The sequence below is a fragment of the Burkholderia sp. 9120 genome, from assembly GCF_000745015.1.
Lineage (GTDB): Bacteria > Pseudomonadota > Gammaproteobacteria > Burkholderiales > Burkholderiaceae > Paraburkholderia.
In genome coordinates, this window is the sequence record NZ_JQNA01000001.1 from 1,835,887 (window position 1) to 1,878,734 (window position 42,848).

At 62.9% G+C, this 42,848-nt stretch carries 33 protein-coding genes, 2 rRNA genes and 1 pseudogene (1 of these 36 running past the window's edge); 10 read left to right on the top strand and 26 right to left on the bottom strand.

Going from position 1 to position 42,848, the window contains the following annotated elements; genetic code table 11:
- From FA94_RS08190 to FA94_RS37880, 7 genes are all read left to right on the top strand, one after another.
- Window positions 1–1,024, top strand: the 3' portion of a protein-coding gene (locus FA94_RS08190) for an HlyC/CorC family transporter (protein ID WP_081935775.1). The gene continues 281 nt to the left of window position 1, outside the view; 1,024 of the gene's 1,305 nt are visible here — the last part of the coding sequence; its start codon lies off the left edge, out of view; it ends in the stop codon at window positions 1,022–1,024.
- Window positions 1,025–1,152: 128 nt separating this feature from the next.
- Complete coding sequence (locus FA94_RS08195; RefSeq protein ID WP_035548803.1) at window positions 1,153–2,445, top strand: GspE/PulE family protein; 1,293 nt, start codon at window positions 1,153–1,155, stop codon at window positions 2,443–2,445.
- Complete coding sequence (locus FA94_RS08200; protein ID WP_035548806.1) at window positions 2,442–3,674, top strand: type II secretion system F family protein; 1,233 nt, start codon at window positions 2,442–2,444, stop codon at window positions 3,672–3,674. The genes FA94_RS08195 and FA94_RS08200 overlap by 4 nt, the downstream gene beginning before the upstream one ends.
- 27 nt (window positions 3,675–3,701) lie before the next feature.
- Window positions 3,702–4,643 (top strand): prepilin peptidase, encoded by a 942-nt coding sequence (locus FA94_RS08205; RefSeq protein ID WP_035548809.1) that lies wholly within the window; start codon window positions 3,702–3,704, stop codon window positions 4,641–4,643.
- 3 nt (window positions 4,644–4,646) lie between these two features.
- The gene (coaE, locus tag FA94_RS08210; RefSeq protein ID WP_035548811.1) at window positions 4,647–5,279 is read left to right on the top strand and encodes a dephospho-CoA kinase; all 633 of its coding nucleotides are present in this window, start codon (window positions 4,647–4,649) and stop codon (window positions 5,277–5,279) included.
- A gap of 278 nt (window positions 5,280–5,557) precedes the next feature.
- On the top strand, window positions 5,558–6,313 hold the full coding sequence (gene zapD, locus FA94_RS08215; RefSeq protein WP_035548814.1) for a cell division protein ZapD: 756 nt from the start codon (window positions 5,558–5,560) through the stop codon (window positions 6,311–6,313).
- Window positions 6,314–6,426: 113 nt separating this feature from the next.
- Entirely contained in the window at window positions 6,427–6,624 is a 198-nt protein-coding gene (locus tag FA94_RS37880) for a DNA gyrase inhibitor YacG (protein ID WP_081935777.1), read from the top strand.
- Window positions 6,625–6,733: 109 nt separating this feature from the next.
- Here the strand turns inward: FA94_RS37880 and FA94_RS08220 are convergent, their stop codons facing one another.
- The 4 genes and pseudogenes from FA94_RS08220 to secA form a co-directional block, all read right to left on the bottom strand.
- A complete protein-coding gene (locus FA94_RS08220; RefSeq protein WP_035548817.1) occupies window positions 6,734–7,162 on the bottom strand; it encodes an NUDIX domain-containing protein in 429 nt (142 codons plus the stop codon).
- Entirely contained in the window at window positions 7,159–8,028 is an 870-nt protein-coding gene (locus FA94_RS08225) for an ATP-binding protein (RefSeq protein ID WP_035548820.1), read from the bottom strand. The genes FA94_RS08220 and FA94_RS08225 overlap by 4 nt, the downstream gene beginning before the upstream one ends.
- Before the next feature lie 52 nt (window positions 8,029–8,080).
- Complete coding sequence (gene argJ / locus FA94_RS08230) at window positions 8,081–9,322, bottom strand: bifunctional glutamate N-acetyltransferase/amino-acid acetyltransferase ArgJ (protein WP_035548822.1); 1,242 nt, start codon at window positions 9,320–9,322, stop codon at window positions 8,081–8,083.
- Window positions 9,323–9,562: 240 nt separating this feature from the next.
- Window positions 9,563–12,372 (bottom strand): annotated as a pseudogene (secA, locus tag FA94_RS08235) (preprotein translocase subunit SecA).
- Between the two features lie 292 nt (window positions 12,373–12,664).
- On the opposite strand from secA, the gene FA94_RS08240 reads away from it, so the two are divergent.
- Complete coding sequence (locus tag FA94_RS08240; protein ID WP_035548825.1) at window positions 12,665–13,150, top strand: DciA family protein; 486 nt, start codon at window positions 12,665–12,667, stop codon at window positions 13,148–13,150.
- A gap of 69 nt (window positions 13,151–13,219) precedes the next feature.
- Here the strand turns inward: FA94_RS08240 and lpxC are convergent, their stop codons facing one another.
- The 18 genes from lpxC to coq7 form a co-directional block, all read right to left on the bottom strand.
- Window positions 13,220–14,137 carry a UDP-3-O-acyl-N-acetylglucosamine deacetylase gene (gene lpxC / locus FA94_RS08245; RefSeq protein WP_035548829.1) on the bottom strand — a complete coding sequence of 306 codons (918 nt, stop codon included), beginning with the start codon at window positions 14,135–14,137 and terminating at the stop codon, window positions 13,220–13,222.
- 277 nt (window positions 14,138–14,414) lie between these two features.
- On the bottom strand, window positions 14,415–14,918 hold the full coding sequence (locus FA94_RS08250; RefSeq protein ID WP_035548832.1) for a peroxiredoxin: 504 nt from the start codon (window positions 14,916–14,918) through the stop codon (window positions 14,415–14,417).
- A 251-nt stretch (window positions 14,919–15,169) separates the two neighbouring features.
- A complete protein-coding gene (gene ftsZ, locus FA94_RS08255; protein WP_035548835.1) occupies window positions 15,170–16,372 on the bottom strand; it encodes a cell division protein FtsZ in 1,203 nt (400 codons plus the stop codon).
- Window positions 16,373–16,493: 121 nt separating this feature from the next.
- A complete protein-coding gene (gene ftsA, locus FA94_RS08260; RefSeq protein ID WP_007180311.1) occupies window positions 16,494–17,726 on the bottom strand; it encodes a cell division protein FtsA in 1,233 nt (410 codons plus the stop codon).
- Window positions 17,727–17,753: 27 nt separating this feature from the next.
- Window positions 17,754–18,506, bottom strand: a complete 753-nt coding sequence (locus FA94_RS08265; RefSeq protein WP_035548837.1) for a cell division protein FtsQ/DivIB — start codon at window positions 18,504–18,506, stop codon at window positions 17,754–17,756.
- A gap of 24 nt (window positions 18,507–18,530) precedes the next feature.
- On the bottom strand, window positions 18,531–19,472 hold the full coding sequence (locus FA94_RS08270; protein ID WP_035548840.1) for a D-alanine--D-alanine ligase: 942 nt from the start codon (window positions 19,470–19,472) through the stop codon (window positions 18,531–18,533).
- Between the two features lies 1 nt (window position 19,473).
- Window positions 19,474–20,874: a UDP-N-acetylmuramate--L-alanine ligase gene (gene murC / locus FA94_RS08275; RefSeq protein ID WP_035548845.1), complete on the bottom strand. Its 1,401-nt coding sequence runs from the start codon at window positions 20,872–20,874 to the stop codon at window positions 19,474–19,476.
- Window positions 20,871–22,001: an undecaprenyldiphospho-muramoylpentapeptide beta-N-acetylglucosaminyltransferase gene (murG, locus tag FA94_RS08280; protein ID WP_035548847.1), complete on the bottom strand. Its 1,131-nt coding sequence runs from the start codon at window positions 21,999–22,001 to the stop codon at window positions 20,871–20,873. The genes murC and murG overlap by 4 nt, the downstream gene beginning before the upstream one ends.
- Window positions 21,998–23,278 (bottom strand): putative lipid II flippase FtsW, encoded by a 1,281-nt coding sequence (gene ftsW / locus FA94_RS08285; RefSeq protein WP_035548849.1) that lies wholly within the window; start codon window positions 23,276–23,278, stop codon window positions 21,998–22,000. The genes murG and ftsW overlap by 4 nt, the downstream gene beginning before the upstream one ends.
- Window positions 23,275–24,789: a UDP-N-acetylmuramoyl-L-alanine--D-glutamate ligase gene (gene murD / locus FA94_RS08290; protein ID WP_035548852.1), complete on the bottom strand. Its 1,515-nt coding sequence runs from the start codon at window positions 24,787–24,789 to the stop codon at window positions 23,275–23,277. The genes ftsW and murD overlap by 4 nt, the downstream gene beginning before the upstream one ends.
- 24 nt (window positions 24,790–24,813) lie before the next feature.
- On the bottom strand, window positions 24,814–25,983 hold the full coding sequence (mraY, locus tag FA94_RS08295) for a phospho-N-acetylmuramoyl-pentapeptide-transferase (RefSeq protein WP_035548854.1): 1,170 nt from the start codon (window positions 25,981–25,983) through the stop codon (window positions 24,814–24,816).
- Window positions 25,984–26,000: 17 nt separating this feature from the next.
- Window positions 26,001–27,431, bottom strand: a complete 1,431-nt coding sequence (locus tag FA94_RS08300; protein ID WP_051980426.1) for a UDP-N-acetylmuramoyl-tripeptide--D-alanyl-D-alanine ligase — start codon at window positions 27,429–27,431, stop codon at window positions 26,001–26,003.
- The gene (locus FA94_RS08305; protein WP_035548859.1) at window positions 27,428–28,978 is read right to left on the bottom strand and encodes a UDP-N-acetylmuramoyl-L-alanyl-D-glutamate--2,6-diaminopimelate ligase; all 1,551 of its coding nucleotides are present in this window, start codon (window positions 28,976–28,978) and stop codon (window positions 27,428–27,430) included. The genes FA94_RS08300 and FA94_RS08305 overlap by 4 nt, the downstream gene beginning before the upstream one ends.
- Window positions 28,975–30,840 carry a peptidoglycan D,D-transpeptidase FtsI family protein gene (locus FA94_RS08310; RefSeq protein ID WP_035548861.1) on the bottom strand — a complete coding sequence of 622 codons (1,866 nt, stop codon included), beginning with the start codon at window positions 30,838–30,840 and terminating at the stop codon, window positions 28,975–28,977. The genes FA94_RS08305 and FA94_RS08310 overlap by 4 nt, the downstream gene beginning before the upstream one ends.
- Window positions 30,837–31,187: a cell division protein FtsL gene (ftsL, locus tag FA94_RS08315; protein WP_035548864.1), complete on the bottom strand. Its 351-nt coding sequence runs from the start codon at window positions 31,185–31,187 to the stop codon at window positions 30,837–30,839. Before ftsL ends, FA94_RS08310 begins: the two co-directional genes overlap by 4 nt.
- Window positions 31,184–32,137 carry a 16S rRNA (cytosine(1402)-N(4))-methyltransferase RsmH gene (gene rsmH, locus FA94_RS08320; RefSeq protein WP_035548866.1) on the bottom strand — a complete coding sequence of 318 codons (954 nt, stop codon included), beginning with the start codon at window positions 32,135–32,137 and terminating at the stop codon, window positions 31,184–31,186. The genes ftsL and rsmH overlap by 4 nt, the downstream gene beginning before the upstream one ends.
- Window positions 32,138–32,152: 15 nt before the next feature.
- Window positions 32,153–32,581 carry a division/cell wall cluster transcriptional repressor MraZ gene (gene mraZ, locus FA94_RS08325; protein WP_035548869.1) on the bottom strand — a complete coding sequence of 143 codons (429 nt, stop codon included), beginning with the start codon at window positions 32,579–32,581 and terminating at the stop codon, window positions 32,153–32,155.
- A gap of 489 nt (window positions 32,582–33,070) precedes the next feature.
- Window positions 33,071–33,709 carry a 2-polyprenyl-3-methyl-6-methoxy-1,4-benzoquinone monooxygenase gene (gene coq7, locus FA94_RS08330; protein WP_035548872.1) on the bottom strand — a complete coding sequence of 213 codons (639 nt, stop codon included), beginning with the start codon at window positions 33,707–33,709 and terminating at the stop codon, window positions 33,071–33,073.
- A 302-nt stretch (window positions 33,710–34,011) separates the two neighbouring features.
- On the opposite strand from coq7, the gene FA94_RS08335 reads away from it, so the two are divergent.
- The gene (locus tag FA94_RS08335) at window positions 34,012–35,199 is read left to right on the top strand and encodes a porin (protein WP_035548875.1); all 1,188 of its coding nucleotides are present in this window, start codon (window positions 34,012–34,014) and stop codon (window positions 35,197–35,199) included.
- Window positions 35,200–35,459: 260 nt separating this feature from the next.
- Here the strand turns inward: FA94_RS08335 and FA94_RS08340 are convergent, their stop codons facing one another.
- Together FA94_RS08340 and FA94_RS08345 are read right to left on the bottom strand one after the other, a co-directional pair.
- On the bottom strand, window positions 35,460–37,133 hold the full coding sequence (locus FA94_RS08340; protein ID WP_035548877.1) for a long-chain fatty acid--CoA ligase: 1,674 nt from the start codon (window positions 37,131–37,133) through the stop codon (window positions 35,460–35,462).
- A gap of 146 nt (window positions 37,134–37,279) precedes the next feature.
- On the bottom strand, window positions 37,280–39,358 hold the full coding sequence (locus FA94_RS08345; protein WP_035548879.1) for a molybdopterin-containing oxidoreductase family protein: 2,079 nt from the start codon (window positions 39,356–39,358) through the stop codon (window positions 37,280–37,282).
- Between the two features lie 179 nt (window positions 39,359–39,537).
- On the opposite strand from FA94_RS08345, the gene FA94_RS08350 reads away from it, so the two are divergent.
- Window positions 39,538–40,734, top strand: coding sequence for a M20 aminoacylase family protein (locus FA94_RS08350; protein WP_035548882.1), 1,197 nt, complete (start codon window positions 39,538–39,540; stop codon window positions 40,732–40,734).
- 435 nt (window positions 40,735–41,169) lie between these two features.
- Here the strand turns inward: FA94_RS08350 and rrf are convergent.
- A 5S ribosomal RNA gene (gene rrf, locus FA94_RS08355) occupies window positions 41,170–41,283 on the bottom strand.
- A 199-nt stretch (window positions 41,284–41,482) separates the two neighbouring features.
- Window positions 41,483–42,848, bottom strand: a 23S ribosomal RNA gene (locus FA94_RS08360); the annotation flags it as partial.

Here is a 42,848-nt window from a genome sequence, read left to right on the forward strand (position 1 = left end):
CGTGCTCTCGATCGCGACCGGCATTGTCGCGTTCCTGATCATCGTGTTCGCGGAGATCACGCCGAAGATCGTCGGCGCGACCTTTCCGGAAAAAATCGCGCTGCCCGCCAGCCTGCTGATCGCGCCGATGATGCGCGTCGCGAAGCCGCTCGTCTGGTTCGTCAATCTGTTCGCCAACGCGATCCTGCGGGTGCTGCACATCAACACCAAGGGCGGGCGGGATCAACGCCTGACCACCGAAGAACTGCGCACCATCGTGCTCGAATCGGGCAGCTTCATGCCCACCAAGCACCGCAGCATTCTGCTGAACCTGTTCGACCTCGAGAACATCTCCGTCGACGACGTGATGATCCCGCGCCGCCGTATCGAAGCGCTGGATTTCGACGCGCCGTTCGAACAGATCCTGCATCAGCTCGAGACCTGCTATCACAACAAGCTGATCGTCTATCAAGGCGACATTGACCGCGTGCTCGGTGTGCTGCACGTGCGCAAGACCCTGGCCGCGCTGCACAACCAGGAGCTCGAGCGCGAGACGCTGCGCGAATTGCTCGCCGAGCCGTACTTCGTGCCGAGCGGTACGCCCGTGTTCCAGCAATTGCAGTTCTTCCAGGAAAGCCGCCACCGCACCGCGCTGGTCGTCAACGAGTATGGCGAGCTGCAAGGCCTCGTCACGCCGGAAGACATCATCGAAGAGCTGATCGGCGAATTCACCACGTCGATTCCGCGTAGCGCCAATACGCGCGGCGGCTGGAACGAGAGCGGCGAATGCATCGTGGCGGGCAGCATGCCGCTGCGCGAACTGAACCGCTGGCTCCAACTGACGCTGCCCACCGACGGCCCCAAAACGCTCAACGGCCTGATCCTCGAAATCCTCGAAGACATTCCGGACGGCGACGTCTGCGTGCAGATCGGCGACACCAAGCTCGAAGTAATGCGCAGCGACGATCAGGCGATCCGCACCGTCAAGCTGTTCAAGCCGCCGGTGCGCGGTGCGGCCAAGGCCGCCAAAGCCACGCGCATCTGAAGCCGAAACAGAGCTTCGCACAGCGGCGCCGCGCGCGCCATTAGCCGAATGGCCGAGTGGCGTTAGGGCGATGCCATGACCGATGATGCAGCCGTCACGTTCTACAGGCGGCTCGTCACCGGTCTCTCATGCAAGCATCCAGTCATCCCGCTGCACCCGCTCCAGGGCAGTCAGCGTTCAATAGCGAAACCGCGGCCAAAGCCAGGCCCGCAAACTTCGCGGTCGATCCCGCCGCCAATCTCGGCGATATCGACACTGCGCCGGCCGTTCGCCTCCTCACCGAAACGCTGCAGGAAGCCACGCGCCGCAACGCGTCGGATCTGCATATCGAACCGTCGGAGCATGGCTGGCGCGTACGCTTGCGCATCGACGGCGTGCTGCATGAGACGCCGCAGCCGCCCGCGCATCTACGCGACGCGTTCATCACCCGCGTGAAGGTGCTGGCGCGCATGGACATCGCCGAGCGGCGCGTGCCGCAAGATGGCCGGCTGCGGATCGCCACGTCGCCCGGACGGACCGAAGACTATCGCGTCAATTCGCTGCCTACACTGTTCGGCGAAAAGCTGGTGCTGCGCCGGCTCGACGCATTGCCCGCGGATCTGTCGCTCGACTCGCTCGGCCTCGATCCACAACAGCGCGCCACTGTCGACGCCGCGATCCGTGCGCCGCACGGCCTCATGCTGGTCACCGGTCCGACCGGCAGCGGCAAGACGCTGTCGCTGTACTGCTTCCTGCAATTGCTCAACGACGCGTCGCGCAATCTTTGCTCGGTCGAAGATCCGGCCGAAATCCAGCTAGCAGGCATCAACCAGGTCAGCGTGCGCGAGAAGGCGGGCCTCACCTTCGCCGTGGCGCTGCGGGCGTTTTTGCGGCAGGACCCGGACGTGATCATGGTCGGTGAAATCCGCGACGACGAAACCGCCGACGTCGCCGTGAAGGCCGCGCAAACCGGTCACCTCGTGCTGTCGACGCTGCATACGAACGACGCCCCCGCGGCAATCGCACGTCTGATCGACATTGGCGTCGAGCCGTACAACCTGGCGGCAGCTCTTCGGATGGTGACGGCGCAACGGCTGGTGCGCCGACTGTGCGTGGCATGCCGAACGCCTTCCCCACACTCGGCCGCCGCGCTACGAGCCGCGGGTTTCGCCGACGCTCAACTCGACGGCTGGCAGCCCTACGCCGCCGCCGGTTGCGCGAAGTGCCACGGCATCGGCTACCGTGGCCGGATCGGCGTGCATCAGGTGATGCCGGTGTCCGAGCCGATGCGCGAACTGATCGTGGCAAGCGCAGGCACGCATGAACTCGCGCGGCTCGCTCAGGCGGAGCAAGTCCTCACGTTGCGTGACGCCGCATTGGCGCGTGTGCGCGACGGCACGACGAGTCTCGCAGAAGCGCTGGCCGCCACGGAGGTCGCGTGAATACCGCCGTGCTGGTTCGGCCAGCGGCAACGGAACTGCGCTTCAGGTGGCACGGCGTCAACGCGCAGGGCACGCACAAACGCGGCGCGCTGATCGCACCGGACGCCAGCGCCGCGCGGGCGCTGCTCAACAAGCGCGACAACCTGTTCATCATCGAACTCAGAGCGCATGGAGCGGCGCCCCGCCCCAAAACCCGCGCCGCCGACGTCACGCTGTTCACGCGCCAGCTCGCCAGTCTGCTGCGCGCCGGGTTGCCGCTCGCGCCCGCGCTCGATCTGCTGGCGCAAACTGGTAACGTGCGCCAGCAAGGCATGCCGCGTATCGTCGGCGCGCTGGCACGCGACATTACGAGCGGACTGCGGTTTTCCGCGGCGCTGCAACGGCACCCGGCTCAGTTCAGCGCGTTCTATTGCCAGCTCGTCGAGGTGGGCGAAGCAGCCGGCGCGTTAGCCGCGGTGCTGGCCCGCCTCGCCGACGACCGCGAACGTGCCGCCGCGCAGCGCGCCAAGGTGCGTGCCGCGTTGACCTATCCGGGAGCGATCCTGCTGCTGGCCATGGCAATCACCACTGCGCTGCTGGTGTGGGTCGTGCCGACGTTCAAACAGATCTTCGACGGTTTCGGCGCGAAGCTGCCCGCGCCGACCCAATTCGTACTAGCGCTCTCGGCGGGTGCCGCGCGTTGGAGCGTGCCGGCCGTCCTCATGGTGTTCGCCCTGGGCTGGGCTGTGACGTTTCTGATGCGACGTTCCGAAGCGGCGCGCATACGCTTCGCACGCGTGGCGCTGAGAATACCGGTCGCCGGTCCGCTGTTGAGCAGCCTGTGCGCAGCCCGCTGGAGTCGTGCGCTCGGCACACTGCTGTCGGCCGGCACGCCACTCGCCGACGCTTTCGACTCCTTGACGCACGCCACCGGCAACGCCTTCTTCGACCGCGCCACCGTCGATATCGCTGCGCGGCTGCGGCGCGGTGAACGGCTCGCGGCGGCCATGCGCTCGGCACGCTGTTTTGCGCCGGAGATCGTGCAGCCGGTCGCAGTCGCCGAGGAATCGGGCACGCTCGACACCATGCTGATCGACGTGGCGTCGCTCAGCGATCGTCAGGTTGACGAAAAGATCGCCACGCTGGCGAGCCTGTGCGAGCCGCTTGTCATTGTCGTGCTGGGGGCGCTGGTCGGCGGCCTCGTCATCGCCATGTATCTTCCCATTATTCAACTCGGCAACGTGGTGTAGCATCGCAGCCGAATCCACTCTCTCGCCATGCAGGCTATTCCTCCACCCGTGTCAGACACCTCTTCCAGCTTGCTCGCGGGCTTGCTGCCCGGGCACTTTGCCGCCGATCTGGGCTTCGCGTTCGGCAGCTTGCCGACCGGCTTGCAGTTTGTTTTCGCGGTCGTGTTCGGCCTCGTGATCGGCAGCTTCCTCAACGTGGTCGTGCATCGTGTGCCGATCATGCTGGAGCGTGCATGGCAAGAGGAAGTGCACGAAGCGACCGGCACGCCGCTCGAGGACGATACCCTGCCCGCCCGCTACAACCTGTGGGTGCCCCGCAGCGCGTGCCCGCACTGCGGCCATGTGCTCAGCGCGTGGGAGAACCTGCCGGTGCTGAGCTATCTGCTGTTACGCGGACGCTGCTCGGCCTGCAAAGCGCGCGTTAGTCCGCGCTATCCACTGATCGAAATCGCCAGCGCCGCCTGCGCGGCCGGCACGCTTGCGCTGTACGGCCCGACCGCCACGACGCTCGCGGCGTTCGGTCTGTGCGCAGCGTTGCTGGCCATGAGCGCGATCGACATCGACACGCACCTGCTGCCGGATTCGATGACGCTGCCGCTTTTGTGGGCCGGCCTGATCGTCAATTTCAACGGCATGTTCGCCAGTCTTCACGATGCGGTGCTGGGCGCGATCTTCGGCTATCTGGCGCTGTGGGCCGTGCACTGGCTGTTCAAGCTGGTGCGCGGTGTCGAAGGCATGGGCTATGGCGATTTCAAACTGCTGGCCGCGCTCGGCGCCTGGTTCGGCTGGGCGGCTCTACCGCAGATCGTGTTGATCGCCGCGGTCAGCGGTGCGGTGGTCGGCCTCGCCGCCACGTGGCTCGGCCGCATGCGCTTCCAGGAACCGTTGCCGTTCGGGCCGTTTCTCGCGGCGGGCGGCGCTGTTACGCTGTTTGTGGGCACGCCGCTCTATCTCGCGCTGGGGGGCTGAAACATGTTCGTCGTGGGACTGACTGGCGGTATCGGCAGTGGCAAATCGACCGTGGCGGACCTGTTCGCCGCGCACGGCGTGCCGCTCGTCGATACCGATCTGATCGCGCATCGCATCACCGCGCCGCACGGCATCGCGATGCCGCAAATCGCGGCTGAGTTCGGCGCGGAGTTCGTCGCGGCGGACGGCTCGCTCGACCGCGCCCGCATGCGCACGCTGGTATTCAGCGACGACGGCGCGCGCAAGCGGCTCGAAGGCATCACCCATCCGTTGATTCGCGCGGAGACCGAACGCGGGCAGCGCGAGGCGCGCGGGCCTTATGTGATCGTCGTCGTGCCGCTGCTGGTCGAGTCAGGCAGTTGGAAGACCCGCGTGAACCGCGTGCTGAGCGTGGATTGCAGCGTCGAGACGCAAATCTCGCGCGTGATGACCCGCAACGGCTTCAGCCGCGATCAGGTGCTGGCGATCATCGCCCGCCAGGCCACGCGCGAAGCACGCCTCGCCGCAGCCGACGACGTGATCGGTAACGACGGCGCATCGCTCGACAGTCTGCGAACGGAGGTCGACGCGCAGCATCGCGTGTATCTGTCGCTCGCCGCCGCGCAGCCGGCTAAAGCCGATGACACGGACTCGTAACGCAGGCACCGAGCGGCTACGCTCAGCTATGCCAACGAGCGCCAATCCTGTGTGCGCATTGGCCCAGCAGATGAAAACCTCATGACCCCGGCATGACGCCCGCCGCAAAGCCCATTGAACTTTGCGGCATCGCGCGAGCCGAACGACGCAGAAAACTGCCCAGAACACGTCAAAAAAATTGCGCAAGCTGTCAGGAAAAGTGCGAGATTGCTAGGGTAGTCTCACGGCATTAGAATGTTCTGCATTCCCGTCACCGACCACGCCCGAGGCGAGCCCGCTTGATCCTTTACGAGTATCCCTTCAACGAGCGAATCCGGACGCTATTGCGCCTCGAAGATCTGTTCGAGCGCTTCACGTTCTTTCTGACTCAGGAAGACGCCAGGGAACATCACGTCGCGTTGACAACGTTGTTCGAAATCTCCGAGGTCGCCGGTCGCGCGGATCTGAAGTCTGATCTGATGAAGGAACTCGAACGCCAGCGTCAAACGCTCGCGCCGTTCCGCGGCAATCCTGGCATCGAGCAGAACGCGCTGGAAGCGGTACTCGGCGAAATCGAACAGACCCTCTCGGGCCTCTCGCAGATGCAGGGCAAAACCGGCCAGCATCTGGCCGACAACGAGTGGCTCGCCAGCATCCGCAGTCGCGCGATCATTCCGGGCGGCACCTGCAAATTCGACCTGCCGTCTTACTACGCGTGGCAACAAATTCATCCGGATCAGCGTCGCCAGGACATCGCCAAATGGGTCACGCCGCTGCTGCCGCTGCGTGACGCAGCTACCATCGTGCTGCGACTCGCGCGCGAATCCGGTCAGGCATCGAAGGTCATGGCCATGCAAGGCAGCTATCAGCAGATGCTGTCGGGTCGTTCGTATCAATTGATGCAGGTGCGCGTGGTACCCGAGTTGCGTGTGATCCCGGAGGCCAGTGCGAACAAGTACATGCTCTGGGTGCGTTTCACGGTGCAGGACGGCGATCTGCGTCCGCGCGCAGTGGATATTGACGTACCGTTCCAGCTCACGCTCTGCAGCCTGTAATGTTCGCCGGGTAAGTCGAACGTCCGTTCGACCCGCGGGGGCACGCCTTTAAAGCGGCGAGAAAAGCCCCTATATTCGTTACTTGTTCCGTTTACGATTGACCGTCTGACCGTATGCCAACTTTCGTCAAATGCCCCACTTGCGGAAAGGACGTCCTCTGGACCTCTGAAAACCGCTTCCGCCCGTTCTGCTCGGACCGTTGCAAGCAGGTCGATCTCGGCGCCTGGGCCGCTGAGAAGTACAAGATCGGCGGCACCGACCAGGATGCTGTATCAGATGAATCGCCCGGCGGGGACGCCAGCTCACATTGAGCCCGGCCGGCAAGAGCCGGCCACCGCCAGCGCACAAAAAAACGCCACGACTTTCAGGTCGTGGCGTTTTTTTACGAGCGCCGGCTTTCGCGAGCGTTTTCCCTGCTGACTAGCTGGAGCTCTTCTCCGCCGCGAGCCATTCCAGCACCGGAATGGTCGCCGGCAACAACGGCGCGACGTCCGCCGGCAGCGTTTGCCAGACAAAAGCCTGACCTTCGCGGCCGTGCGGCTCGCCGGCCCACTGCGTCACCTTGCAGAAAAACAGCCGCACGTAAGCATGCGGGTAGTCGTGTTCCAGCGTATGCCACAGGTGGCACGCCTTCACGTCGATCCCCAGTTCCTCATGCAACTCGCGCGCGAGCGCGGCCTCGACCGATTCGCCCGCTTCCAGCTTGCCGCCCGGAAACTCCCAGTAGCCTTCGTACGGTTTGCCGACCGGGCGCTGCGCCAGCAGATAGCGCCCATCCGGCTGAATCAGCACGCCAACGGCAACTTCCGTCACCTTGCGGCCGGCGGCGTTCGTGCCAGCGTCGCTCATGCCGGGTTCTTCCGGCCGGACCAGTCGCGCGCGAACTGCCACGCCACCCGCCCCGAGCGCGAGCCGCGTTCGAGCGCCCACACCAACGCATCGCCGCGCGCCGCCTCGACTTCGGCGTCGTCGCAACCGAAGTGCCGCAGCCAGTGGCCGATGATCGACAGGTAGTCGTCCTGTTTGAACGGATAGAAGCTGACCCACAGCCCGAAACGCTCGGACAGCGAGATCTTTTCTTCGACCAGTTCGCCAGGGTGAATCTCGCCGTCGGACGTGTGCTTGTACGTCTCGTTGTCGCTCATGTATTCGGGCAACAGATGGCGGCGGTTCGACGTCGCGTAAATCAGCACGTTGTCCGACTGCGCGGCGATCGAGCCGTCGAGCGCGACCTTCAGCGCCTTGTAGCCCGACTCGCCGTCTTCGAACGACAGGTCGTCGCAAAACACCACGAAGCGCTCCGGCCGCAGCGCGATCAGGTCGACGATATCGCCGAGATCGTGCAGGTCGTCTTTGTCCACTTCGATCAGACGCAGGCCGTCTTTCGCATAGGCGTTCAGGCAGGCCTTGATCAGCGACGACTTGCCGGTGCCGCGCGCGCCGGTCAGCAGCACGTTGTTGGCCGGCTGCTTATGCACGAATTGACGCGTGTTCTGCTCGATCAAACCTTTTTGGCGTTCGATGTTTTGCAGGTCGTCGAGCGTGATCGCCGAAATGGCCGGCACGGGCTGCAGGTAACCGCGCCCCTGGCGCTTGCGCCAGCGGAACGCCACCGCGGCCGACCAGTCGATGTCGGGTGCAGCGGGCGGAAGCATCGCTTCCAGGCGGCCGAGTACGGCTTCGGCGCGGGTCAGAAACTGTTCGAGTTTGTCCATGGCTGTGAAGTTAGCGGCCGCGAAGCCGCATCATTAACTTGATTGAACCTGGTTACGAACGATAGTCGGCATTGATGCTCACGTAGTCGTGCGACAGATCGCAAGTCCAGATCGTGGCTTGCGCATTGCCGCGGCCGAGTACGACACGAATGCCGATCTCGCTCTTTTTCATGACGCGCTGGCCGTCTTCTTCACGGTAGGCCGGATTGCGGCCACCGGCAGTCGCGACGAGCACGTCGTCCAGATACAGATCGATCTTGCCGACGTCGAGATCATCCACGCCGGCATAACCGATGGCGGCCAGAATGCGGCCGAGGTTCGGGTCCGATGCGTAGAAGGCCGTCTTCACGAGCGGCGAGTGGCCGATCGCATACGCGATCTGGCGGCATTCGCCGACGCTCGAGCCGCCTTCAACCTGCACGGTCATGAATTTGGTCGCGCCTTCGCCGTCGCGCACGATCAGTTGCGCGAGGGTCTGGGCGACCTCGGTCACCGCGTCGCGCAGCGCTGCGTAAGCGGGCGAGTCGGTGGAGGTGATCGCCGGCAGGCTCGATTGGCCCGACGCGATCAGGATGAACGAATCGTTGGTCGACGTATCGCCGTCGATCGTGATGCAGTTGAACGAGCGGTCCGCCACGTGCCTGACCAGCGCGTCGAGCACGGGTTGGGCGACGGCGGCGTCGAACGCGAGGAAACCGAGCATGGTCGCCATGTTCGGCTTGATCATGCCGGCACCCTTGCTGATGCCGGTGAGCGTGACCGTGTGGCCGTCGATCGTGACTTGGCGCGAAGTGGCCTTGGGCAGCGTGTCCGTAGTCATGATCGCCTGCGCGGCGTCGAACCAGTGCGCTTCCTTGCGGTTCGCGAGCGCCGCCGGCAGGCCGGCCTTCAGACGATCGACCGGCAGCGGTTCCAGAATCACGCCCGTCGAAAACGGCAGCACCTGCTCCGGCGAAATGTCCGCCAGACGCGCGAGTTCCGCGCAGGTTTCGCGCGCCGCCACCATACCCGGCTCGCCGGTGCCCGCGTTGGCGTTGCCGGTGTTGATCACCAGCGCGCGGATCGGCTTGCCGCCGGCGCGCACACGCTCCAGATTCTCACGGCACACCGTGACAGGGGCCGCGCAAAAGCGGTTCTGCGTGAACACGCCGCCGACCGTGGCACCTTCGCCCACGGAAATGACGAGCACGTCCTTGCGGTTCGGCTTGCGGATATTCGCCTCCGCCCAGCCCAGCGTGACGCCGGCGATGGGATGGAGTTGAGCGGGATCGATCGAGGGGAAATTGACAGCCATGGTCGCGACCTGTCGAAGAAAATGCCGGCAGGCGCCGGCATCGGGGATAGCAAACTGATGGCTCGGGCAGAGGGCCGAACCACCGCGGAATCGACTAAAACGCGCTACTGAAAAGCGCTAGCGAACGCGCTTCTGAAGCTCGCTACAACAATGCGCTGGATGAAGCGCAACCACCAAACGGAGCGACAAAGCGCCCGCATAAAACGACGCGGCGCGCTCAGAAGCGCGCCGCTTTCGGCATCAGGCAATCTTGCCGTGGCACTGCTTGTACTTCTTGCCGCTACCGCAGGGGCACGGATCGTTGCGGCCGACCTTCGGCACCTCGTCCGGGTTCACGTTCGGCGCTGCCGGCGACGACGAGCCGTGGCTCATCGCGTCGCCGATCATCGCGGCGGTGGCGGCTTCGGCGGCAACCGGCGCGGCCGACGCCGCTTCGGCGAATTCGGCATGACGAAACTCGACGTTTTCCAGATGGCCACCCTGCTCTTCCATCTGCTCAGCGGCCTGTTCCAACTGTTCCGGCGACTGGATCTGCACGTTCATCACCACGCGGGTGACTTCGAGCTTCACGGCGTCGAGCATGGCGGCGAACAGTTCGAACGCTTCGCGCTTGTATTCCTGCTTGGGGTTCTTCTGCGCATAGCCGCGCAGATGGATGCCCTGACGCAGGTGGTCGAGCGCGGCCAGATGTTCGCGCCAGCTACGGTCCAGCGTTTGCAGCATGATCGAGCGCTCGAACGCGCTGAACGACTCGCGGCCGACCAGTGCGACCTTCGCTTCGTACGCTTCGTCTGCGGCGGCTTCGACCGCTTCGAGGATTTCGTCCGCGCTGATCGTGTTCGACTCGTTGATCATTTCCTGGATCGCGAGGTCGAGCTGCCATTCGTTGCGCAGCACTTCCTCCAGCTCGGGCACGTCCCACTGCTCTTCGATGCTGCCGGCCGGCACGAACTGATGGACGATATCGCCGATCACGCCCTGACGCATCGCGCCGATGGTTTCGGTGATGTCGTTCGCTTCGAGCAATTCATTGCGCTGTTGATAGATCACCTTGCGCTGATCGTTCGACACATCGTCGTATTCGAGCAATTGCTTGCGAACGTCGAAGTTGCGCGCTTCCACTTTGCGCTGCGCCGATTCGATCGAACGCGACACGATGCCGGCTTCGATCGCTTCGCCTTCCGGCATTTTCAGACGGTCCATGATCGCGCGTACGCGATCGCCGGCGAAAATGCGCAGCAGCGGATCTTCCAGCGACAGATAGAAGCGCGACGAACCCGGGTCGCCCTGACGGCCGGCACGGCCACGCAGCTGATTGTCGATCCGGCGCGATTCGTGACGCTCGGTGCCGATGATGTGCAGACCGCCCGCGGCCTTCACCTGATCGTGCAGCGCTTGCCATTCGTCGTGCAGCTTCTGGATGCGGCTTTGCTTCTCCGCGTCGGCAAGCGTTTCGTCCAGTTCGAGGAACGACGCCTGCTTTTCAGCGTTGCCGCCGAGCACGATGTCGGTACCGCGACCGGCCATGTTCGTGGCGATCGTGACGCGCTTCGGACGGCCCGCTTCAGCGACGATCTCGGCTTCACGCGCGTGCTGCTTGGCGTTCAGCACTTCGTGCGGCAAGCCGGCCTGCTTCAGCAGATGCGACAGCAACTCGGAGTTTTCGATCGACGTGGTGCCGACCAGCACCGGCTGACCGCGCTCGTAGCAATCGCGAATGTCGCGGATCACCGCGTCGTAGCGTTCCTTGGCGGTCTTGTAGATCTGATCCTGCTTGTCGATCCGCTTGGGCGGTCGATTGGTCGGGATCACGACCGTTTCGAGACCGTAAATCTCGTTGAACTCGTACGCTTCCGTGTCTGCCGTACCGGTCATGCCGGACAGCTTCGCGTACATACGGAAGTAGTTCTGGAACGTGATCGACGCGAGCGTCTGGTTCTCGCTCTGGATCTTGACGTGTTCCTTCGCCTCGACAGCCTGATGCAGACCGTCGGACCAGCGGCGGCCCGACATCAGACGGCCGGTGAATTCGTCGACGATCACCACTTCGTTGTTCTGCACCACGTAGTGCTGATCCTTGAAGAACAGCGTGTGTGCGCGCAGCGCGGCGTACACGTGGTGCATCAGCGTGATGTTTTGCGGCGCGTACAGGCTTTCGCCCTCGCCGATCAGGCCCACTCGGCGAGCAGACGCTCGGCCTTTTCATGGCCCGATTCCGTCAGGAACACCTGACGGCCTTTCTCGTCCAGCGTGTAGTCACCCGGCTTTTCGACGCCGGTGCCGTCGGCTTTCTCTTCGCCGATCTGGCGCTCGAGCAGCGGCGGCAGCGCGTTCATGCGCACGTACAGTTCGGTGTGATCTTCGGCCTGGCCGGAGATGATCAGCGGGGTGCGGGCTTCGTCGATCAGGATCGAGTCGACCTCGTCGACCACCGCGAAATTCAGGGCTCGCTGCACGCGCGCGTCGGTCTCGTAGACCATGTTGTCGCGCAGGTAGTCGAAGCCGAATTCGTTGTTGGTGCCGTACGTGATGTCAGCCGCGTAGGCTTCCTGCTTCGCGTCGTGATCCATCTGCGACAGGTTGATGCCGACCGACAGACCGAGAAAGTTGTACAGGCGCGCCATCCATTCGGCGTCGCGCTGGGCCAGGTAGTCGTTCACCGTGACAACGTGGACGCCGCGGCCCGACAACGCATTCAGGTAAACCGGCAGCGTAGCGACGAGGGTCTTGCCCTCACCGGTGCGCATTTCGCCGATCTTGCCGTAGTGCAAGACCATGCCGCCGATCAACTGGACGTCGAAGTGGCGCATTTTCAGCACCCGCTTGCTGGCCTCGCGGCAAACCGCGAATGCTTCCGGCAGGAGCTTGTCGAGCGCCTCGCCGCTCGCGACGCGCTGGCGGAATTCACCCGTTTTGGCGCGCAGTTGATCGTCCGTCAATTGCTCGATCTGCGGTTCGAGCGCATTGATCGCCGTGACGGTCTTTTGATATTGCTTGACTAGACGCTGGTTGCGGCTGCCAAAAATCTTCTGTAGAAAACCGGTGGTCATCGGATCGGTGTCTGCGTCGCGGCTTCGGCTGGTTCGCGCCGTGCGTGATTCGTGCACGTGCGCTCCGGGGTCGGAGGGGCCTCGGCGGCTTAGTCCAAGAGTGAATTCGAATCGGGCATTTTAGCACGCGCCCCCGGCCGCGCCTGTGTCAGCGGTGAGACGGCGGCATGGCATTCCAGCCCCGCCGCGCCGACCTCCGACCGTACGCACTGAGGCGGGCTCGCGTGCATCCCGCGCGGTACAATCGCGGCGTGAACGCGCATGGGGCGCGAACACACCGTTACTGTCGAACATGAGCCGTTTTCCGTCCTTTTCAAGGCCGCCGCCGCAGCAGTTCAAGGCGCGCCGTCCGCAGCCCGTCGCCGAGGTGCTGAATCGCACCGATGCGTTCGCGGCCCTGCGCGCGGGCGTTGAGCAGATCGCGGCGCTGGAGAAGGATTTGCGCGCGTTGCTGCCAGACTATCTGGCCACCAGCGTGGAACCGGGCTTTATCAAAGACGGCGTGCTGGCGCTGTTCGCCGGGCACAACGCGCTCGCGGCGCGGTTGCGGCATCTCGAACCGCGGCTGTTGTCGGATTTGCAGCAGCGCGGCTGGCACGTCAACGCGTTGCGGATTCGCGTGCGGCCGCAGCCGGCCAAGGAGCCGCCGCCGGCCAAGCAGGCGCGCATGACGCCGGTCGGCGCCGACGCGTTGCACGCGTTGAGCGAATCGCTGGCGCCGTCGCCGTTGCAGGAAGCACTGGCGAAAATGGCAGCGCGGCATCGGAGAAATCGCTGAAATGAAAAAAGCGGCCCACTGGGCCGCTTTTTCGTTGCTGCCGCGGGCTCGAAGGCCCGAAGGAATGCGTTATGCAAACGCCGTCTGCGTTTCATACGCGAAGCCGCGCGGCGCCTTCTGCGTGTCGTCGAAGGTGACGATTTCGTACGCGTCTTCATGCGCGAGCAACTCGCGCAGCAACGCGTTGTTCAGGCCGTGGCCCGACTTGTACGCGTCGTACGAAGCCAACAACGGATGGCCGATCACATACAGATCGCCGATCGCGTCGAGCATCTTGTGCTTTACGAACTCGTCGTCGTAGCGCAGACCGTCGTTGTTCAGAATGCGGTATTCGTCGAGCACGATCGCGTTGTCCATGCTGCCGCCGCGCGCCAGACCGAGTTCACGCATCATTTCCACTTCATGCGCAAAGCCGAACGTACGCGCACGGGCGATTTCGCGCACATACGACGTATTGGCGAAATCCACTTCCAGCGACTGGCCGGTTTTATCCACCGCCGGATGACGGAAGTCAATCGTGAATTTGAGCTTGAAACCAAAGTACGGATCGAGACGCGCGAATTTATCGCCGTCACGAATTTCGACCGGCTTGGTGACCTTGATGAATTTCTTCGCCGCGTTCTGCTCTTCAATCCCCGCCGACTGAATCAGAAACACGAATGAACCGGCGCTGCCGTCCATGATCGGGATTTCTTCAGCGGTGACGTCGACGTAAAGATTGTCGATGCCAAGACCGGCGCAGGCGGACATCAAATGTTCGATCGTCGAAACGCGCGCGCCGTCTTTCTGCAATACCGAAGCCAGACGCGTATCGCCGATCGACAAAGCCGACGCGGGAATGTCCACCGGCGTGGGCAAATCCACGCGTGAAAACACAATGCCGGTGTCTGCCGCCGCCGGGCGAAGCGTCAATTCGACCTTACGGCCGGAATGCACGCCGATGCCGACGGTCTTAACGATCTGTTTAATAGTGCGCTGCTTCAGCATGGTGATCTTCTATTCGATTGAAAATCCCAATCGGGGCTTTTTGTTCCATAGCACGAATTATACTCCAATACCCTATGGAGCGTCTTTGCGCGGAACGTATCAATCTGTTTCGCTGCATTACCCCGGGGGCGCCAATCAGGGAAAGCGTGACGGGCCGATATCCGGAACGGAGGCGTTTCCGGTCATCGGCCCGCGTAACGGCCTGTCACAAAAGCGTCTTATCGACCGTTGCCCTGCCACAACATGCGCTCGGGGCGAAGGTCGGGACGCCGCGTAACTAGCTCAACGTTGCGAGGATACTCCCTGCATCGCTAACCTCGAATTTGCCGGCAGCCTCGACGTTCAACGTCTTGACCACGCCGTCGTCGACCACCATCGCGTAGCGCTGGGAACGGATTCCCATGCCGCGCGCCGACAAATCCTGCTCGAGACCAAGCGCCCGAGTGAAAGCCGCACTGCCGTCCGCCATCATGCGCACCTTGCCCGAGGCGTGCTGATCGCGTCCCCACGCGCCCATTACGAACGCGTCGTTGACGGACACGCACCAGATTTCGTCGATGCCCGCCGCGCGCAACTGCTCGGCGTGCCCGACATAGCCCGGTACGTGTTTGGCCGAACAGGTCGGCGTGAAGGCGCCCGGCAACCCGAAGATCACCACGCGCTTACCCGCCGTCTGCTCGCGCACGTCGAAGCTGTTAGGCCCGATCGTGCAGCCCGCCCGCTCGTCTTCGATCAACTCGAAGAGCGTCGCGTCGGGCAGCTTGTCACCTGTCTGAATCATGCTCAGTCCTTTGCATCGATGCGAAGCACGCTCGCACGCTGTCGTGTCGCAGTGAAGTCAATCGCGCCAGCCCTAACACCGGCTGCGCGCCCCGGCAACAGTCGCCCACTCCGCTTCGCGAATCCGAAGAGGGCAGTTGTCCTTGCCGCGAATCTAACGATACGCGGCCTGTTCGCCGTTCACCCGCCACGCTCGTGCATTCGTCCGCCAGCGCTTCCAGAAGAAGCGCGGCAACGAAAGCCTGCTCGCGCTCAGTCCGCCTGCTTGCGCAGGAACGCCGGAATGTCGTACGTGTCGACGCCCTTTTCCTGCAGCGCCTGCACATGCGAAGCCGCCGTGTCGCGCGAGGTGCGCCACACTGCCGGCGTATCCAGCGCGCCGTAGTCTGCGGTGCTCGCGTGCGACGTCGACGGTGCGTACGCAGCGTGCTGCATCGTGCTGATCGGCTGGTTGTCGGTGCCGGTGCGCAGCAGCGTCATCGGTGCCGATTGCTGCTTCTTCGCTGCACGGCCCAGACCCGTTGCCACGACCGTCACGCGCAGCGCGTCGCCCATTGCGTCGTCATAAACAGCGCCGAAGATCACCGTGGCGTCTTCCGCCGCGTAGCTCTTGATGGTGTTCATCACTTCACGCGTTTCCGACAGACGCAGCGAACGGCTCGACGTGATGTTGACCAGCACGCCGCGTGCGCCCGACAGATCCACGCCTTCCAGCAGCGGGCTGGCGACAGCCTGCTCGGCGGCCAGACGCGCGCGATCGACGCCGGCAACCGTCGCCGTGCCCATCATCGCCTTGCCCTGCTCGCCCATCACCGTCTTCACGTCTTCGAAGTCGACGTTCACCAGACCGTCGACGTTGATGATTTCCGCGATGCCGGCAACTGCGTTGTTCAGAACGTCGTCTGCGCACTGGAAGCACTTGTCCATCTCGGCGTCATCGCCCATCACCTCGAACAGCTTGTCGTTCAGAACGACGATCAGCGAGTCGACGTGATCCTCCAGTTGCTGCGAACCGGCTTCTGCCACACGCATGCGCTTGCCGCCTTCGAACTCGAACGGCTTGCTGACCACGCCAACGGTCAAGATACCCATTTCCTTGGCGATCTGCGCGACCACCGGTGCGGCACCTGTACCCGTGCCGCCGCCCATACCGGCCGTGATGAAGACCATGTGCGCGCCGCGCAGTGCGTCGGCGATGCGTTCACGGGCTTCTTCCGCTGCCGCGCGGCCCATTTCCGGCTTGGCGCCAGCGCCCAGACCCGTGTTGCCGAGCTGGATCACCGCAGTGGCGCGCGAACGCGACAGAGCCTGCGCGTCCGTGTTCATCACGATGAAGTCGACGCCTTGCACGCCTTTGTTGATCATGTGCTGAACGGCATTGCCGCCAGCGCCACCTACTCCGACCACCTTGATGATGGTGCCGTTCGTTTCGGTTTCCAGCATCTGGAATTCCATGTTGCCTCCGTCAAGATAAAAAATTTACAGCCACTCGGCCGTTATTCGGCAGGAGATCGGGCAACCCCCTGTCGCGCGCCGGCCGCCGGCACCAGCGCGAGTTTTTTTTAAAGCGAAATCGTTAGAAGTTGCCGAGGAACCAGTCCTTCATCCGCGTGAAGACCTGACCCATCGACCCCGACTGCACCGCGACCTTGCGGCCGCGCATGCGTTGCGAGCGTCCTTCGACGAGCAGGCCCATTGCCGTCGAGTAGCGCGGGTTGCGCACCACGTCGGCGAGACCGCCCGCGTATTCCGGCACGCCAATGCGCACCGGCTTCAGGAAAATGTCCTCACCCAGTTCGACCATGCCGAGCATCATCGACGCGCCGCCGGTCAGCACCACGCCGGAGCTCAGCAGTTCCTCATAACCCGACTCGCGCACCACCTGCTGCACGAGCGAAAACAGTTCTTCGACACGCGGCTCGACCACCGCCGCCAGTGCCTGGCGCGACAGCGTGCGCGGACCGCGCTCGCCGAGACCCGGCACTTCGATCATTTCGTCCGGATCGGCCAAGGCCTGCTTGGCGATGCCGTAATCGACCTTGATGTCTTCCGCGTCCGGCGTCGGCGTGCGCAGCGCCATCGCGATGTCGCTGGTGATCTGGTCGCCGGCAATTGGAATCACCGCCGTATGACGGATCGCGCCTTCGCTGAAGATCGCAATGTCCGTCGTGCCGCCGCCGATATCGACCAGCACCACGCCGAGTTCCTTCTCGTCTTCGGTCAGCACCGCCAGCGACGACGCCAGCGGCTGCAAGATCAGATCGTTCACTTCGAGGCCGCAGCGGCGCACGCACTTGACGATGTTCTGCGCCGCGCTGACCGCGCCGGTGACGATATGCACCTTCACTTCGAGGCGAATGCCGCTCATGCCGATCGGCTCGCGCACATCTTCCTGACCGTCGATGATGAATTCCTGGGTCAGGATATGCAGCACCTGCTGATCGGTCGGGATGTTGATCGCCTTGGCCGTTTCGATCACGCGCGCCACGTCGGTCTGCGTGACTTCTTTTTCCTTGATCGCCACCATGCCGCTCGAATTGAAGCTGCGGATATGGCTGCCGGCGATCCCGGTGAAGACGTTGGTGATCTTGCAGTCGGCCATCAGTTCGGCTTCTTCGAGCGCGCGCTGAATCGATTGCACGGTGGCTTCGATATTCACCACCACGCCTTTCTTGAGCCCCTTCGATTCGCTCTGGCCGAGGCCGATCACCTCGTAGTGACCTTCGCCCTTCAACTCGGCGACGATGGCCACGACCTTCGACGTCCCAATGTCGAGGGCGACCAGCAGATCTTTATAGTCTTTACTCATAGCGTGCTCATTGCGTGTGATGTCCGTTTACTTCTTGCCCTTGTCGGGTTCGCTGATAAAGCGCATGCCAGCGGCACGAATCGCGAAACCGTTCGGATAGCGCAAGTCCGCATACTCGATATCCTTTCCCCAACGTTGCGTCACCGCGTTCCACGCCGCGGTCAGGCGCTTGCTGCGATCGAGCAGCGTGTCCTGATTGCGTTCGCGCCCGAGTTCCACCTGCGTTCCGTTCGACAACTTCACCGTCCACGCATAACGCGGCGACAGCGTCACTTCATCCGGCGTCGCGCCCAGCGGCGCGAACCACTTCTGAAAATCGTGATAGCGCGCGACAACTTCTTTGGCCGTGCCGTCCGGACCGTCGAACGCGGGCAGATCTTCTTCGAGCTCGCCCTGGTTCGCCGTGAACAGCTCGCCGTCGACGCTCACCAACTGATCGCTACCCCACGTTCCCAGCGGTTTGTACTCCTCCAGCGTGACAGCCAGCGCATTCGGCCAGACACGCCGCACGCTCGCGTGACGCACCCACGGCATCTGCTCGAACGCCTGCCGCGCGACGTCGAGATCCACCGTGAAAAAATTGCCCTTCAACCGCCCTACTACCCCGGCGCGCACCGTCGGTGAATTGATGTGCTCGGTGTCACCGTCGATCTGGATTTCGCGCAGCGCGAAATTCGGACGCTGGATCAGCCAGTAACCGCCCGCCGCCAGCAGCACGAGCACCAGCAACACGTGCAGCGCGTTGGCGGCGAAATTGAGCTGGCGAACGTTGTTCCACATGGTGTTGCTTTCGGGTCGCCCCGGTTAGTCCTGCAGCGTCAGCGCCAACACGCCGACAACCAGATCCTGATAGCTGATGCCCACCGCGCGCGCCGCTTTCGGCGGCAGCGAGTGATCGGTCATGCCAGGCGCCGTGTTCACTTCCAGAAAATACGCATTGCCGTCCGCGTCCATCATGAAATCGGCGCGGCCCCAGTCGGTGCAGCCGAGCACGTCGAACGCGCGGCGCGCCAGCACTTTCAGGCGCGCTTCTTCTTCGGGCGCGAGTCCGCACGGAATCAGATACTGCGTGTCGTTCGCGATGTACTTCGCGTGATAGTCGTAGAACTCGCCGGCCGGCACGATGCGGATCAGCGGCAGATCGAGATCGCCGGCAATGCACGCGGTGTACTCGCCGCCGCCTTCAATGCTCTTCTCGACCACGACAATCCTGTCGTACTTGATCGCTTCCAGTAGCGCGGCCGGCAATGCGTCCGCGCTCTTCACCTTGATCACCGCGACGCTCGACCCTTCGCTCGCCGGCTTCACGAACAACGGCAAGCCGAGCTTCGCGACGATGTCCCGCGCGCGCGCCGCGTAATCGTCGCCGCGCAGCACGGTTTCGAACGGCGGCGTCGGAATGCCGAGTTGCTGCCACACGAGCTTGGTGCGGAACTTGTCCAGACCGAGCGCCGAGCCGAGCACGCCGCTGCCGTTGTACTTGATGCCGTAGAAGTCGAGCGCGCCCTGAATCTGGCCGTTCTCGCCATAACCGCCGTGCAACGCGATGAACGCGCGGTCGAAGCCTTCTGCCTTCAACGCGCCGAGCGGACGCTCGGACGGGTCGAACGGATGCGCGTCGATACCCGCGTCGCGCAGTCCTTGCAGCACCAGGCGGCCGGACGTGAGCGACACTTCGCGCTCAGCGGATTCACCGCCGAGAAGTACTGCCACCTTGCCGAATTTTTTCGGATCGATACCGCTCATCTCACACCTTCGTTTCCTGAGCCAGGCGACCCGGCACACCGCCGATCGAACCCGCGCCCATCGTGATCACCACATCGCCGGCGCGCACCACTGCTGCGAGCGCGTCCGGCACTTCGTCCACCGAATCGACAAACACCGGTTCGACCTTGCCCGTCACGCGCAGCGCGCGCGCCAACGCACGGCCGTCCGCGGCGACGATCGGCGCTTCGCCGGCCGAATAGACTTCGGTCAGCACGAGCGCGTCGACGGTCGACAGCACCTTCACAAAATCTTCGAAGCAGTCACGCGTGCGCGTGAAGCGGTGCGGCTGGAACGCCAGCACCAGACGCCGGCCCGGAAACGCGCCGCGCGCCGCCGCCACCGTCGCGGCCATTTCGACCGGGTGATGACCGTAATCGTCGACCAGCGTGTACGTGCCGGCTTTGCCTTCGGTCTCGACCGGCACTTCGCCGTAGCGCTGGAAGCGTCGGCCCACGCCGTTGAAATCCGCCAGCGCTCGCTGGATATCGGCATCTTTCACTTCAAGTTCAGTCGCAATCGCAATCGCGGCCAGCGCATTCTGAACATTGTGCTCACCCGGCAGGTTCAGCACGATGTCGAGCGGCGCCGCATCTTCACGCATGGCGGTGAAATGCATCTTGCCGTCGTGCGCCGTGACGTTGACCGCGCGCACCTGCGCATCGGGCGCCAGACCGTAACGAATGATCGGCTTCGACACGAACGGCAGGATTTCCTTCACGTTCGGATCGTCGACGCACAGCACCGCGATGCCGTAAAACGGCAGACGGTGCGTGAACTCGATGAACGCCTGCTTGAGCCGCGCGAAATCGTGGCCGTAGGTGTCCATGTGATCGGCGTCGATGTTCGTGATGACTTCGATCACCGGGAACAGATTCAGGAAGGACGCATCGGACTCATCCGCCTCGGCGACGATAAAGTCGCCCGTACCCAGACGCGCATTCGCGCCCGCGCTGATCAGCCGGCCGCCGATCACGAAGGTCGGGTCGAGCCCGCCCGCCGCCAGCACGCTCGCCACCAGCGAGGTGGTCGTGGTCTTGCCGTGCGTACCGGCAATCGCAATGCCCTGCTTCAGACGCATCAGTTCGGCAAGCATCACCGCGCGCGGCACGATCGGAATGCGGCGATGACGCGCGGCCAGCACTTCCGGGTTGTCGCTGCGCACCGCGGTCGAAACGACCACCGCGTTCGCGCCTTCAATGTTCTCCGCCGCATGACCGATCGCGATCCGCGCGCCGAGGTTCGCGAGGCGATCGGTGATCGCGTTGCTCGTCAGATCCGAGCCGCTTACCTGATAGCCGAGATTGACCAGCACCTCCGCGATGCCGCTCATGCCGACACCGCCGATGCCGACAAAGTGAATATGTTTGACGATGTGTTTCATTGCTTTCCTTCTGGGCTCGCGCCCGAAATCGAACCCGCCACAGTCGCGCAGATCTGCGCGACCTGTTCCGTGGCGTCGGGTTTCGCGAGCGAGCGCGAACGCTCCGCCATCTCCGCGAGACTTGCCCGCGTCTGGCTGCGCAACCAGTCGGCGAGCATTTCCGCCGACAGATCGCGTTGCTGCACGACCAGCGCCGCGCCGTTACCGGCGAGGAACGCTGCATTGGTTGTTTGATGATCGTCTACTGCAAACGGGAACGGCACGAAGAACGCCGCCACCCCAACCGCTGAAATCTCCGACACCGTCATTGCGCCCGAACGGCAGATCACCAGATCGGCGTTCGCATACGCGCTGGTCATGTCGTCGATGAACGGCACGAGTTCGACGCTCGATGACGCGCCCTCGACCGCTTGCAAACCGGCTGCCGCGTAGTTCTCGCGCAGCGCGTCGATATGCTTCGCGCCCGCCTGATGCACGATGCGCGGCCGCTCGTTCGGCGCGAGCAACGCCACCGCGCGCGGCACCACTTCATTCAGCGCCGCCGCGCCCAAACTGCCACCCACCACCAGCACATTCAGCGGACCGCTGCGTTGCGCGTAGCGTGCTTTGGGTGCAATTGCGCGCGCAAGTTCCTCACGAATCGGATTTCCTGTCCATTCGCCATGCGGCAATGCATTCGGGAACGCAACCAGCACGCGCCTGGCGAGCTTCGCGAGCACCTTGTTGGCGAGCCCCGCGATCGAATTCTGTTCATGCAGCACCAGCGGACGACCGCTCAACGCGGTCATCAAACCGGCCGGAAACGTGATGTAGCCGCCCATGCCGAGCACGACATCCGGCTTCACGCGACGCAGCACGGAAAGACTTTGCGTGCAGGCGCGCAGCAGATTCAGCGGCAGCATCAGCTTGGTCTTCAGACCTTTGCCGCGCAGTCCGCCGAAGCGCACGTATTCCATCGGGATGCCATGCTTCGGCACCAGCGTCGCTTCCATGCCCGCAGGATTGCCGAGCCATACGACCTTCCAGCCCCACGCCTGCATCAGGTGCGCGACCGCGAGGCCCGGGAACACGTGTCCCCCGGTGCCACCGGCCATCACCATCAGCGTGCGTTGCGGCGCTGCGGTCATACCTTCCCTCCGCGCATCAACACCCGGTTCTCGTAATCCACGCGCATCAGCACCGCCACCGCGACGCAGTTCAGCAAAATGCCCGAGCCGCCGTAACTGACGAGCGGCAACGTGAGACCTTTGGTCGGCAGCAGGCCGAGGTTCACGCCCATGTTGATAAAGGTCTGCGCGCCGAACCAGATGCCGATGCCCTTCGCGACCAGGCCCGCGAACGTGCGGTCGAGCGCGAGCGCCTGACGGCCGATCTCGAACGAACGGCGCACGATCCAGTAGAACATCAGGATCACCACCAGCACGCCGACAAAACCGAGTTCCTCGCCGATCACCGCGAGGATGAAGTCGGTATGCGCTTCCGGCAGATAGTTGAGTTTCTCGACGCTGCCGCCGAGGCCCACGCCGAACCACTCGCCGCGCCCGAAAGCGATCAGCGAGTGCGTCAATTGATACGCCTTGCCCTGCGCGTAACGGTCGTCCCACGGATCGAGGTACGCGAAAATCCGCTCGCGACGCCAGGGCGACGCCCACACCAGCAAGCTGAACGTGCCCACCGCCGTGGCAACGAGGCCGCCAAACAGCTTGCCGTTCACGCCGCCGAGGAACAGCACGCCCATTGCGATCGCCGCGATCACCATGAACGCGCCCATGTCCGGTTCGAGCAGCAGCAACGCGCCGACGAGGCCGACCGCGACCGCCATCGGCAGAAAGCCTTTGGCGAAACTGTGCATGTATTCCTGCTTGCGCACCGTGTAGTTCGCGGCGTAGATCGTCACCGCGAGCTTCATGATTTCCGACGGCTGCATGTTCGTAATGCCGAGCGGAATCCAGCGGCGCGCGCCGTTCACGCCCTTGCCGATGTGCGGAATCAGCACGATCACCAGCGCGAACAGCGAGATCAGGAAGAGCTTCGGCGCGTACTTGTCCCACGTCGAGATCGGAACGCGGAACGCGACGATGCCGATCACCGAGCCGAGCACCACGAACAGAATCTGCCGCGCGAGAAACGCCCAGTCGCGGTACGACGAATACTTCGGCGAATCCGGCATCGCGATCGACGCCGAATACACCATCACGACGCCGAGTCCGAGCAGCGCGACGACTACCCACAGCAGCGAGTGATCGTAGTCGAGCATCCGCGAGCGCAGCGGACGCACGCCGCTGACGGCGCTCGCCAGCCCGCTGCCCGTGCGGCCACCGACGCGCGCCGCGCCGCCGCCCGAGGCGCCTTCGCCGGCGCCCGCGCCCGCGGTGCGTGAACCGAAGCGTTCCGACCAGCTCATATCATCGTCCCCCGTTCGGCCGCGATGTCTTCCACCGTGCCGCGAAATACTTCGGCGCGGTGCGCGTAACCCGTGAACATGTCGAAGCTCGCGCAGGCCGGCGACAGCAGCACGGCGTCGCCCGGTTGCGCCAGCGCGGCGGCGGCACGCGTCGCGTCTTCTAGTGTGGCGTGGTCCGTCAGCGCGATGCCGGTGTGTTCCAGCGCGGCCCGAATCTGCGGCGCGTCGCGGCCGATCAGCATCACGGCACGACACCAGCGCATGACCGGCGCGGCGAGCGGATCGAACTCCTGGCCCTTGCCGTCGCCGCCAGCGATCAGCACCACGCGTTGCGCGAGGCCGTCGAGCGCGGCAACCGTTGCGCCGACATTGGTGCCCTTGCTGTCGTCCACGTAATCGATGCCTTCGATCGACGCGATCAATTCCACCCGATGCGGCTCGCCACGGTATTCACGCAGACCGTGCAGCAGCGGTGCGCCCGGCAGGCCGACGGCGCGCGTGAGCGCGTACGCGGCCAGCGCGTTCGCGGCATTGTGCAAACCGCGAATGCGCAAGGCGTCCGCCGGCATCAAGCGCTTCAGCGCGATATTCGGCAGCGCCGCGACTGCGTTCTTGCGACGGCGCTTGGGCACCGGCTCATCGCTCGCGTCGCGGTCATGCGCTTCGACCAGCCAGACAATGCCGTTCTCGCGCAGCAAACCGTAGTCGCCGTCGTTCTTCGGCTCGGTGACGCCGAACGTCACGACCTCGGCCTCGCTCTCTCCCGAAGGCACGAGCGACATCACCCGCGCGTCGTCGCGATTCAGCACGCGTACCGTTTGCGGTCCGAAGATGCGGCCTTTCGCGGCGGCATACGCATCGAGCCCGCCGTGCCAGTCCAGATGGTCTTGCGTAATGTTCAGCACCGCGGCCGCGTCCGGTGCGAACGTGTGCGCGGTTTCGAGCTGGAAGCTCGACAGTTCCAGCACCCACACGTCGGGCAGCGCGGTGTTGTCGATCGCTTCGCTGAGCTTGTCGAGCAGCGACGGGCTGATGTTGCCCGCCACCGCGACCTTCTTGCCGGCGCGTTCGCACAGCAGGCCGGTCAGGCTCGTGGTGGTGGTCTTGCCGTTGGTGCCGGTAATCGCGATCACCTTCGGCGCGTAGCCGCTTTCGCCGAGCGTCTGCAACGCCAGCGAGAACAGTTCGAGTTCGCCCCACACGGGAATGCCTTGCTCGCGCGCGGCGCTAATCAGCGGCAGCAGATCGGCGGCGAGCGGCGACAGACCCGGGCTGATCGTCACGAGTTCGATACCGTCGAGCAACGCCGGCGAAAACGCGCCGCCGACGAATTCGGCATCGACGCGGTGCGCTTCCAGCGCGGACAGGTTCGGCGGCACCTCGCGCGTATCGGCCACACGCAGCCGACAGCCGTGCCGCGCGCACCAGCGCGCCATCGCGAGACCGGATTCACCCAGTCCCAGCACGAGCACCATCGGCTTTTGCCGATCCCGAAACTTCTCGCCGAACATCGCCTGCTTCCCTTAGAACCTGCTTTAACGCAACTTGAGCGTGGACAAACCGAACAGACACAACATGAGCGTGATGATCCAGAAGCGCACAACGACTTGCGTTTCCTTCCAGCCCGACAATTCGAAATGGTGGTGCAGCGGCGCCATCTTGAAGAGACGCCGCCCTTCGCCGAAACGGCGCTTGGTGAATTTGAACCACGTGACCTGCAACATCACGGACAGCGTCTCGGCGACGAAAATGCCGCCCATGATGAAGAGCACGATTTCTTGACGCACGATCACCGCGACCGTGCCGAGCGCGCCGCCGAGTGCCAGCGCGCCGACGTCGCCCATGAACATCTGCGCCGGATGCGTGTTGAACCAGAGGAACGCGAGCCCGGCTCCGCCCATCGCCGAACAGAAGATCAGCAATTCCCCCGCGCCGGCGATATGCGGGAACAGCAGGTACTTCGAGTAGACCGAGCTGCCCATCACATAGGCGAACACGCCGAGCGACGCACCCACCAGCACGACCGGCATGATCACGAGGCCGTCGAGGCCGTCGGTGAGATTGACCGCATTGCTCGAACCGACAATCACCAGATACGTCAGCACGATGAAGCCCCACACGCCGAGCGGATAGCTGATCGACTTGACGAACGGCAGCATCAGATCGGCGCGCGCCGGCAAGCCCATCGACAAACCACTGCGCACCCACGCCATGAACAGGTCGTAGACCCGCACGTTGTTCGCTTCGGACACGCTGAACGCCAGATAGACCGCCGCGAACAGGCCGATCACCGACTGCCAGAAATACTTTTCGCGCGACGACATGCCGCGCGGGTCTTTGTAGACCACCTTGCGGTAATCGTCGACCCAGCCGATCACGCCGAAGCCGAACGTAACCAGCATCACGATCCAGATGAAGCGGTTGGTCAAATCGGCCCACAGCAGCGTGGCCACCGCGATGCCGAGCAGAATCAGCACGCCGCCCATGGTCGGGGTGCCCGATTTGATGAGGTGCGATTGCGGACCGTCTTTACGAACGGCCTGACCGACCTTCATCGCGGTCAGCTTACGAATCACCGCCGGGCCGCAGACGAGCCCGATCAGCAGCGCGGTGATGGTGGCCATCACCGCACGGAATGTCAGATAACTGAACACGCGCAAGAAGCTTGCGTCATTCTGCAGCCATTGCGCCAGCGCCAGTAGCATGCTTCGGTCCTTCTAGTTCAATGTGCGGCGGGCGTCGTGCCCGCTGCGTTGGGTTGTGGACTCGTCACGGCGTCCACCACGCGTTCCATTTGCATGAAGCGCGAGCCTTTCACGAGAAGCGTTGCCGCAGGACCGAAACCGGCCTGCTGCAATTGCACGACCAGCGTGCCGACATCGGGCACGTGGTGCGCGTCCGCGCCATACGCGGTGCAGGCGTCGCGCGAGGCGTCGCCCATGGCGTACAGCGCGTCGATACCGCGTTCCTTCGCGTAGGCACCGATTTCGCGATGAAACGCCGGACCGTTGTCGCCGACTTCACCCATGTCGCCCATTACCAGCACGCGCGGCGAGGCGCACGACGCGAGCACGTCGATCGCGGCGCGCATCGAGTCGGGATTGGCGTTGTAGGTGTCGTCGATCACGGTGGCGCCGGTCAGCGCACCGACGGCCGCCCGCTTGACCTGCAAGCGGCCTTTCACAGCGCCGAACGATTCGAGACCGCGCTTGATCGCGTCGAGCGAAACGCCTGCAGCCAATGCGGCAGAAGTCGCGGCCAATGCGTTGTGCGCGTTGTGATTGCCGAGCACTTGAAGCGTGACGTCGACGTGACCTGCCGGCGTGTCGATGCGCAACACGTTGCCGTCGAACGTACCTTTGACGGCGGCTTTGGTCACGCGCTCGGCGGAGTTCAGCGCGAAGTCCATGATGCGGCTGCCGGTGGCGGCCACGCGCCAGATGCTCGCGTAGGCGTCGTCGGCCGGGAACACGGCCACGCCTTCCGGCGACAGGGTGTGAATCACGCTAGCGTGTTCGAGCGCGACCGCTTCGACGGTCGCCATAAATTCCTGATGCTCGCGCTGCGCGTTGTTCACCACCGCGACGGTCGGCTCGGCGAGCTTCGCCAGCAATGAGGTTTCGCCCGGATGGTTCATGCCGAGTTCGACCACCGCCAACTGATGCGCGGCTTGCAGACGGAACAGCGTGAGCGGCAAGCCGATGTCGTTATTGAAGTTGCCGGCCGTGGCGAGCCGGTTTTGCTCACCCACGGCGGCGGCGAAGATCGACGCGATCATTTCCTTGACCGTGGTCTTGCCGTTGCTGCCCGTTACCGCGACGAGCGGCAGACTGAACCGGCGACGCCAACCGCGCGCGAGCGCGCCGAGCGCAACGCGCGTATCGGTCGTCACGAGCAGCGACGGCACGGTCCAGTCGGCCGGCGCGCGCGTAATCAGCGCGGCCGTGACGTTGCGCGCCGCGACTTGCGGCAGGAAGTCGTGCGCGTCGAAACGCTCGCCCTTGATCGCGATGAACAGATCGCCCGCGCCGGCGCTGCGGCTGTCGGTCGACACGCGCTCGAAAGTCACGCTGTCGTCGCCGAGTACGGTGGCGCCCGGAATTAGCGCGGCGGCTTCACGCAGCGAGAACATGGCATTTCCTGACTGGCTCATTCGCCACCCCCGCGTGCATGCGTCGCGCGCGCGGCAAGCGCGAGGCGAGCGTGGTCCTGATCGGAGAAAGCGCGTTTCTTACCCATGATTTCCTGTGTTGCTTCATGCCCCTTGCCGGCCAGCACGATCACGTCTTCGCGCGCGGCAGTGCGGATCGCTTGCAGGATCGCGCTCGCGCGGTCTTCGATGCGGCGCGCCTTCGACGCGTCCTGCATGCCCGCGGCGATCTGTTCGAGGATCGCTTGCGGATCTTCGCTGCGCGGGTTGTCGCTGGTCACGACCACGCCGTCGGCGAGCCTTTCGGCGATCGCGCCCATCAGCGGACGCTTGGTCGCGTCGCGGTCGCCGCCGCAGCCGAACATGCAGATCAGTTCGCCGCCGCGCGCGGCCGCCATGGGGCGCAGCGCTTCGAGGGTTTTTTCCAGCGCGTCCGGCGTGTGGGCGTAATCGATCACGACCAGCGGCTCATCGTTCTGCAAACGGCCGCCCAGGCGCTGCATGCGGCCGTTCACCGGTTCGAGCTTCGACAGTTCGGCGAGGGCGGCGTCGAACGGCACCTCGGCGGCGAGCAGCGCGCCCAGCACGCCGAGCAGATTGCTCACGTTGAACGCGCCGAGCGTTTGCACTTCGACGTCGGCATTGCCCCAATCGGACGTGCTCAGATGGAATGCGCTGCCAGTGGCCGTGGCGCGCACGTTCGACGCCAGCAGCCAGGCGTCGGCCTGCGGCACATCTTGGGTGGTGGCGCCGTCGAGGCCATAGGCGATCGTGCGGGCGTGACCTTGCGTGCTGGCGAGCAGGCGGCGGCCGGCGGCATCGTCGCGATTGATCACGGCCGCGCGCAGTTCCGGCCACGCGAACAGACGCGCCTTCGCCGCTTCATACGCCGCGAAAGTGCCGTGATAGTCGAGATGGTCTTGCGTGAGATTCGTGAACACGGCGATGTCGAACGCCGTGCCGTTCACGCGGCCTTGATGCAGCGCGTGCGACGACACTTCCATCGCCACCGCCTGCGCGCCGGCATCGCGTAACTGCGCGAGGCTGCGTTGCAATTGCGGCGCGTCGGGTGTCGTGAAACCGGTGTGCACGAGTTGGCCCGGCAAGCCCGTGCCGAGCGTGCCGATGATCGCGCAGCGCTTGCCGAGCGCGGTCAGCGCCGCCGACACCCACTGGCTGCACGACGTCTTGCCGTTCGTGCCGGTAATGCCGACCGCCAGCATCGCGTCACTCGGGTCGCCGTACCAGCCGCTCGCAATCGAACCAGCGAGTTCGTTCAACGCCGGCACGGCTAGCGTGGTGTCTTGATCGATCGACTCGGCAAAACCCTCGGGCTGCACCAGCACCGCGGCCGCGCCACGTTCGAGCGCGCCGTCGATAAACGGGCGGTTGTCCGCGCCATCTACCGCGTAGGCGAAAAATGCGTCGCCTGCTGCGAGCGAGCGCGTGTCGGCGTGCAGATGCGCGTCTGGCTGCACGCGTGCGTGCAGCCAGGTGAGCGCGTCGGCGATCTGCCGGTGAGCGGGATGGTGCTTGCGCAATGCGCTCATCGCACAACTCCCGGATGGCTTTTCGCGGAGACGGAAATCGTCATCTTCTTGGCGCCGGCGCTCGTGGAAAGTTTCTTGGCAACGGCGGGCGTGGCCGGTGCGTTCGGCGCGGGCGGCGCCGAATCGTCCGACACCACCATCTGCTTGACCGGCATGTCCGGCGGCACGTTCAGCGAGCGCAGCGTGTCGCCGACGATCGCCGAGAACACCGGACCCGACACCTGACCGCCGAAGTGGCTGCCCGCCGTCGGTTCGTCGACCGACACGGCGACGACGATGCGCGGATTCGGCATCGGCGCCATGCCGACGAACGACGCGCGGTATTTGGAGTGGTCGTAACCATGCGCGCCGTGCTTGTACGCAGTACCGCTCTTGCCGCCGACGCGATAACCCGGCACGGCCGCATCCGGCGACGTACCGCCCGGCGCGGTGACGGTTTCGAGCATGGCGCGCACTTCGCGAGCGGTGGTCGGCGCGAAGATCTGCGGACCCGTGGCCGGCTGATCGTTCGACGTACGGAAAATCGACACCGGCATGATCTCGCCGTCGTGCGCGATCGCGGTGTAGGCGCGGCCCAACTGGAACAGCGACACCGACAGACCGTAGCCGTACGACATGGTCGCCTGCTCGATGCGGCGCCAGCTCTTCCACGGCCGCAGACGGCCCGCCGCCGCGCCCGGGAAGCCGACCTTCGGCGCCTGGCCGAGACCGATGCTGGTATACATATTCCACATCTCTTCGGGCTTGAGCTGCATGGCGATCTTCGTCGCGCCGATGTTGCTCGACTTCTGGATCACGCCGCCCACGGTCAGCACGCCGAACGCGCTGTCGTCGGTAATCGGCGCACCGTCCAGCACAAAGCGGCCGCCCCCGGTATCTACCAGTGTAGTCGGCGTGACGCGGTGCAGATCGAGCGCGAGTGACACCGTGAACGGCTTCATGATCGAGCCCGGCTCGAACGTGTCGGTCAGGATGCGGTTGCGCAGTTGATCGCCGGTCAGGTGCGAACGGTCGTTCGGGTTGTACGTCGGGTAATTGACGAGCGCCAGCACTTCGCCGGTCCGCACGTCGATCACCATCGCCGCGCCGGCCTTCGCCTTGAATTTCTCGACGGCCGCCTTCAGGTTCGTATAGGCGATGTACTGGATCTTGCTGTCGATCGACAGGTCGACGTCTTCACCGTTGTGCGGCACGACCTGCTCGTCCACATCTTCAATGATGTGGCCCATGCGGTCCTTGATCACGCGGCGGCTGCCCGACACGCCGGCGAGCAGCTTCTGGTCGCCGAGTTCAACGCCTTCCTGGCCTTCGTCTTCCACGTTGGTGAAGCCGATCAGGTGAGCCGTGATCTCGCCTTCCGGATAGAAGCGCTTGTATTCGTCGCGCGCGTAAATGCCCGGAATGTCCAGCGCGCTCACTTTCTCCGCCACGTCCACCGGCACCTGGCGCTTCACGTAGACGAAGTTCTTGTCTTCCGACAGCTTGGCGCGCAGTTCCTTGTTCGTCATGCCGAGCAGTTGGCCAAGCGAGTTCAGCTTGTCCGCGCCGAGATCGTCGGGCACCGATTCGGGAATCGCCCAGATTGCGCGCACCGGCAAGCTCGTGGCGAGCACGAGACCGTTACGGTCGAGAATCTTGCCGCGCGTGGCCGGCAGTTCGAGGCGCCGTTGATAGCGGATTTCGCCCTGCTTCTGATAGAACGCGTTGCCCGGACCCTGGATCCAGAACGCGCGCCCGGCCAGCGCGACGAACGCCATGAACAGCATGAACACGACGAGTTTCGAGCGCCACATGGGCAGGCGCACCGACAGGATCGGGTTGGCCGAGAAGGCCACGCTCTTGCGAGTCGACGATTTTTTCATCGCACGCCTCCGCGACGGGTCGCCACCGGCGCCGAGGCCGGACCGGAAGTCGGGATCGGCGCGTCCTCAGCCTTGACGGCGCCCGGGTCGAGCGTCAGGTACTGGGTGCGGCCGGTCGTGACCGATTGCATTTTCAGCGAGTCGGTCGCGATCTGCTCGATGCGCGAGGTCTTCGACAACGCGCTCTGCTGATATTGAAGCTGCGAATAGTCCTGCTGCAGCTGACGCTCCTGCGATTGAGCGCGCTGCAACTGGATAAAGATCTGTCGCTGCTGATTGGTCGCGTTGACAACCGACAACGCGCACCCCATCACGATGATCAGCAGGAAGATATTGAGGCGGTTCATGGCGCGATCCGCTCCGCCACACGCATCACGGCAGAACGGGCGCGCGGGTTGGCGGCGACTTCAGCGTCGCTCGCGAACACACGGCCGATGATTTTGAGCGGGGGGCTCGGCAGATCGACGGCGCGAATCGGCAGGCGACGATCCACCTGAGGCGTACTGGCGTGCGCCTGCAGGAATCGCTTGACGATCCGGTCCTCGAGCGAATGAAAGCTGATGACCACCAGCCGCCCCCCTTGCTCCAACAGCGACAACGCTGCTTCTAAAACGACTTGCAGCTCCGCAAGCTCTTGATTGATGTGAATCCGTATAGCTTGAAAGGTGCGGGTTGCCGGATCCTTGCCCTTCTCACGGGTTTTGACGACGTTAGCCACGATTTGGGCAAGCTCGCCCGTGCTGACGAGAGGCCCAAGACGGTCGGACTCTGCCCGGCGAGCAACAAGCGCCTTTGCAATCTGAAAAGCAAACCGTTCTTCCCCATAATTTCGTATCACCTCCGTCAATTCCTGCACCGTGGCCCGCGCCAGCCAGTCAGCCGCGGACTCGCCGCGCGTCGGGTCCATGCGCATGTCGAGCGGGCCGTCGGCGCGGAAGCTGAAGCCCCGCTCCGGATCGTCGATTTGCGGCGACGATATGCCCAGATCCAGCAAGATGCCCGACACGCGCCCTACGCCACGCTCCGCAACCGCGGCGCGCAGTGAAGCAAAACTCTCGTGCACGATGCTGAAGCGCGGATCCGCGATCTGCTGCGCCGTGGCGATGGCAAGCGGGTCTTTGTCGAACGCGATCAGACGCCCCGACTCGGCCAGCTTCTCCAACACCAGGCGGCTGTGACCACCGCGCCCGAACGTGCCGTCCACATAAACGCCATCCGCGCGATTAACCAGCGCGTTGACCGCTTCATCCAACAGCACCGTGCGATGCTGCAATTCGTTTCCCATCGCAGGTGCCATATATGTAAGCCGCGATCAGAACGTGAAATTCTTTAACGCTTCGGGCATGCCCTCGGCGATGGCCGCCTGTTCCTTCGCGGCGTAAATCTGTGCGTCCCACAGCTCGAAATGACGACCCATACCGAGCAGGTTCACTTCTTTTTCCAATGCGCCAGCCGCGCGCAATTCCGGCGACACGAGCACGCGCCCTGCACCGTCCATATCCACATCCATTGCATTGCCGAGAAAAATACGCTTCCACCAGGCCGCGTTCATGGGCAGCTTGTCGACCTTGTCGCGGAAGATCTCCCATTCCGGGCGCGGAAAGAGCAACAGGCAGCCGTCCGGGTGCTTGGTGATCGTCACCCGGCCCTCTGCCTGTGTTTGCAGCGCATCCCGATAGCGAGAGGGAATCGACATCCGCCCTTTCGCATCGAGCGTCAGCGCCGACGCCCCTTGGAACACTTCGCTCTCCCCTGTCGACCCGAGTTACTCACTCCGGTCCCATGCCACTGATTGCTGTCGCGGCGCTTTTTTGCGCCCGCTACCCGATTCGTGAAAATCTACCCCAAACCACCCGTGAGATCACACAAAAATACACTTTCTCACACTGTCTCCCACTTTAGAGTAACGCTAAAGAGGGGTCAAGGGAGATAACTGCTTTTTGAACGAATTTTGTTTGTTAGAACAAGGACTTAGCGCGACTAGTTCACGTCAGACATAAAACGGAAAACCGTTATAAATGAATGAGCTAGTGCAACTTGTGAAGGTGATACGTGAAAAGTGCGAGGGAACAGCGCGGAATGTAAGAGATCGTCAAGCAGGATGGGGGGATGGCGGCGGGGTTTTCAACGACTCCTGACGGACGACGCGCGAGGCGCCGTCCCACTTCCGGTCTTGCGTTCTGCCGGGGTGCATTTTCTGCGCTGAACCCCGGTTTCGCATTGATATGCCTTATATGTAATAGGCGGTGCGCGTCATGACTTTCGATACCGCACGCATCAGCGCACGCACCGGCAACGGCAACTCGATACCGCCGGCGTCCATCGCGGCTTTGCCGTGCTCGGCTTCATCCACGCGCATTTGCTCAACGATTGCGCGCGACTCGTGGTCGGCCGCCGGCAACTGATCCAGATGGCTATCCAGATGCTGCTCCACCTGACGCTCGGTTTCCGCCATGAAGCCGAGGCTCACGCGGTCACCCAGACGCCCGGCCGCGAGACCGATAGCCAGCGCGCCGGTGTACCAGACCGGGTTCAACAGACTCGGGCGCGAATCGAGCGCTTCGAGGCGCTTCGCGGTCCATGCGAGGTGATCTTCTTCCTCGATCGCGGCGTGCGTGAACACCGCTCGCAATGAAGGCGATTTAGTGGCGAGTTTTTGCGCCTGGTAAAGCGCCTGTGCGCACACCTCGCCGACATGGTTCACGCGCATCAGTCCGGCGGCATGCGCGCGCTCCGCGGGTGAGAGCTCGGGCACCTCGCCACTCACCAATGATTCTTGCGGAACCGGTAACGGACGACTCATCCGCGACACGCCGGTCATTGAGCGTAAACCCCGATCAAACTCGCTAATCAACTCGTCCAGAAACATTCAGCACTCCCTCATTCGACAGCCGCCCCGAGGAACCCGAAGGCCCGTGCGACAAGGCTTTGCGGGCAGAAAACAGCGCCACGAAAACCTTTAATCCGCATGATTTCGACGGCCAATTCCTGATTTTAGACCATGTTGCGTAAACGAAACAGGAGCGTTCCAGGCCGTCTCCTTTTTCTTTGTGCCATGTATGCCTTTTGTTACATTACGTGCAACTTCTCGCGAAGTTGGACAAGCAAGGCCTCAACGCTAGACAAATATTCGCCTTGTACAAAAGATTCGTAATCCTTGGAGATCATTCGATGAAAAAGTCGCTTCTCGCTCTCGCAGCACTGGGCGCATTCGCAGGCGTGGCACATGCGCAGAGCAGCGTGACCCTGTACGGCATTATTGATGAAGGCTTCAACATCAATACCAACGCGGGTGGCAAGCACCTGTACAACCTGTCCAGCGGCGTTCTGCAAGGCTCGCGTTTCGGCCTGCGCGGCACGGAAGATCTGGGCGGCGGTCTGAAGGCAATCTTCGTGTTGGAAAACGGCTTTGACGTGAACAGCGGCAAGCTGGGTCAAGGCGGCCTGATGTTCGGTCGTCAAGCTTACGTCGGTCTGTCGAGCCAGTTCGGCACGGTCACGCTGGGTCGTCAGTACGACTCCGTCGTCGACTATGTCGGTCCGCTGGAAGTCGGCGACCAGTGGGGCGGCTACATCGCTGCTCACCCGGGCGACCTCGACAACTTCAACAACGCGTACCGCACCAACAACACGGTCAAGTACACGAGCGCAAACTACGGCGGCCTGACGTTCGGCGGCACGTATAGCTTCGGCGGTGTTGCGGGCAACGTTACGTCGAACCAGATCTGGTCGTTGGGCGCTGGCTACAACAACGGTCCCCTCGTTTTGGGCGTTGGTTACTTGAACGCACGCACCCCGTCGGCTTCGGGTGGCCTGTTCAACGACAGCGGCACGACGCAGACTGCAGCGCAAAACATCGGCGCCCAGTCGCCGGTTTACGCTGGCTTCGCATCGGCTAACACGTACCAGGTCATCGGTGCGGGCGGTGCATACACGTTCGGCGCAGCAACGATCGGCGCAACGTACTCGAACATCCGCTTCGGCAACCTGGCTTCGTCGTTCACGGCGCCGGCTCTGGCGGCTTACAAGGGCCAATCGGCTACGCTCAACAACGCGGAACTCAACTTCAAGTATCAGTTGACCCCGGCATTGCTGATCGGCGCTGCATACGACTACACGCGCGGCGTGGAAATCGCTGGCGCATCGCGCGCTCAATACCACCAAGGCGCGATCGGCGTGGACTACTTCCTGTCGAAGCGTACCGACGTGTACGTGACGGGTGTGTACCAACACGCTGTGGGCGACACGCTGAATGCAGCTGGCCAAACGGTCGCGACAACGGCTGCCATCAACGGCCTGACGCCTTCGCAGAATCAGAACCAGTTGACGGCTCGTATCGGTATCCGCCACAAGTTCTAATAAGTCGTAATAAAGTAGTCTGCCTCAAAGGCGCCTTCGGGCGCCTTTTTTTATGGCTCGGGCAATCCTGAACACGCTGCGTTTTCGGCCGTACCCCTGCGGGGCAGACGGCTTGATAAAAAAGGCCCGGCAGACTTTCGTCTGCCGGGCCTTCATGTTTCATTCTTTAGTGCCTGGTCCGGCGGGCGGAGCCTTTCGCTTCCATTCGCGCTACGCGCCCGTCCACGCTTATTGCTTAGCGTCTACTTGTCGCTTACCGCTTAGGCCCGGCCATCGCGCAACTCACGGCGTAGAATCTTGCCGACGTTGCTTTTCGGCAGTTCCGTGCGGAACTCGACGATCTTCGGCCGCTTATAGCCGGTCAACTGCGTTTTGCAGTACGCGAAAATGTCCGCGTCGGTGAGTGCCTGATCTTTCTTCACGACGAACAACTTCACGGCTTCGCCCGAATGCTGATCGGGGATGCCGACCGCCGCGACTTCGAACACGCCCGGCAGCTTCGCGACCACATCTTCGATCTCGTTCGGATAGACGTTGAAGCCGGACACCAGAATCATGTCCTTCTTGCGGTCCACGATCTTGACGAAGCCGCCTTCGTTCATGAAGCCCACGTCGCCGGATTTGAAGAAACCGTCCGGCGTCATGACCTTCGCCGTTTCGTCCGGCCGGTTCCAGTAACCCGCCATCACCTGCGGACCGCGGATGCAGATTTCACCCGGCTGACCGAGCGGCACTTCGTTGTTGTCGTCGTCGCGGATCGAAATTTCCGTCGACGGCAACGGCAAGCCGATCGTCCCACTGTATTCTGTGACGCTCACCGGATTGCAGGTCACGCACGGCGACGTTTCCGACAACCCATAGCCTTCGATAATCGGCGTATGCGTGCGCTCGTACCAGCGCTTGGCCACCGCTTCCTGCACCGCCATACCGCCGCCGTTCGCCGCGAGCAGCTTCGAAAAATCGAGCTTATGGAAATCCGGGCTGTTCAGCATCGCGTTATAGAGCGTGTTGACCGCCGGAATCGTGTTGATCTGGTAGCCCTGCAACGCCTTGATCATGCCCGGGATATCGCGCGGATTCGGAATCAGCACGCCGAGGCCGCCGGTACGGATCGTCAGCAGCCCGCAAACGGTCAGCGCGAACACGTGATAAAGCGGCAGCGCCACGACGGTGATGAACTGATCGATATCCGTGCGGCCGGCGCGAACCGGCTCGAGCCAGATCTCCGACTGCAGCACGTTGGCGATCAGATTCCGGTGCAGCAGCGTCGCGCCCTTGGCCACGCCGGTCGTGCCGCCGGTGTACTGAAGAAACGCGACGTCGTCCGGGCCTTGCTGAACCGGCTTGAAGCTTTGCCGGCCGCCCTCGGAGATCGCCGTATTGAATTTGACGTGGCCTGGCAAGCTCCACGCCGGCACCATCTTCTTGACCCGACGCACGACGAAGTTGACCAGCGAGCCCTTAAGACCCATCAAATCGCCCATGGCCGCGACGACAATGTGCTTGACCGCGGTATTGCGCACGATCGCCTGCAGCGTCACCGCGAAATTCTCGAGCAGGATGATCGCCTCAGCGCCACTGTCCTTGAGCTGATGCTCCAGCTCGCGCGGCGTATAAAGCGGGTTCACGTTCACGACCACGTACCCTGCGCGCAAGATGGCGGCAATCGCCACCGGATATTGCAGCACGTTCGGCATCATGATCGCGATGCGCGAGCCGCGTGCGAGACCCTTCGACTGAAACCACGCAGCCAGTTTGCGCGAGAGCGTGTCGAGCTCGCCGTAACTGATCTGCTTGCCCATGCAGACGAACGCCGGTTTGGCGCGATGGTCGCGGAAGGCTTCTTCGAGCAGTTCAGCGACCGACGAATAGCGGGTCGGGTCGATCTCTGCGGGAACGCCGGGCGGATAAGATTTCAGCCAGATTTTGTCCATGCAGCGTCTCCTCCTTTATTTTCGAATGGTCGTGCTAAAAACGCATCGTAGCATGGGCACCTCTGTGCTATTCGCGAAAAGCGCTGGGGTTAGACTGCGGCCTCGAACCTGTTTCGGCCAGCAGCCACGGGATGTTTAAGCGCGTGTCAGACGCGCTCGACTTCGACAAGGCAGTCGTAGAACGTGGCCGATCCGCCTAGATCGGTGAGCGCCTGACTGGTGACCTGGTTTGCGTTGCGGCCGTCCGGTGCGAGTTTTTTCCACCAGATCGACAGACCGACGACGAGTCCCACGCGCGCTTTGTCGGTGACGCGGGCACGCGCCTGCATCGAGCCACGATCGTTGAAGATGCGCACCTGCGCACCGTCGACGATGTCGCGCAACTGCGCGTCGGCAGGATGCATGTCCAGATGCGGTTCGCCTTCGGTCGAACGCAGACTCTCGATGTTGACGAAGGTGCTGTTCAGGAAATTGCGCGCGGGCGGCGAAATCATCGCCAGCGGGTAGCGGGCGGCAAGCTCGGGCGCGCCATCGGCGGATTCGTAGGGCGGCAGATAGTCCGGCAGCGGGTCGAGCCCCTGCTGCGCGAGGCGCTCGCTGTAAAACTCGCATTTGCCGGACGGCGTGCGGAAACCACCCTCGGCGAAAGGCGCGTCGGGCAGGTTCAGCCTTGCCCAGCCGGTCTGCTTCAACGTCTCCCAGCTCACGCCTTCGAGCGTTTTGTCCTGCCAGCGGAATGCGGCTCGCGCGATGGTTTCGTCGCTCTCGAACAGCGCCGGCTCATCGAGGCCCATGTGCCGCGCGAAGCCGCGAAAGATCTCCGTGTTCGGCCGTGCTTCACCGACCGGAGCGATCGCCGGCAAGTTGACCATCACGTGCGTGTGGCCGTATGACTTGTGGACGTCGAGATGCTCGAGTTGCGTCGTAGCCGGCAACAGGAGGTCGGCATAGTCCGCGGTGTCGGTCTGAAAATGCTCCAGCACGATCGTGAACAGATCGTCGCGTGCAAAGCCTGCCGCGACCCGCTCGGAATCCGGCGCAACGGCCACCGGATTCGAGTTGTAGACGATGATGGCTTCGACCTTCGGACCAAAAGCGGCGTCGCCGGGATGCAGCAATGCGTCGCCGATCGCGTTCATGTTGACGACGCGGCTCGGTTTGGCCGGCCAACCGGGCATCAGATCCGGACGTTGCAACGCATGCGAGTCGACCGGCGCCCAGCCGCCCGACGACAGCAGCGCACCGCCGGCCCGCTCGCGCCACGCGCCCGTCAGCGAAGGCAGGCTGGCAATGGCGCGCACGGCATTGCCGCCGCCGCGCACCCGCTGCAGGCCGTAATTCATTCGAATCGCGGCCTTCTTCGTGCTGCCGTAGAGTCGCGCAAGATCGAAGATGACCTGCTCGTCGATACCGCAAATCTCGGCGACGCGCGATGGCGGATAGGTCAACGCACGGACCTTCAGTTCAGCGAAACCCACCGTATATTCGACGATATACGCGTGATCTAGCAGGTTCTCCGTGATCAGCACGTTCATCATGCCGAGCGCCAACGCGCCGTCCGTGCCGGGTTTCAGCGCAATGTGCTGATGGCATTTTTCGGCGGTCAGCGAGCGATACGGGTCGATCGCGATCAACCGTGCGCCCCGCCGCTTGGCTTCTTGGGCGCGCGTCCAGAAATGCAGGTTCGACGCGATCGGATTCGAGCCCCAGATCAGAATGATCTCGCTCTCGGCGAAGAACTCGGTCAGCATGCCGACGCTCGCGCCGTACGTATATTTCAGCCCGGCTGCGCCGGCCGCGGCGCAGATCGTACGGTCAAGTTGTGATGCGCCGAGTTTGTGGAAGAATCGTTGGGCGATGCTGTCGCCTTGAATCAAACCCATCGTGCCGGCGTAGCTGTACGGCAAGATCGCCTCCGGTGCGCGGCTGGCAATCTCTGACAGGCGGGTTGCGGCGAGCTCGAACGCCTCATCCCAACTGATCGGTTCAAAGCGGCCCTCGCCTTTGCGACCGACACGCTTCATTGGCGTGGTCAGCCGACGCGGATGATGCACGCGCTCCGCATAGCGACTGACTTTGGTACACAACGCGCCTTGTGTCGGCGGATGATCGGGATCGCCGACCACCTTGATCGCCCTGCCATGTTCGACGGTGACGCGCATCGCGCAGGTGTCCGGGCAATCGTGGGGACACACGGCGCGGGCGAATTCAGTCGGAGCATTCATGGTCGATCCGTCGAAGAGAGCGGTGAGGCGATGCCGGATTTTATTACGTCCATTCGCGGTTAACCTGCATGGTCCCGCCAAAAATGCCTTCGGCGTAGAATCGTTTATCACCGTGCCCGGGTCACGTGACCCCGAGCGATCCCACGCAAGTCAAAGCACAAGCGCAACATCACTCCATCATGAAACTGATCCCCGAAATCCAGGCCGCCCACGGCGAAATCCAGACTCTCCGACGAACCATCCACGCTCACCCGGAATTGCGTTACGAGGAGACGGCGACTGCAGATCTGGTCGCCAGAACCTTAGAATCCTGGGGTATCGAAACGCACCGCGGACTGGGCAAGACCGGTGTGGTCGGCGTACTTAAACGCGGCACGAGTTCGCGCTCTATCGGACTTCGGGCCGATATGGACGCGCTGCCGATTCAGGAGCTGAACAGCTTCGACCATCGGTCGAAAAACGATGGAAAGATGCACGCATGCGGCCACGATGGGCATACCGCGATGCTTCTCGGCGCGGCGCGGCATCTGGTGAAGCATGGCGAGTTTGACGGCACGATCGTCTTCATCTTCCAGCCGGCCGAGGAAGGCGGCGCCGGCGCGCAGGCCATGATCGACGACGGTCTGTTCGTGAAGTTTCCAGTCGATGCCGTGTTCGGCATCCACAATTGGCCGGGCATGCCGGCGGGCCATTTCGGCGTGACCGAAGGTCCGATCATGGCGTCGAGCAACGAATTTCGCATCGAGATCAAAGGTATCGGCTCGCACGCGGCGTTGCCGCATAACGGGCGCGATCCGGTCTTTACCGCCGTGCAGATTGCGAATGGACTGCAGGGCATCATCACGCGCAATAAGAAGCCGCTCGATACGGCCGTACTGTCGATCACGCAGATTCACGCTGGCGACGCGTTGAATGTCGTGCCGAATGATGCGTGGCTTGCGGGCACCGTGCGAACTTTCACCACCGAAACGCTCGATCTGATCGAAGCACGCATGCGCAAGATCGCAGCGAGCACCGCGGATGCGTACGATTGCTCGGTGAATGTACATTTCCACCGAAACTACCCGCCGACTATCAACAGCAGCGAAGAGGCTCGCTTTGCAGCAACGGTCATGAAGGAAATTGTGGGAGCGGAAAATGTCGACGACTCGGTCGAACCGACAATGGGCGCCGAAGACTTTTCCTTCATGCTGCTGGCGAAGCCGGGGTGCTACGCCTTTTTAGGCAACGGTGATGGTGGCCACAGAGATTCGGGCCACGGTGCGGGTCCTTGCATGCTGCATAACGCAAGCTATGACTTCAATGATGAGTTGCTGCCGATCGGCTCGACTTATTGGGTGCGATTGGCGCAGCGGTTTTTGGCTGAGGGACGATAGGGCGTGTTTTGGCGATGCTGGAGACGGCGCGTTATGGGTCGCCGTCTCTAGTTTCGAGTTTTGCGGGCTTCGTGGTTGCTTGTTTGGCAGCCGCTCAGGTGGTGGAGAGGCATCCGAGATGGTGCGGCACACCAGTCCGAATCGCGTCAACGTTAGACACGTGTCCAGAAGAACGCAACAGACCGTCAACATGAGCGTGGGATGGCTTGATGACAGGGCGGGGAACCGACTTTGGTTCTTCCTGGCGGGTAGCCGTTGCAGTTATCCGCTGCCAGCGAACGGCTGATATCGTCGGCCAGTGTGGGAGCGGTCCGCTAAGAGCGGCGACGCGACGAACCGCTTGCCAGTGTACGGCAGGTATATCTGCGATTTTCCACGGCCGTAAACGACAGAAACCCCACCTTTTAGGGTGGGGTTTCTGTTTTCTGCTAGGGAGCCTGACGATTACCTACTTTCACACGGGCAATCCGCACTATCATCGGCGTGGAGTCGTTTCACGGTCCTGTTCGGGATGGGAAGGGGTGGTACCGACTCGCTATGGTCATCAGGCATGACTTGTTGCCGCACTGCCTTTGGGGCAATACAGCCAATCTGGAAGAAGTAGTTGAGAGGATGCCTCTCGGTGTTACTTTGGGTTGTGCCTGTATTGCACAACACTGATCTCAACCGTGTGTCTTCCCCTTCGGGGATCGGACCCGTGTAAGCGCTAAAGCGCTAACGCGGGTCGAGAGAGAGACACACCTGTTATAGGATCAAGCCTTACGGGCAATTAGTATCAGTTAGCTTAACGCATTACTGCGCTTCCACACCTGACCTATCAACGTCCTGGTCTTGAACGACCCTTCAAGGGGCTCGAAGCCCCGGGGATATCTCATCTTAAGGCGAGTTTCCCGCTTAGATGCTTTCAGCGGTTATCTCTTCCGAACATAGCTACCCGGCGATGCCACTGGCGTGACAACCGGTACACCAGAGGTTCGTCCACTCCGGTCCTCTCGTACTAGGAGCAGCCCCCTTCAAATATCCAGCGCCCACGGCAGATAGGGACCAAACTGTCTCACGACGTTTTAAACCCAGCTCACGTACCTCTTTAAATGGCGAACAGCCATACCCTTGGGACCGGCTACAGCCCCAGGATGAGATGAGCCGACATCGAGGTGCCAAACACCGCCGTCGATATGAACTCTTGGGCGGTATCAGCCTGTTATCCCCAGAGTACCTTTTATCCGTTGAGCGATGGCCCTTCCATACAGAACCACCGGATCACTATGACCTGCTTTCGCACCTGCTCGACTTGTCGGTCTCGCAGTTAAGCACGCTTATGCCATTGCACTATCAGCACGATTTCCGACCGTACCTAGCGTACCTTCGTACTCCTCCGTTACACTTTGGGAGGAGACCGCCCCAGTCAAACTGCCTACCATGCACTGTCCCCGATCCGGATTACGGACCAAGGTTAGAACCTCAAACAAACCAGGGTGGTATTTCAAGGATGGCTCCACGCAGACTGGCGTCCACGCTTCATAGCCTCCCACCTATCCTACACAGATCGGTTCAAAGTCCAATGCAAAGCTACAGTAAAGGTTCATGGGGTCTTTCCGTCTAGCCGCGGGGAGATTGCATCATCACAAACACTTCAACTTCGCTGAGTCTCGGGAGGAGACAGTGTGGCCATCGTTACGCCATTCGTGCAGGTCGGAACTTACCCGACAAGGAATTTCGCTACCTTAGGACCGTTATAGTTACGGCCGCCGTTTACCGGGACTTCAATCAAGAGCTTGCACCCCATCATTTAATCTTCCGGCACCGGGCAGGCGTCACACCCTATACGTCCACTTTCGTGTTTGCAGAGTGCTGTGTTTTTATTAAACAGTCGCAGCCACCAGTTTATTGCAACCCCTTCACCCTACGCGCGCAGGCGCATCAGGCTACAGGGGCGTACCTTATCCCGAAGTTACGGTACCAATTTGCCGAGTTCCTTCTCCCGAGTTCTCTCAAGCGCCTTAGAATACTCATCTCGCCCACCTGTGTCGGTTTGCGGTACGGTCTTGTTAAACTGAAGCTTAGAGGCTTTTCTTGGAACCACTTCCGATTGCTTCTTCACCTAGGTGAATGGC

Excerpts from the sequence above, each read along its gene's own strand:
- FA94_RS08340 (WP_035548877.1), bottom strand. The coding sequence starts at position 37,133 with ATGGACAAAATCTGGCTGAAATCTTATCCGCCCGGCGTTCCCGCAGAG.
- FA94_RS08240 (WP_035548825.1), top strand. The coding sequence starts at position 12,665 with ATGAGCCGTTTTCCGTCCTTTTCAAGGCCGCCGCCGCAGCAGTTCAAG.
- murC (WP_035548845.1), bottom strand. The coding sequence starts at position 20,874 with ATGAAACACATCGTCAAACATATTCACTTTGTCGGCATCGGCGGTGTC.
- FA94_RS08310 (WP_035548861.1), bottom strand. The coding sequence starts at position 30,840 with ATGAAAAAATCGTCGACTCGCAAGAGCGTGGCCTTCTCGGCCAACCCG.
- rsmH (WP_035548866.1), bottom strand. The coding sequence starts at position 32,137 with ATGGCACCTGCGATGGGAAACGAATTGCAGCATCGCACGGTGCTGTTG.
- FA94_RS08265 (WP_035548837.1), bottom strand. The coding sequence starts at position 18,506 with ATGTGGAACAACGTTCGCCAGCTCAATTTCGCCGCCAACGCGCTGCAC.
- murD (WP_035548852.1), bottom strand. The coding sequence starts at position 24,789 with ATGTTCGGCGAGAAGTTTCGGGATCGGCAAAAGCCGATGGTGCTCGTG.
- ftsW (WP_035548849.1), bottom strand. The coding sequence starts at position 23,278 with ATGAGCTGGTCGGAACGCTTCGGTTCACGCACCGCGGGCGCGGGCGCC.
- FA94_RS08305 (WP_035548859.1), bottom strand. The coding sequence starts at position 28,978 with ATGAGCGCATTGCGCAAGCACCATCCCGCTCACCGGCAGATCGCCGAC.
- ftsL (WP_035548864.1), bottom strand. The coding sequence starts at position 31,187 with ATGAACCGCCTCAATATCTTCCTGCTGATCATCGTGATGGGGTGCGCG.
- FA94_RS08335 (WP_035548875.1), top strand. The coding sequence starts at position 34,012 with ATGAAAAAGTCGCTTCTCGCTCTCGCAGCACTGGGCGCATTCGCAGGC.
- ftsZ (WP_035548835.1), bottom strand. The coding sequence starts at position 16,372 with ATGGAATTCCAGATGCTGGAAACCGAAACGAACGGCACCATCATCAAG.
- mraY (WP_035548854.1), bottom strand. The coding sequence starts at position 25,983 with ATGCTACTGGCGCTGGCGCAATGGCTGCAGAATGACGCAAGCTTCTTG.
- FA94_RS08225 (WP_035548820.1), bottom strand. The coding sequence starts at position 8,028 with ATGGACAAACTCGAACAGTTTCTGACCCGCGCCGAAGCCGTACTCGGC.
- murG (WP_035548847.1), bottom strand. The coding sequence starts at position 22,001 with ATGACCGCAGCGCCGCAACGCACGCTGATGGTGATGGCCGGTGGCACC.
- FA94_RS08270 (WP_035548840.1), bottom strand. The coding sequence starts at position 19,472 with ATGAGCGGTATCGATCCGAAAAAATTCGGCAAGGTGGCAGTACTTCTC.
- FA94_RS08195 (WP_035548803.1), top strand. The coding sequence starts at position 1,153 with ATGCAAGCATCCAGTCATCCCGCTGCACCCGCTCCAGGGCAGTCAGCG.
- FA94_RS37880 (WP_081935777.1), top strand. The coding sequence starts at position 6,427 with ATGCCAACTTTCGTCAAATGCCCCACTTGCGGAAAGGACGTCCTCTGG.
- coq7 (WP_035548872.1), bottom strand. The coding sequence starts at position 33,709 with ATGTTTCTGGACGAGTTGATTAGCGAGTTTGATCGGGGTTTACGCTCA.
- FA94_RS08300 (WP_051980426.1), bottom strand. The coding sequence starts at position 27,431 with ATGAGCCAGTCAGGAAATGCCATGTTCTCGCTGCGTGAAGCCGCCGCG.
- lpxC (WP_035548829.1), bottom strand. The coding sequence starts at position 14,137 with ATGCTGAAGCAGCGCACTATTAAACAGATCGTTAAGACCGTCGGCATC.
- FA94_RS08350 (WP_035548882.1), top strand. The coding sequence starts at position 39,538 with ATGAAACTGATCCCCGAAATCCAGGCCGCCCACGGCGAAATCCAGACT.
- coaE (WP_035548811.1), top strand. The coding sequence starts at position 4,647 with ATGTTCGTCGTGGGACTGACTGGCGGTATCGGCAGTGGCAAATCGACC.
- argJ (WP_035548822.1), bottom strand. The coding sequence starts at position 9,322 with ATGGCTGTCAATTTCCCCTCGATCGATCCCGCTCAACTCCATCCCATC.
- FA94_RS08205 (WP_035548809.1), top strand. The coding sequence starts at position 3,702 with ATGCAGGCTATTCCTCCACCCGTGTCAGACACCTCTTCCAGCTTGCTC.
- FA94_RS08220 (WP_035548817.1), bottom strand. The coding sequence starts at position 7,162 with ATGAGCGACGCTGGCACGAACGCCGCCGGCCGCAAGGTGACGGAAGTT.
- FA94_RS08345 (WP_035548879.1), bottom strand. The coding sequence starts at position 39,358 with ATGAATGCTCCGACTGAATTCGCCCGCGCCGTGTGTCCCCACGATTGC.
- ftsA (WP_007180311.1), bottom strand. The coding sequence starts at position 17,726 with ATGAGTAAAGACTATAAAGATCTGCTGGTCGCCCTCGACATTGGGACG.
- FA94_RS08250 (WP_035548832.1), bottom strand. The coding sequence starts at position 14,918 with ATGATTCAGACAGGTGACAAGCTGCCCGACGCGACGCTCTTCGAGTTG.